At 65.4% G+C, this 57226-nt stretch carries 53 protein-coding genes (2 of these 53 only partly in view); 35 read left to right on the top strand and 18 right to left on the bottom strand.

Annotated features, from left to right (window positions below; genetic code table 11):
* Together L8F96_RS00855 and L8F96_RS00850 are read left to right on the top strand one after the other, a co-directional pair.
* Positions 1–1377: the 3' portion of a S9 family peptidase gene (locus L8F96_RS00855; RefSeq protein WP_046410237.1), read on the top strand. 852 nt of this gene lie to the left of the window's left edge; 1377 of the gene's 2229 nt are visible here — the last part of the coding sequence; the start codon falls outside the window, past its left edge; the stop codon is at positions 1375–1377.
* 67 nt (positions 1378–1444) lie between these two features.
* On the top strand, positions 1445–2473 hold the full coding sequence (locus tag L8F96_RS00850) for an aspartate-semialdehyde dehydrogenase (protein ID WP_334654583.1): 1029 nt from the start codon (positions 1445–1447) through the stop codon (positions 2471–2473).
* Positions 2474–2563: 90 nt separating this feature from the next.
* Here the strand turns inward: L8F96_RS00850 and L8F96_RS00845 are convergent, their stop codons facing one another.
* Genes L8F96_RS00845 through L8F96_RS00835 form a run of 3 tightly spaced genes read right to left on the bottom strand, consistent with a single transcriptional unit; the run spans position 2564 to position 7164 of the window.
* Complete coding sequence (locus L8F96_RS00845; RefSeq protein WP_334654582.1) at positions 2564–4351, bottom strand: AMP-dependent synthetase/ligase; 1788 nt, start codon at positions 4349–4351, stop codon at positions 2564–2566.
* Between the two features lie 39 nt (positions 4352–4390).
* On the bottom strand, positions 4391–6115 hold the full coding sequence (locus L8F96_RS00840) for a gamma-glutamyltransferase family protein (protein ID WP_417158919.1): 1725 nt from the start codon (positions 6113–6115) through the stop codon (positions 4391–4393).
* Between the two features lie 32 nt (positions 6116–6147).
* Positions 6148–7164 (bottom strand): quinone-dependent dihydroorotate dehydrogenase, encoded by a 1017-nt coding sequence (locus tag L8F96_RS00835; protein WP_417158918.1) that lies wholly within the window; start codon positions 7162–7164, stop codon positions 6148–6150.
* A 155-nt stretch (positions 7165–7319) separates the two neighbouring features.
* Here L8F96_RS00835 and L8F96_RS00830 point away from each other — a divergent pair, with 155 nt between their 5' ends.
* The 13 genes from L8F96_RS00830 to L8F96_RS00770 all read left to right on the top strand — a co-directional run bounded on the left by L8F96_RS00830 (position 7320) and on the right by L8F96_RS00770 (position 24020).
* On the top strand, positions 7320–7781 hold the full coding sequence (locus tag L8F96_RS00830; RefSeq protein WP_136451677.1) for an SUF system Fe-S cluster assembly regulator: 462 nt from the start codon (positions 7320–7322) through the stop codon (positions 7779–7781).
* 1 nt (position 7782) lies between these two features.
* The gene (gene sufB / locus L8F96_RS00825) at positions 7783–9246 is read left to right on the top strand and encodes a Fe-S cluster assembly protein SufB (protein ID WP_046410245.1); all 1464 of its coding nucleotides are present in this window, start codon (positions 7783–7785) and stop codon (positions 9244–9246) included.
* Positions 9247–9310: 64 nt separating this feature from the next.
* Positions 9311–10054, top strand: coding sequence for a Fe-S cluster assembly ATPase SufC (gene sufC / locus L8F96_RS00820; protein ID WP_334654580.1), 744 nt, complete (start codon positions 9311–9313; stop codon positions 10052–10054).
* The gene (locus tag L8F96_RS00815) at positions 10051–11130 is read left to right on the top strand and encodes a SufD family Fe-S cluster assembly protein (protein WP_334654578.1); all 1080 of its coding nucleotides are present in this window, start codon (positions 10051–10053) and stop codon (positions 11128–11130) included. Before sufC ends, L8F96_RS00815 begins: the two co-directional genes overlap by 4 nt.
* On the top strand, positions 11127–12350 hold the full coding sequence (locus L8F96_RS00810; protein ID WP_334654576.1) for a cysteine desulfurase: 1224 nt from the start codon (positions 11127–11129) through the stop codon (positions 12348–12350). The genes L8F96_RS00815 and L8F96_RS00810 overlap by 4 nt, the downstream gene beginning before the upstream one ends.
* A complete protein-coding gene (locus L8F96_RS00805) occupies positions 12347–12817 on the top strand; it encodes an SUF system Fe-S cluster assembly protein (RefSeq protein ID WP_125944517.1) in 471 nt (156 codons plus the stop codon). Before L8F96_RS00810 ends, L8F96_RS00805 begins: the two co-directional genes overlap by 4 nt.
* Positions 12817–13170, top strand: a complete 354-nt coding sequence (locus L8F96_RS00800) for a HesB/IscA family protein (RefSeq protein ID WP_046410255.1) — start codon at positions 12817–12819, stop codon at positions 13168–13170. The genes L8F96_RS00805 and L8F96_RS00800 overlap by 1 nt, the downstream gene beginning before the upstream one ends.
* 67 nt (positions 13171–13237) lie before the next feature.
* On the top strand, positions 13238–15667 hold the full coding sequence (locus L8F96_RS00795) for a glycogen/starch/alpha-glucan phosphorylase (RefSeq protein WP_334654573.1): 2430 nt from the start codon (positions 13238–13240) through the stop codon (positions 15665–15667).
* On the top strand, positions 15664–17817 hold the full coding sequence (gene glgB / locus L8F96_RS00790; RefSeq protein WP_334654572.1) for a 1,4-alpha-glucan branching protein GlgB: 2154 nt from the start codon (positions 15664–15666) through the stop codon (positions 17815–17817). Before L8F96_RS00795 ends, glgB begins: the two co-directional genes overlap by 4 nt.
* Before the next feature lie 145 nt (positions 17818–17962).
* Entirely contained in the window at positions 17963–19219 is a 1257-nt protein-coding gene (gene glgC / locus L8F96_RS00785) for a glucose-1-phosphate adenylyltransferase (protein ID WP_082103072.1), read from the top strand.
* A gap of 10 nt (positions 19220–19229) precedes the next feature.
* On the top strand, positions 19230–20663 hold the full coding sequence (gene glgA / locus L8F96_RS00780; protein ID WP_334654570.1) for a glycogen synthase GlgA: 1434 nt from the start codon (positions 19230–19232) through the stop codon (positions 20661–20663).
* The gene (locus tag L8F96_RS00775; RefSeq protein WP_046410264.1) at positions 20660–22279 is read left to right on the top strand and encodes an alpha-D-glucose phosphate-specific phosphoglucomutase; all 1620 of its coding nucleotides are present in this window, start codon (positions 20660–20662) and stop codon (positions 22277–22279) included. Before glgA ends, L8F96_RS00775 begins: the two co-directional genes overlap by 4 nt.
* Positions 22280–22304: 25 nt before the next feature.
* On the top strand, positions 22305–24020 hold the full coding sequence (locus L8F96_RS00770; protein ID WP_334654568.1) for a glycogen debranching protein: 1716 nt from the start codon (positions 22305–22307) through the stop codon (positions 24018–24020).
* Positions 24021–24036: 16 nt separating this feature from the next.
* Here L8F96_RS00770 and L8F96_RS00765 read toward each other — a convergent pair whose 3' ends face one another.
* The 4 genes from L8F96_RS00765 to L8F96_RS00750 form a co-directional block, all read right to left on the bottom strand.
* Entirely contained in the window at positions 24037–25161 is a 1125-nt protein-coding gene (locus L8F96_RS00765; protein ID WP_334654566.1) for a zinc-binding dehydrogenase, read from the bottom strand.
* Positions 25162–25306: 145 nt separating this feature from the next.
* Positions 25307–27127: a flavin-containing monooxygenase gene (locus L8F96_RS00760; protein WP_334654564.1), complete on the bottom strand. Its 1821-nt coding sequence runs from the start codon at positions 27125–27127 to the stop codon at positions 25307–25309.
* A 97-nt stretch (positions 27128–27224) separates the two neighbouring features.
* Complete coding sequence (locus L8F96_RS00755; RefSeq protein WP_334654562.1) at positions 27225–28019, bottom strand: polyphosphate kinase 2 family protein; 795 nt, start codon at positions 28017–28019, stop codon at positions 27225–27227.
* Positions 27985–29169 carry an acetyl-CoA C-acyltransferase gene (locus tag L8F96_RS00750; protein WP_334654560.1) on the bottom strand — a complete coding sequence of 395 codons (1185 nt, stop codon included), beginning with the start codon at positions 29167–29169 and terminating at the stop codon, positions 27985–27987. The genes L8F96_RS00755 and L8F96_RS00750 overlap by 35 nt, the downstream gene beginning before the upstream one ends.
* Positions 29170–29260: 91 nt before the next feature.
* On the opposite strand from L8F96_RS00750, the gene L8F96_RS00745 reads away from it, so the two are divergent.
* Genes L8F96_RS00745 through L8F96_RS00730 form a run of 4 tightly spaced genes read left to right on the top strand, consistent with a single transcriptional unit; the run spans position 29261 to position 32131 of the window.
* Positions 29261–29512: a hypothetical protein gene (locus L8F96_RS00745; protein WP_245995386.1), complete on the top strand. Its 252-nt coding sequence runs from the start codon at positions 29261–29263 to the stop codon at positions 29510–29512.
* On the top strand, positions 29505–30254 hold the full coding sequence (locus tag L8F96_RS00740; RefSeq protein ID WP_334654557.1) for a prepilin peptidase: 750 nt from the start codon (positions 29505–29507) through the stop codon (positions 30252–30254). Before L8F96_RS00745 ends, L8F96_RS00740 begins: the two co-directional genes overlap by 8 nt.
* On the top strand, positions 30251–30688 hold the full coding sequence (locus tag L8F96_RS00735; protein WP_334654556.1) for a hypothetical protein: 438 nt from the start codon (positions 30251–30253) through the stop codon (positions 30686–30688). The genes L8F96_RS00740 and L8F96_RS00735 overlap by 4 nt, the downstream gene beginning before the upstream one ends.
* Positions 30689–30721: 33 nt before the next feature.
* The gene (locus L8F96_RS00730) at positions 30722–32131 is read left to right on the top strand and encodes a coniferyl aldehyde dehydrogenase (RefSeq protein ID WP_334654555.1); all 1410 of its coding nucleotides are present in this window, start codon (positions 30722–30724) and stop codon (positions 32129–32131) included.
* A 48-nt stretch (positions 32132–32179) separates the two neighbouring features.
* On the opposite strand, the gene L8F96_RS00725 is transcribed toward L8F96_RS00730, so the two are convergent.
* On the bottom strand, positions 32180–32338 hold the full coding sequence (locus tag L8F96_RS00725; RefSeq protein ID WP_082103074.1) for a DUF465 domain-containing protein: 159 nt from the start codon (positions 32336–32338) through the stop codon (positions 32180–32182).
* Between the two features lie 187 nt (positions 32339–32525).
* On the opposite strand from L8F96_RS00725, the gene L8F96_RS00720 reads away from it, so the two are divergent.
* Positions 32526–32726 carry a YdcH family protein gene (locus tag L8F96_RS00720; RefSeq protein ID WP_046410281.1) on the top strand — a complete coding sequence of 67 codons (201 nt, stop codon included), beginning with the start codon at positions 32526–32528 and terminating at the stop codon, positions 32724–32726.
* A 34-nt stretch (positions 32727–32760) separates the two neighbouring features.
* Positions 32761–33270, top strand: coding sequence for a DUF1465 family protein (locus L8F96_RS00715; protein ID WP_417158917.1), 510 nt, complete (start codon positions 32761–32763; stop codon positions 33268–33270).
* A 46-nt stretch (positions 33271–33316) separates the two neighbouring features.
* Here the strand turns inward: L8F96_RS00715 and L8F96_RS00710 are convergent, their stop codons facing one another.
* Together L8F96_RS00710 and purF are read right to left on the bottom strand one after the other, a co-directional pair.
* Positions 33317–34027: an SDR family NAD(P)-dependent oxidoreductase gene (locus L8F96_RS00710; protein ID WP_125944530.1), complete on the bottom strand. Its 711-nt coding sequence runs from the start codon at positions 34025–34027 to the stop codon at positions 33317–33319.
* A 97-nt stretch (positions 34028–34124) separates the two neighbouring features.
* Complete coding sequence (purF, locus tag L8F96_RS00705; RefSeq protein ID WP_046410285.1) at positions 34125–35582, bottom strand: amidophosphoribosyltransferase; 1458 nt, start codon at positions 35580–35582, stop codon at positions 34125–34127.
* Here purF and L8F96_RS18655 point away from each other — a divergent pair.
* From L8F96_RS18655 to L8F96_RS00680, 5 genes are all read left to right on the top strand, one after another.
* Positions 35475–35954, top strand: coding sequence for a Rho termination factor N-terminal domain-containing protein (locus tag L8F96_RS18655; protein WP_465250261.1), 480 nt, complete (start codon positions 35475–35477; stop codon positions 35952–35954). The genes purF and L8F96_RS18655 overlap by 108 nt on opposite strands.
* A gap of 64 nt (positions 35955–36018) precedes the next feature.
* Entirely contained in the window at positions 36019–36381 is a 363-nt protein-coding gene (gene hisI / locus L8F96_RS00695) for a phosphoribosyl-AMP cyclohydrolase (RefSeq protein ID WP_334654548.1), read from the top strand.
* Positions 36378–36878 carry a hypothetical protein gene (locus tag L8F96_RS00690; RefSeq protein ID WP_052742577.1) on the top strand — a complete coding sequence of 167 codons (501 nt, stop codon included), beginning with the start codon at positions 36378–36380 and terminating at the stop codon, positions 36876–36878. The genes hisI and L8F96_RS00690 overlap by 4 nt, the downstream gene beginning before the upstream one ends.
* A gap of 31 nt (positions 36879–36909) precedes the next feature.
* Positions 36910–37326: a MerR family transcriptional regulator gene (locus L8F96_RS00685; RefSeq protein ID WP_046410291.1), complete on the top strand. Its 417-nt coding sequence runs from the start codon at positions 36910–36912 to the stop codon at positions 37324–37326.
* A 5-nt stretch (positions 37327–37331) separates the two neighbouring features.
* Positions 37332–39128: an acyl-CoA dehydrogenase C-terminal domain-containing protein gene (locus L8F96_RS00680; protein ID WP_046410292.1), complete on the top strand. Its 1797-nt coding sequence runs from the start codon at positions 37332–37334 to the stop codon at positions 39126–39128.
* A gap of 43 nt (positions 39129–39171) precedes the next feature.
* Here the strand turns inward: L8F96_RS00680 and L8F96_RS00675 are convergent, their stop codons facing one another.
* From L8F96_RS00675 to L8F96_RS00665, 3 genes are all read right to left on the bottom strand, one after another.
* Complete coding sequence (locus tag L8F96_RS00675) at positions 39172–40422, bottom strand: cell wall hydrolase (protein WP_334654544.1); 1251 nt, start codon at positions 40420–40422, stop codon at positions 39172–39174.
* 102 nt (positions 40423–40524) lie between these two features.
* Positions 40525–41445 carry a cysteine synthase A gene (gene cysK, locus L8F96_RS00670; protein ID WP_046410294.1) on the bottom strand — a complete coding sequence of 307 codons (921 nt, stop codon included), beginning with the start codon at positions 41443–41445 and terminating at the stop codon, positions 40525–40527.
* Positions 41442–42734, bottom strand: a complete 1293-nt coding sequence (locus L8F96_RS00665; protein WP_334654542.1) for an MFS transporter — start codon at positions 42732–42734, stop codon at positions 41442–41444. The genes cysK and L8F96_RS00665 overlap by 4 nt, the downstream gene beginning before the upstream one ends.
* Before the next feature lie 125 nt (positions 42735–42859).
* Between L8F96_RS00665 and pdhA the strand changes: the two genes are divergently transcribed.
* Together pdhA and L8F96_RS00655 are read left to right on the top strand one after the other, a co-directional pair.
* Entirely contained in the window at positions 42860–43903 is a 1044-nt protein-coding gene (pdhA, locus tag L8F96_RS00660) for a pyruvate dehydrogenase (acetyl-transferring) E1 component subunit alpha (protein ID WP_046410299.1), read from the top strand.
* Between the two features lies 1 nt (position 43904).
* Entirely contained in the window at positions 43905–45344 is a 1440-nt protein-coding gene (locus L8F96_RS00655; protein WP_046410300.1) for a pyruvate dehydrogenase complex E1 component subunit beta, read from the top strand.
* 40 nt (positions 45345–45384) lie between these two features.
* On the opposite strand, the gene L8F96_RS00650 is transcribed toward L8F96_RS00655, so the two are convergent.
* Genes L8F96_RS00650 through L8F96_RS00640 form a run of 3 tightly spaced genes read right to left on the bottom strand, consistent with a single transcriptional unit; the run spans position 45385 to position 48508 of the window.
* Positions 45385–45990 (bottom strand): TadE/TadG family type IV pilus assembly protein, encoded by a 606-nt coding sequence (locus tag L8F96_RS00650; RefSeq protein WP_334654540.1) that lies wholly within the window; start codon positions 45988–45990, stop codon positions 45385–45387.
* 41 nt (positions 45991–46031) lie between these two features.
* Positions 46032–46613: a TadE/TadG family type IV pilus assembly protein gene (locus L8F96_RS00645; protein WP_046410303.1), complete on the bottom strand. Its 582-nt coding sequence runs from the start codon at positions 46611–46613 to the stop codon at positions 46032–46034.
* A complete protein-coding gene (locus L8F96_RS00640) occupies positions 46610–48508 on the bottom strand; it encodes a TadE/TadG family type IV pilus assembly protein (RefSeq protein WP_046410305.1) in 1899 nt (632 codons plus the stop codon). The genes L8F96_RS00645 and L8F96_RS00640 overlap by 4 nt, the downstream gene beginning before the upstream one ends.
* Positions 48509–48586: 78 nt before the next feature.
* Here L8F96_RS00640 and L8F96_RS00635 point away from each other — a divergent pair, with 78 nt between their 5' ends.
* Positions 48587–49249, top strand: coding sequence for a hypothetical protein (locus L8F96_RS00635; RefSeq protein ID WP_334654537.1), 663 nt, complete (start codon positions 48587–48589; stop codon positions 49247–49249).
* 91 nt (positions 49250–49340) lie between these two features.
* Positions 49341–49781, top strand: coding sequence for an EF-hand domain-containing protein (locus tag L8F96_RS00630; RefSeq protein WP_334654536.1), 441 nt, complete (start codon positions 49341–49343; stop codon positions 49779–49781).
* Here L8F96_RS00630 and trmFO read toward each other — a convergent pair.
* Both trmFO and L8F96_RS00620 read right to left on the bottom strand, forming a co-directional pair.
* Complete coding sequence (gene trmFO, locus L8F96_RS00625; protein WP_046410310.1) at positions 49778–51088, bottom strand: methylenetetrahydrofolate--tRNA-(uracil(54)-C(5))-methyltransferase (FADH(2)-oxidizing) TrmFO; 1311 nt, start codon at positions 51086–51088, stop codon at positions 49778–49780. The genes L8F96_RS00630 and trmFO overlap by 4 nt on opposite strands.
* A gap of 56 nt (positions 51089–51144) precedes the next feature.
* Positions 51145–52389, bottom strand: coding sequence for a TetR/AcrR family transcriptional regulator (locus tag L8F96_RS00620; RefSeq protein ID WP_334654535.1), 1245 nt, complete (start codon positions 52387–52389; stop codon positions 51145–51147).
* 153 nt (positions 52390–52542) lie between these two features.
* Here L8F96_RS00620 and L8F96_RS00615 point away from each other — a divergent pair, with 153 nt between their 5' ends.
* The 5 genes from L8F96_RS00615 to L8F96_RS00595 all read left to right on the top strand — a co-directional run.
* Positions 52543–53859 carry an acyl-CoA dehydrogenase family protein gene (locus L8F96_RS00615; RefSeq protein ID WP_294441799.1) on the top strand — a complete coding sequence of 439 codons (1317 nt, stop codon included), beginning with the start codon at positions 52543–52545 and terminating at the stop codon, positions 53857–53859.
* 103 nt (positions 53860–53962) lie between these two features.
* Complete coding sequence (locus L8F96_RS00610) at positions 53963–55051, top strand: Zn-dependent alcohol dehydrogenase (protein WP_125944539.1); 1089 nt, start codon at positions 53963–53965, stop codon at positions 55049–55051.
* The gene (locus L8F96_RS00605) at positions 55048–56118 is read left to right on the top strand and encodes a phosphotransferase family protein (RefSeq protein ID WP_334654532.1); all 1071 of its coding nucleotides are present in this window, start codon (positions 55048–55050) and stop codon (positions 56116–56118) included. Before L8F96_RS00610 ends, L8F96_RS00605 begins: the two co-directional genes overlap by 4 nt.
* Before the next feature lie 30 nt (positions 56119–56148).
* Positions 56149–56913, top strand: a complete 765-nt coding sequence (locus L8F96_RS00600) for an SDR family NAD(P)-dependent oxidoreductase (RefSeq protein ID WP_125944541.1) — start codon at positions 56149–56151, stop codon at positions 56911–56913.
* A 44-nt stretch (positions 56914–56957) separates the two neighbouring features.
* A protein-coding gene (locus L8F96_RS00595) for an SDR family NAD(P)-dependent oxidoreductase (RefSeq protein WP_334654529.1) crosses the window boundary here: on the top strand, positions 56958–57226 show its beginning. 526 nt of this gene lie beyond the right edge of the window; only the first 269 of its 795 coding nucleotides appear in the window; the start codon lies at positions 56958–56960; its stop codon lies beyond the right edge, outside the window.

Raw genomic sequence — 57226 nt, 5'->3', positions numbered from 1 at the left:
CGCGACATCTACCTGGCGCGGGTCGACTGGACGCCGGACGGGTCGGCGCTGCTGGTCCAGCGCCAGTCGCGTGACCAAAGGACGCTGGACATGCTGGTGGTCGATCCCGCGACCGGCCAGTCGCGCTTGATGTTCACCGAGCGGTCGGGCGAGAAGAGCTGGGTCAATCTGTCCGATGCCTACCGCCCGCTGAAGGACGGCAGCCTCATCTGGCGCTCGGAACGGGACGGCTTCGGCCATCTGTACCGCTGGAAGGATGGCAAGTGGACTCAGCTGACCTCCGGCGACTGGGTGGTCGATGCGCTGGTGGCTGTGGACGAGGCATCCGGTCGCCTTGTGTTCACCGGCAATCGCGACGGCGTGCTGGAACGGCATTTGTATTCGGTGAACATGACTGCGCCGGGTGCGATCATCCGGCTGACCGAGCCGGGCTGGACCCTGAGCGGCGCCACGGCCGACAGCACCGGCACGCGCTTCATCATCAGCCGCTCCAATCCCACGCAGCCGCGCCAGACGTATCTGGCGGACGCAAACGGCAAGCGGATCGCCTGGATCAACGAGAATGCGGTGACGGGGGACCATCCCTATGCGCCGTATCTGCCGCTGCATCGTCCGACGCAGTTCGGCAAGATCAAGGCCGATGACGGCACGACGCTGCACTGGCAGATGATCACCCCGGCGCTGCAAAAGGGGAAGCGCTATCCGGTCTTCTTCATGCATTACGGCGGACCGGGCAGCCAGGATGTCTCACGCGACTGGCCGGGCAATATGCCGCTGCGCCAGTTCCTGGTGCAGCAGGGCTGGATCGTGTTCCAGATCGACAATCGCGGCTCCGACAACCGCGGCAAGAAGTTCGAGGATGCGATCTGGCACGCTATGGGCAGCGTGGAGGTGGACGATCAGCTCGCCGGCGCGGCCTATCTGAAGACGCTTCCGTTTGTCGATCCGGCGAAGATCGCCATCTATGGTTGGTCCTATGGCGGCTATCTGACGCTGAAGATGATGGAGCAGCACCCTGGCGTGTTCGCGGCGGGCATCTCCGGTGCGCCGGTCACCGATTGGGCGTTATATGACACGCATTATACCGAGCGCTATATGGGTGATCCGACGCGCGATGCGGCGGCCTATACCGCGGCTAGCGCCTTGCCTGACGCGACGCGGATCAGCGATCCGTTGCTGCTGATGCACGGCATGGCGGATGACAATGTCTTCCTCGACAACGCCACGGCGTTTGCGGCGAAGATGCAGGCGGCGAACCGCCCGTTCGAGATGATGCTGTATCCTGGCAAGGCGCATGGCGCGGCGCGGGAGATCCATCCCTGGACGACGATGCTCGACTTCCTCGATCGCCACGTGAAGAAAAGTGGCGTGAAGTAAAGCTTCGTTGGCACAATGTGTCGCGCGGGCGTAAGGCGCCCGCCGACGTGAATGAAGGACGGTTGTAATGGGTTACCGGGTGGTTGTTGCTGGGGCGACTGGCAATGTGGGACGAGAGATGGTCAACATCCTCGCCGACCGCGAGTTTCCGGCGGATGAGGTGGCGCTGCTGGCGTCATCGCGCTCCGTCGGCGAGCAGATCGAATTTGGCGACACCGGCAAGATGCTCAAGGTGCAGAATATCGAGCATTTTGATCCCACCGGCTGGGACATGGCGCTGTTCGCGATCGGCAGCGAGGCGACCAAGGTCTATGCCCCCACGTTCGCTGCGGCGGGCTGCACGGTGATCGACAATTCGTCGCTGTACCGGATGGATCCGGACGTGCCGCTGATCGTGCCGGAGGTGAACCCCGAGGCAATCGACGGCTATCGCGCGAAGAACATCATCGCCAACCCGAATTGCTCGACCGCGCAGATGGTCGTCGCGCTGAAGCCGCTGCACGATGCCGCGACGATCAAGCGCGTGGTGGTCGCGACCTACCAGTCGGTGTCGGGTGCGGGCAAGCAGGGCATGGACGAACTGTTCGAGCAGAGCCGCAACATCTTCGTCGGGGACCAGGCGGAGCCCAAGAAGTTTACCAAGCAGATCGCCTTCAACGTCATTCCGCACATCGACAGCTTCCTCGAGGATGGCTCCACCAAGGAAGAGTGGAAGATGGTGGTCGAGACCAAGAAGATCATGGATCCGAAGATCAAGGTGACCGCCACCTGTGTGCGCGTGCCGGTGTTCGTCGGCCATTCGGAAGCGATCAACATCGAGTTCGAGAAGGAGCTGTCGGCCGAGGACGCGCAGCGCATCCTGCGCGAGGCGCCGGGCGTCATGCTCGTCGACAAGCGTGAGGACGGTGGATACGTCACCCCGATCGAATGCGTGGGTGAATATGCCACCTATATCAGTCGCGTGCGCGACGATTCCACGGTGGAAAATGGCCTGGCGCTGTGGTGTGTCAGCGACAACCTGCGCAAGGGCGCGGCGCTGAACGCGGTGCAGATCGCCGAGCTGCTCGGCCGGCGGCATCTGAAGAAGGCTGCCTGATCCGGTTGGTTGCCCCGCTCGACGGGGCGGGGCGACCAATCAGCGGCCCTGCTGCTCTGGCAGCCGGACAGCGGAGCGGCTCTTGCTTGATCAGCCCTTGTATAGGGCGTCCAGCCGCTCGCCATAGACCTGTCGCAGGATGTGGCGGCGGATCTTCAGGCTGGGCGTCAGCTGTTCGTTCTCGATGCTGAACGGCTCATCCGCGATGATGAAGCGTCGCACGCGTTCGATGACCGAGAGCTCCTTGTTGGTCCGCTCCACCGCTGCGCCGACGAGCGCGCGGAAGTCCGGATCCTTGGAGAGCGAGGGCAGGTTGCAACGCGTGTTGGTCGTCGCGCAGAATTCCTGCATCCATTCCGGATCGGGCACGATCACCGCCACCATGTGCGGCTTGCGATCGCCCGCGATCATCGCCTGCATGATCTCCGGCTGAAGGGTCAGCATCCCTTCGACCTTCTGCGGGGCGATATTGTCGCCCTTGTCGTTGATGATCAGGTCCTTCTTGCGGTCCGTGATCTTGATGCGCCCCGCTTCGTCGATGACGCCGATGTCGCCGGTGTGCAGCCAGCCGTCCCGGAGCACCCGCTCGGTCTCAGTCGGGTTGCGCCAATAGCCGTGCATCACCAGTTCGCCGCGGACCAGGATCTCGCCGTCCTCGGCGATGCGCACTTCGGTATGGGGTAGGGGTGGGCCGACACTGTCGACCGTGACGCCGACCTTGGGCCTGTTGCAGGAGACGACCGGGCCGGCCTCCGTCTGGCCATAGCCTTGCAGGAAGGTGACGCCGAGCGACTGGAAGAAGATGCCGACCTCCGGCGTCAGGGGCGCGCCGCCCGAGACCATCGCCTTCATACGGCCGCCGAACTTGGCCGCAATGCGCGGCTTGAAGATGCGATCGACGATCAGCGCGGTCGGGCGATCGCGCAGCCGCAGGGTGCCCGCGGCGCGCCGCGCGCCGACCTCCAACGCAGCGTTCAGCAACCGCTGCGACATGCCGCCCTGCTTTTCGATGGCGCGGGTGATCCGGGCGCGCAGCACCTCGAACAATCGTGGCACGACGAACATGATCGTCGGGCTCACCTCCTCCATGTTGGCGGCAAGCTTCTCCAGGCTTTCGGCGTAATAGATCTGGCCGCCCATCGCGATCGGCAGCATCTGCCCGCCGGTATGCTCATAGGCGTGGCTGAGCGGCAGGAACGACAGGAACACCTCGTCGCCCCAGCCGAGATCCTCCGAGATGACATCAGCGCAACCGGCGATGTTGTGCAGGATCGCGCCGTGATGCTGCATCACGCCGCGCGGGGCGCCGCCGGTGCCCGAGGTGTAGATGATGCAGGCGGTGTCGGCGCGGGTGAAGTTCGCCTGCGCTGCGACGATGTCGGGATCGGCGCGATGCTCCTCGATCAGGTCGGCCCAGTGGCAACTGCGGACGCCCAGCGGGCGCGGCCGCAGGTGGTCCAGCGCGATGACGGTTTCGACATGGGTGGTGCGCAGCACCGCCTTTAACAGGGTGTCTGCGAGCTTCTGGTTCGACACGATCACGGCGCGTGCGCCGGAATTCTCGATCACATGGGCATGATCGCGTTCGGTGTTGGTGGTGTAGGTGGGGACGGTGATGCAGCCGGCGGCCATGATGCCGAGATCGCTAATGCACCATTCCGGCCGGTTCTCACTGACCAGCATCACGCGCTCACCCGGTTTCAAGCCGAGCGACTTGAGTGCGGTCGCGAGGCTGGCGACCTGTTCGGCGGCCTGCCTCCACGAGATCGCCTGCCAGCTGCCGCTGTGCTTTGCCCAGAGAAAGGGGGCGTCGCCTAGCTCGGCAGCGCGCGTGAAGAACATCGTGACGAGATTGGGGAAATGCTCAAGCTGGCGCATTGGGATCCTCTTCCTCGCCGTTCCTTACGCCCCCGCTAGCTATTCGCTAAGCGCATTGCCAACCCCGCGCGGATCCGCCGCGCCGACCCAGCCGGACGGCGTCCTTTCCGCGGCATTGGCTTTCAGGCCCAGGCGGGCGACCGACACCTTGTGGCCCTTAGCCTCCAGCGCCGGCTTCATCGGCGCGAGAATGGTGCCCTGTTCGAGCACGATGCCGTCGTTGTTGAAGAAAACGAGGCCCAGACCCAGCGCATCGCGCGCCGGGAGTTTCCAATCGAAATGCGCGATGATCGCCTTGGCGACCTGCATGATGATCGTCTTGCCGCCGGCGGCGCCGACGGTGAACACGGGCGCGCCGCTCTGGTCATAGACGATCGTCGGCGACATGGACGACAGCGGCCGCTTGCCGGGTTCCACGCGGTTGGCGACGGGTGCGCCGTCCTTTTCGGGAGCGAGACTGAAGTCGGTAAGCTCGTTGTTCAGAACGAAGCCGTTCGCCATCAGCTGACTGCCAAAAGGCATTTCGATCGTCGAGGTCATCGTCGCGACATCGCCCTCGCCGTCGACGGCGATGAAATGGGTCGTGCCATGTTCGTTGGGCTGGCTGCCCGGGGTGCGCGGCTGGGCACCCGGCGGCGTGCCCGGCTCGTAGCGGCCGAGCGCGCGCGCCGGCGAGATCAACCCGGAACGCTGTGCGATATAGCCTTTGTCGATCAGGCCAGCGACCGGCACGTCGACGAAGTCGGCGTCGCCGAGGTATTTCTCACGATCGGCATAGGCGAGCTGCATCGCCTCAGCGATCAGGTGCCAGGATTCGGGCGAATCCTTGCCCAGCTTCGCCAGATCGAAGCGTTCCAGCATGCCCAGGATCTGAAGGACCGTGGTGGCGCCCGACGAGGGGGGGGCCATGCCGCACACCTTGTAGCTGCGATAGGTGCCGCAGACTGGGGCGCGTTCCTTCGCCTCGTAGGCGGTAAGATCGGCCGCGGTCATGTCGCCCGGCGCGACCTTCGAGGTGGTCACCGCGGTCAGCAGCGCCTTGGCATTCTCGCCAGTGTAGAAGGCGTCGGGGCCTTCCGCCGCGATTTTTCGCAGCAGCTTGGCGAGCGTCGGATTCTTGATCGTCTCGCCCTCCGCTAGCGGCTTGCCGTTGAGCGAATACATGGCGGCGATCTGCGGGAAGCGGCCGGTTGAATCAGCGACGCCGGTGGAGGTGCCACCCTCCGGCCCGGCAACAGCGGTGCTGCCACCACTCCACATCGGCGTGAGATTGGTGCTGGCGGCAGCCATCGGGCGGGTCACGGTATAGCCGTTCTCGGCGAGCCGGATCGCGGGTGCAAACAGCGCCTTCCACGGCAGCTTGCCCCATTTCTTGCTGGCGAGCGCCGCCAGGCGAATGTTGCCGGGCACGCCCACGGACTTACCGCCCGGGAATGCCTGAACGAATGGGATCGGCTTGCCGTCGGGGCCGAGGAACCGATCGGGCGTGGCCGCCATCGGCGCCTTTTCGCGCCCGTCGATCGTCTCCAGCTGTCCTTTGGCCGATTGGTGCAGCAGGAAGCCACCGCCGCCGATACCGCTCGACTGCGGCTCAACCACGGTCAGCGCGAGCATCATGGCGAGGGCAGCGTCAGAGGCCGAGCCACCGGCCCGCAGGATCTCCCTTCCGGCTTCGGTCGCACGGGGATCGGCGGAGGTCACCATTCCCTGAGCGAGCGCGGGAACGGGAGCGATCAGCGCAGCAAGCGCCAGCATTTTCTTCATGGCGCGCGACCCTATCGGCGGCGGCGGCGGCGTCAACCGGCGCCGACAGCCTCGGTTATCGAGCCATAGCCATCGCGCCCGAGCAGCGCGGCGAGGTCTTTGAGGATCCGCACCGGCAGGCCGGGACCGGCATAGACCATCGCGCTGTAGAGCTGCACGAGGCTCGCGCCGGCGCGAATACGGGCATAGGCCTCGGCCCCGCTGCCGATGCCGCCGACGGCGATGAGCGGGATGGCGCCGCCCGTGGCGGTGCGGAACTCGGCGAGCTTCTGACGCGCGAGCGCAGCCAGTGGGGCACCCGAGAGGCCGCCCGCTTGCCCGGCGTTCGGCGAGGCCAGCGCGGGGCGCGAGATGGTGGTGTTGCCGATGATGAGCGCATCGAGCCGGTGGTCGATGACCGCGGCGGCAATGTCGTCGATTGCAGGATGGTCGAGATCAGGCGCGACCTTGAGGAAGAGGGGGAGAGTGCCGGCGGCGGCGCGGGTCGCGGCGAGGAGGTCGCGCAGCGCGCTGCCATGCTGGAGATCGCGCAGCCCGGGGGTGTTGGGCGAACTGACGTTGATCGTGACATAATCGGCAACGCGCGCCGCGGCCGAGACGCCGGCCACATAATCGGCGACGCGATCCGCAGCGTCCTTGTTGGCGCCGACATTGAGGCCGAGCACGCCAGCACGCTGCGCCGGCAAGCGCTTCAGCGCGGCATCGAGCCCGCCGTTGTTGAAACCCATTCGGTTGATCACGGCCTCATCCTCCACCAGGCGGAAGAGGCGGGGCTTTGGGTTGCCGGGCTGGGGCAGAGGGGTGAGCGTGCCGACCTCGACCGCGCCGAAGCCGAGCGCGTGGAGCCCCGTCACCGCCTCGCCATCCTTGTCCACGCCGGCCGCGAGGCCGAGCGGGTTGGCGAAATCCAGCCCCGCCACGCGGGTCGCCAGCCTGTTATCGGATACGGATCGGCCGCCGGGCGCGCCCAGCCGGCCCCACAGCGCGAGAGACCGTATGGTCAGGCGATGGGCGCGTTCGGCGTCGAGGGCGAACAGGGCGGGGCGCATCGGAAAGCTCATGGCCGGGCGGTGCCCCCGAACCACCCGCGAGATCAAGGGCGTGAATGCTCTTCGCGGGTGCAAAATCGTTGGTTGATTTCCGCGTCACGGAAGCCCATCTGGCAATCAGAACGATTTAGTCCGATTTGAGAACCGCTCGCAATATGCGCCTGTCCAGCCTTGCCGATTATGCCGTCGTCATGATGACGGCCGCGGCACGCCATTGCGGCGGGCTGGCGCGCGTCAACGCCACGAGTCTTGCGCAGGAGACCGGCGTGCCGCTCCCCACGGCGCAGAAGCTGGTCAGCCGGCTCTCCTCTGCTGGACTGATTGAAAGCACGCGCGGCACCGGCGGGGGCTTCCGCCTGTCGCGCCCGCCATCGGCGATCACGCTTGCCGATGTCATCGAGGCGGTGGAGGGGCCGATCGCGCTCACCACCTGCGTCGACACTGGGCAGCATGATTGCGCGCTGGACGGCAGCTGCCGCGTGAAGCCGCACTGGGCGGTCGTGAACAATGCGGTGCGCGGCGCGCTTGCCGGCATCACGCTGACGCAACTCGCCGCCACCACGCCGCTCGTCCCCAGCGAGGGACGCGCCATGACCGATATGAAAGTGGACGCCTGACATGGCCACCAAGAACGCCGAGGCGCTCGCCGCGGTATCCAAGAAGTACGAATGGGGCTTCGCCACCGAGGTGGAGCAGGACTTCGCGCCCAAGGGGCTGAACGAAGACACCGTTCGCTACATTTCCGCGAAGAAGGGCGAGCCCGAATGGATGCTCGACTGGCGGCTGAAGGCGTTCCGCAAGTGGCTGACGATGGAATCGCCGGACTGGGCGAAGCTCAACATTCCGCCGATCGATTATCAGGACGCTTATTATTACGCGGAGCCGAAACAGAAGAAGACGATCGCGTCTTTGGATGAGCTCGATCCGGAAATCCGCCGTACCTATGAGAAGCTGGGCATCCCGATCGCCGAGCAGGAAGTGCTCGCCGGGGTCGAGGGCGCGCGCAAGGTCGCCGTGGATGCCGTGTTCGACAGCGTCTCGGTCGCCACCACGTTCCGCGAGGAGCTGAAGGCTGCCGGCGTCATCTTCCTGTCGATTTCGGAGGCGATCCGGGAATATCCCGATCTGGTGAAGAAGTGGCTCGGCAAGGTCGTGCCGCAGCACGACAATTATTTCGCCACGCTCAACAGCGCGGTCTTCTCGGACGGGACGTTCGTCTACATCCCGGAGGGCGTGCGCTGCCCGATGGAGCTCAGCACCTATTTCCGCATCAATGCGGAGAATACTGGCCAGTTCGAGCGCACGCTGATCGTCGCCGACAAGGGCGCCTACGTGTCGTACCTCGAGGGCTGCACTGCCCCGATGCGCGACGAGAACCAGTTGCACGCCGCGGTGGTGGAACTGGTCGCGCTCGACGATGCCGAGATCAAATATTCGACGGTACAGAACTGGTATCCGGGCGACGAGAACGGCGTCGGCGGCATCTACAATTTTGTCACCAAGCGCGCGCTCTGCCAGGGCAAGAACAGCAAGGTATCGTGGACGCAGGTCGAGACCGGCTCTTCGGTGACATGGAAATACCCGTCTTGCGTGCTGCTGGGCGATGGCAGCGTGGGCGAGTTCTATTCCGTCGCGGTGACCAACAATCGCCAGCAGGCGGATACCGGCACCAAGATGATCCACCTAGGCAAGAACACCCGCTCGACCATCGTGTCGAAGGGCATCAGCGCCGGGCGGTCGGACAACACCTATCGCGGGCTGGTGCGGGTCGCGCCGACGGCAGAGGGCGTGCGCAACTTCACGCAGTGTGACAGCCTGCTTCTGGGCGACCAGTGCGGGGCACATACGATCCCGTATATCGAGGTTCGCAACCCGAGCGCGCAGATCGAGCATGAGGCAACCACCTCTAAGATCAGCGAAGACCAGATGTTCTATGCGATGTCGCGCGGCCTCGACAGCGAGGCGGCCGTGGCGCTGATCGTCAACGGCTTCGCCCGCGAGGTGCTGCAGCAGTTGCCGATGGAGTTTGCGGTGGAAGCGCAAAAACTGCTCGGGATCAGCCTAGAAGGCTCCGTCGGATGACCAACTGTTCCGTCACTTACCTTTTCGGGTCGGCCGCTCCGACCGCCTCCATTTCGGAATGACCATGCTTAGAATCGAAAACCTCCACGCCGAGATCGACGGCAAGCTGATCCTCAAGGGCCTCAGCCTCTTCGTGAACGCGGGTGAAATTCACGCAATCATGGGGCCGAACGGCGCCGGCAAGTCGACGCTCGGCTATGTGCTCGGCGGGCGTCCCGGCTATGAAGTGACCGAAGGCACCGTCACCTTTGATGGCGTCGACCTGCTTGAGCTGGAGCCGCATGAGCGCGCCGCGGCGGGGCTGTTCCTCGGCTTCCAATATCCGGTCGAAATCCCGGGCGTGTCGAACGTCCAGTTCCTGCGCGAGAGCCTGAACGCGCAGCGCGCCGTCCGTGGTGAGAAGCCGCTGTCGGGCGGCGAGTTCCTGAAGCTGGCGCGGGCGCAGGCCGATGCGCTCGGCCTCGACCAGGAGATGCTGAAGCGCCCGGTCAACGTCGGCTTCTCGGGCGGCGAGAAGAAGCGCAACGAGATGGTGCAGATGGGCATCATCGATCCCAAGTTCGCGATCCTCGACGAGACCGACAGCGGCCTCGACATCGACGCGCTGCGCATCGTGGGCGACGGCATCAACCGCATCATGCGCAAGCCCGAAAAAGCCGTGCTGCTCATCACCCACTATCAGCGCCTGCTGGATTACGTGAAGCCGGACTTCGTCCATGTCCTCGCCGATGGCCGCATCACCCGCTCGGGCGGCGCGGAGCTTGCGCACCAGCTCGAGCGTGAGGGCTATGCGGAGGTCGCGGCGTGAGTGACGCCGTGCTTGATCTGCCCTCGGCGCGAGAGGAGGCCTGGCGCTGGGCCGATCTCGGCGGGCTGGCGGCGGCAGCGGCGATGGCGCCGATCGCGGCGCCCGCGGCCGACTTCCTCGACCTTCCCGGCGCGAAGCTGCTGTTCGTCGACGGTGTGCTCGATGAGGGGCGCAGCGACCTTCATCACGTGACGATCGGCGCGCTTGGTGCGGACGATCACCCGCTCGGCCGCCGCGCTGGCGGCACCGGTTGGTCGCTCCACCTTGATGCGCAGGCGGCTGCCGATCCGGTGCAGATCGTTCATGTCGCCACCGGGCGGCAGAACCATGTGCCGGCGGAGATCATCCTTGCCGACGATGCCGCGGCCGAGGTGGTGGAGACGTTCGTCGGTGCCGGCTGGCAGAACCGCTTTACCCGCACGCGGCTGGGCAAGGGTGCGCGGCTGATGCGCTCGGTGCGGTTGCTCCAGCCCGCCGGGTTTGTGTCGCTGCGCGAGGCGGCGGAGGTTGGTGAGGCGGCGAGCCTCGTCACCGTGTTTCTCGGCGCTGGCGGGCAGGGCAGCCGGATCGACGCGCAGCTGACCATGGCGGGCGACGGCGCCTTCGCCGAATATGGCGGCGCGCTGCTGACGTCTGCTGACCAGAAGCAGGAATGTGCCGTGCGTGTGAACCATGCGCACCCGAACGGCTCCTCGCGCCAGGTGTGGCGCGCCGTGGCGGCGGATCGCTCGCAGGTCAGCCTGGCGGCGGCGGTCGAAGTGGCGCGTCATGCGCAGAAGACCGACGGCGAGCAGAGCCTGCGCGGCCTGCTGCTCGATCGTACCGCAACGGTAAACCTGAAGCCCGAGCTGGAGATCTTTGCCGACGATGTGAAGTGCGCGCATGGTGCCACGGTGGGCGAACTCGATGCGCGCGCGCTGTTCTACATGCAGAGCCGCGGCATTCCGCGGGCGCGTGCGGAGGCGATCCTGACGCGGGCGTTCGTGGCCGATGCGCTGGAGCGGATCGGCGACGAGACGGTGCGCGCGGCGTTCGAGGCGGATGCCGATGCGTGGCTCGAGGCGGCGCTTCAGTGACCCGGGCGGACACCATCCTCGACGCTGCCCGTCCGCTCGACGTGCTGGCCGACTTTCCGGCGGTCCCCGCGGGCTGGGCGTATCTCGATACGGCCGCGACGGCGCAGAAGCCGCGGCCGGTGATTGATGCGATCACGCGCGGCTATGACACGACCTATGCGACGGTTCACCGCGGCGTGTACCAGCGGTCGGCGGACATGACGCTGGCCTATGAGGCGGCGCGGCGGCGCGTGGCGGCCTTCATCGGCGGCGCGGAAGAGGAAGTGGTGTTCGTTCGCGGCGCGACGGAGGCGATCAACCTCGTCGCGCAATGCTGGGCCGGGACACAGTTGAAGGCGGGCGATCGCATCCTGCTGTCGGCGCTGGAGCATCATTCCAACATCGTGCCGTGGCAGATGGTGGCCGAGCGGGTCGGTGCGGCGATCGACGTCGTGCCGCTGACCGCGGACCATCGCATCGACCTCGACGCGATGGCGGCGATGCTGACGCCGGCGCACAAGCTGGTCGCGCTGGGCCATGTGTCGAACGTGCTGGGATCGGTGCTCGACGCCAAGCGTGCGGCGGCGCTGGCGCATGGTGTGGGCGCGAAGATCCTGATCGACGGGTGCCAGGCGGTGCCGCGGCTGCCGGTCGACGTCGTTGAGCTCGATTGCGACTTCTACGTCTTCTCCGCGCACAAGCTGTACGGGCCGACCGGGCTTGGCGTGTTGTGGGGCCGGGCGGAACTGCTCGACGCGATGCCGCCTTATCAGGGGGGCGGGTCGATGATCGACCGCGTGACCTTCGCGAAGACGACCTATGCCCCGCCGCCGACGCGGTTCGAGGCCGGGACGCCGCATATCGTGGGTGTGCTGGGGCTTCATGCCGCGATCGACTATGTCGAGGGCATCGGGCTTGACCGCATCCATGCGCATGAGACCGCTTTGGTGCGCCAGACGCGCGAGGCGCTGTCGGCGATCAATTCGGTGCGGCTGTTCGGGCCGGAGGATAGCGCCGGGATCGTCTCCTTCGCGATCGAGGGGGTGCATCCGCATGACATCGGCACCATCTTGGACGAGGCGAAGGTCGCGATCCGCGCCGGCCATCATTGTGCGCAGCCGCTGATGGAGACGCTGGGCGTCGAGGCGACCGCCCGGGCGAGCTTCGGTGTCTATAACGGCCCGGCCGACGTCGAGGCGCTGGCCAGGGGCATAGAAAGAGTAACGAGGATTTTCGGATGAGCGAGCCGATCCGGATCGAGGAAGTGGAAGCCGAGACGAAGCCGCCCCGCGCGCGCGTCGAGGATGCGGTGGAAACGCCGGTGGAGACGGGTGGTCGCCAGCGCGACTATCTCGACGGGTTCCTTGCGCAAAAGCCGCAGGGTGACGCGGGACATGAACCGGGCGGCGCATTGTATGAGGCGATCATCGATGCGCTGAAGGAAATCTACGATCCCGAGATCCCGGTGAACATCTATGAGCTGGGCCTCATCTACAATGTCGAGGTGACCGATGGCGGGCATGCCGTGGTCACCATGACGCTGACGACGCCGCATTGCCCGGTCGCCGAATCGATGCCGGCCGAGGTGGAGCTGCGCGTCGGATCGGTGCCGGGCGTGTCGATCGTCGACGTGAACCTCGTCTGGGATCCGCCGTGGGACCCGGCCAAGATGTCCGACGAGGCGCGGCTCGAACTGGGGATGTTGTGATGGCGACTGCTGTTCGTGAGCGCCCCGCGGCGTTGATCCTGACCGACACGGCAAAGGCGCGGGTCGCATCGCTGATGGCCAAGGCGCCGGAGGGAGCGATCGGCGTGAAGCTGTCGACGCCGCGGCGCGGCTGTTCGGGCCTGGCCTATTCGGTTGATTATGTGACCGAAGCCAAGCCGTTCGACGAGAAGATCGAGACGCCCGGCGGCACGCTGTATGTCGATGGCGGATCGATCCTGTACCTCATCGGGTCGACGATGGACTGGGTCGAGGACGATTTCACCGCGGGCTTCGTGTTCAACAACCCCAATGCGAAGGGCGCCTGCGGGTGCGGCGAGAGCTTCACCGTCTGATGTGAGACAAGCTGCACTGCAGCATGGCGCGTGACTCTACGCGCGCCGGCGCTAAGCTTCGTGGTTGATGACCGACGCCGCAGCTTCGCCCGCCGTTGACCGTTCGCCGCTGGCGAACCGGATCGTCGACACGCTGATCCATCGCATCGGCAAGGATGAGCGCGCCGCGCGCAAGCACGACTGGCTGGACGCCACCATCCTGACGCTGCGCGACGAGATCATCGACAAATGGATGGAATCGACCCGCGCGGCGCACGCGAGCGGCGCCAAGCGGGTCCATTACCTTAGCCTTGAGTTCCTGATCGGGCGGCTGCTGCGCGACGCGCTGTCCAACCTTGGCCGCAATGCCGAGGTGAAGGCGGCGCTGGCGTCGCTGGGCGTCGACCTGGCCGAGATCGAGGAGATCGAGCCGGACGCTGCGCTGGGGAACGGCGGGCTGGGACGGCTGGCGGCGTGCTTCATGGAGAGCATGGCGACGCTGGAGCTGTCCGCTTATGGCTATGGCATCCGATATGTGAACGGCATGTTCCGCCAGCGCATCGACGATGGCTGGCAGGTCGAGCTTCCCGAAACCTGGCTGACCCATGGCAATCCCTGGGAGTTCGAGCGGCGCGAGAGCGCCTATTTCATCGGCTTCGGCGGCGAGGTAACCAGCAATGCCGCCGGGCGTGTCGACTGGAACCCGGCGGAAGCGGTGGAGGCGGTCGCCTTCGATACGCCGGTGGTCGGCTGGCGCGGCAAGAGGGTGAACACGCTGCGGCTGTGGAGCGCGCGCGCCTTCGATCCCATCCGGCTGGACGCGTTCAACGCCGGCGATCATGCCGGGGCGCTTGCCGGGCAGGTGCGGGCAGAGGCGCTGGTGCGGGTCCTCTACCCGTCGGACGCCAGTGCCGCCGGCCAGGAATTGCGGCTGCGGCAGGAGTATTTCTTCTCCTCCGCCTCGATCCAGGACGTCGTCCGCCGGCACATGCAATCTTTCGGGGACATTCGCCTGCTGCCGGAGAAGGCGGCGATCCAGCTCAACGACACGCACCCGGCGATCTCGGTCGCCGAACTGATGCGCTTGTTGCTCGACCATCACGAACTCGATTTTGACGAGGCGTGGGATATCGCCCGGCGGACGTTCGGCTACACCAACCACACCCTGCTGCCCGAGGCGCTGGAAAGCTGGCCCCTGCCGCTGTTCGAGCGGCTGCTGCCGCGGCACATGCAGATCGTCTATGCGATCAATGCGCAGGTGCTGCGCGAGGCGGCGCGAAGCGGGGCGGCTGACGGCGGGGCGATCGCCGCGATCAGCCTTATCGACGAGAATGGCGAGCGGCGCATCCGGATGGCCAACCTCGCCTTTGTCGGCAGCCACAGCGTCAATGGCGTCGCCGCGCTGCACACCGTGCTGATGAAGCAGACCGTGTTCGCCGACCTGCACCGCCTGTACCCGGACCGGATCAACAACAAGACCAACGGCATCACGCCGCGCCGCTGGCTGATGGAGTGCAACCCGCGCCTGACGTCCCTGATCCGCGATGCGATCGGACCGGCGTTCTGCGACGATGCCGAGCAACTCAAGTTATTAGAATCTTTTGCGAACGACGCCTCGTTTCGGGAGCGTTTTGGTGAAGTGAAGCGTTCCAACAAGGTGGATCTGTCGAATTATCTCAGGGAAGATCAGGGGCTGCGGGTTGACCCCGATGCGCTGTTCGACGTCCAGGTCAAACGGATCCACGAATATAAGCGGCAGTTGCTGAACATCATCGAGACGGTGGCGCTGTACGACCAGATCCGCAGCCATCCGGAGCGCGACTGGGTGCCGCGGGTGAAGTTGTTCGGCGGCAAGGCGGCGTCGAGCTATCACAACGCCAAGCTGATCATCAAACTGGCCAATGACGTCGCCAAGCGGATCAACAGCGATCCCGCCGTGGGCGGGTTGCTGAAGGTCGGCTTCATCCCCAATTACAATGTCAGCCTGGCGGAGCGGATCATTCCCGCCGCCGACCTGTCCGAACAGATCTCCACCGCCGGGATGGAAGCGTCGGGGACGGGGAACATGAAATTCGCGCTCAACGGCGCGATCACGATCGGCACGCTGGACGGCGCCAATATCGAGATCAAGGACCGGGTGGGCGACGACAATATCGTCATCTTCGGCCTGACGGCCGACGAGGTCGCCGAAACGCGACGCGCGGGCTATTCACCGCGGTCTATCATCGAGAACAGCCGGGAGCTGTCGCAGGCGATCAACGCGATCGCCTCCGGCGTGTTCTCGCCCGACGATCCTGGCCGATACCGCGACCTGATGAGCGGCCTCTACGACCATGACTGGTTCATGGTGACGGCCGATTTCGATGCCTATGCGGCGGCGCAGCGCGCGGTGGATGCCCGCTGGATCGACCGCGGCGGATGGCAGGCGTCGGCGATCCGCAACGTGGCGAATGTCGGCTGGTTTTCGTCCGATCGGACGATCGGCGAATATGCGCGCGACATCTGGAACGTGATGTGAAGCCGCCGCCCAGCGCGATCGCCGCCTTGCTCGCTGGGCGCCACGATGACCCTTTCTCGCTGCTGGGCGTCTATGCCGGCCCGACCGGGACGTTTGCCCGCGCGCTGATCCCAGGGGCCGAGCGGGTCGAGGCGCAGACGCTGTCGGGGACGGCGCTCGGCGCGCTGGTTCGTGTCGATGAGCGCGGGCTGTTCGAGGGCGTGATCGCCGGCGAGCCGCAGCCACTGCGCTATCATGCGCAGGGCGGGGGCGCCGAATGGTGGGTGACCGACCCTTATACCTTTGGCCCCGTGCTGGGTCCCGTCGACGATTTGCTGATCGCGCAGGGGACGCATTTCCGCCTGCACGACAAGATGGGCGCGCATCTGATTGAGCATGAAGGTGCATCGGGCGTGCATTTCGCCGTCTGGGCGCCCAATGCGCAGCGTGTCTCCGTGGTCGGCGACTTCAACGACTGGGACGGCAAGCGCCATGTCATGCGGCGGCGCGCGGACGTCGGCGTGTGGGAGATCTTCATCCCCGACATTGCCGAGGGGCGGCATTACAAGTTCGAGATCGTCGGCCCGGATGGGCAGTTGCAGCCGCTGAAGGCAGACCCCTACGCCTTTCGCACCGAATTGCGCCCCGGTACCGCATCGATCACCGCGGCCCCGCTGGCCCATGAATGGGGCGACGCGGACCATGTCGCGCATTGGGCGCGCGTCGATCCGCGCCGTGTGCCGATCAGCATCTACGAGGTGCATGCCGGGTCGTGGGACCGGGACGAGAATGGCTGGTTCCTGACCTGGGACGCGCTGGCCGACCGGCTGATCCCCTATGTCGTCGACATGGGGTTCACCCACATCGAGTTCATGCCGATTTCCGAACATCCTTATGATCCGTCATGGGGATATCAGACGACGGGCCTGTATGCGCCGTCGGCGCGGTTCGGGGATGTCGAGGGGTTTGCCCGGTTCGTCGATGGCGCCCATCGCGCGGGGCTGGGCGTGCTGCTGGACTGGGTGCCGGCGCATTTTCCGATGGACGCATTCGGCCTGATCCATTTCGACGGGACCGCGCTGTACGAGCATGAGGATCCGCGTCTGGGGTTCCATCCCGACTGGAACACGGCGATCTACAATTTCGGCCGGCGCGAGGTGTCGGCCTTCCTCGTCAACAATGCGCTGTTCTGGGCCGAGCGGTTTCACGTCGACGGGCTGCGCGTCGATGCCGTCGCGTCCATGCTGTACCGCGATTACAGCCGGCAGCCGGGCGAGTGGATCCCCAATGCCGAAGGGGGCCGGGAGAATTGGGAAGCGGCGTCGTTCCTCCAGTCGATGAACCGCGCGGTCTATGGCGCGCATCCGGGCATCTTCACGGTGGCGGAGGAATCGACCGCCTGGCCGGGCGTGACTCACCCCGCGCATGACGGGGGGTTGGGGTTCGGCTTCAAGTGGAACATGGGCTTCATGCACGACACGCTGAAGTACATGGCGCGCGAGCCGATCCACCGGCAGCACCATCATCACGATATCACCTTCGGCCTGGTTTACGCGTTCAGCGAGAATTACGTCCTGGCGCTCAGCCACGACGAGGTGGTGCACGGCAAGGGTTCGCTGCTGGCGAAGATGAGCGGCGACGACTGGCAGCAGTTCGCCAACCTGCGCGCCATGTATGCGCTGATGTGGGGATATCCCGGCAAGAAGCTGCTGTTCATGGGGCAGGAGTTCGCCCAGCGGCGCGAGTGGAGCGAGGCGCGGGCGCTGGACTGGGACCTGCTGCATTCGACCGCGCACGAGGGTGTGCGCAAGCTGATCCGCGACCTGAACCGGGTCTATCGCGAGAAGCCCGCACTTCATGCGCGGGACTGCGAGCCGGAAGGGTTCGAGTGGCTGGTCGGCGACGACGCGGCCAATTCGGTGTTCGTCTGGCTGCGCAAGGCACCGGGCGCGGCGCCAATTGCGGTGATCTGCAACATGACGCCGGTCGCGCGTGCGCCCTATCGTATCCCACTGCCGCATGACGGCCGCTGGCGCGAGATCCTGAATTCCGATTCCAGTTTCTACTGGGGATCGGGCCTCGGCAACATGGGCGGAGTAGAGGTGCGCGACGGCGCGGCAATGGTCACGCTGCCGCCGCTGGCGACGATCATGCTCGAGTTTGAAGGATAGCGTTTTGCTCTCGGGTGGAGGCAGTGCGGGGGCGTCTTTCCCCGGCCTTCGAGAGACCAGGGGAGGGCCTGTTCCCCTGGCATCATGACTGAGGGAGACAGGCCCTCCCGAAACGTACCCCGCCGCGTGGGGCAAGGAAGGCACGATGGACCACAGAAGAGGACAGCCGCTGGCCCGAGACGCGATGGCCTATGTGCTTGCCGGGGGGCGCGGCAGCCGCCTGCACGAAATGACCGATACGCGGGCCAAGCCGGCGGTCTATTTCGGGGGCAAGAGCCGGATCATCGATTTCGCGCTGTCGAACGCGATCAATTCGGGCATTCGGCGGATCGGCGTCGCGACCCAGTACAAGGCGCATTCGCTGATCCGTCACCTGCAGCGGGGCTGGAACTTCCTGCGGCCCGAGCGCAACGAGAGCTTCGACATCCTGCCCGCCTCGCAACGCATCAGCGAGTTCCAATGGTATGAAGGCACGGCCGATGCCGTGTTCCAGAACATCGACATCATCGAGAGCTACGATCCCGAATATATGGTGATCCTGGCGGGTGATCACATCTACAAGATGGATTACGAGCTGATGCTGCAGCAGCATTGCGATTCAGGCGCGGACGTCACGGTCGCCTGTCTCGAAGTGCCGCGGATGGAGGCGGTCGGCTTTGGCGTGATGCATGTCGACGAGAGCGGCCGGATCCTCGACTTCATTGAGAAGCCCGCCGATCCGCCGGCGATGCCGGGCAAGCCGGACGTCGCGCTGGCGTCGATGGGCATTTATGTCTTTCGGACCGCGCTGCTGATCGACCAGCTACGCCGGGATGCCGCGACGCCGGATTCGAAGCGCGATTTCGGGCGCGACATCGTCCCCTGGCTGGTCAAGAACGGCAAGGCGGTGGCGCATCAGTTCACCGATTCCTGCGTCCGGTCATCCAACGAGGCATCGGCCTATTGGCGCGATGTGGGGACGGTGGACGCGTACTGGGAAGCGAACATCGACCTTACCGATGTGGTGCCCGCGCTCGACCTTTATGACCGGACCTGGCCGATTTCGACCTATTCGGAACTGACGCCGCCGGCCAAGTTCGTGCATGACGTCGATGGCCGGCGCGGTTCGGCGGTCGCGAGCCTCGTGTCGGGAGATTGCATCGTTTCGGGTTCCTCGATCTACCGATCGCTGCTGTCGACGGGGACGCGGACGCACAGTTTCGCGATGCTCGATGAGGCGGTGGTGCTGCCGTTCGTGAAGATCGGCCGGGGCGCGCGGCTGCGCAAGGTGGTGATCGATCGCGGCGTCGAGATCCCCGACGGACTGGTCGTCGGCGATGATCCGGTGCTGGACGCCAAGCGGTTTCGCCGCACCGACAATGGCGTCTGCCTGATCACGAAGCCGATGATTGACCGACTGTGAGCGACGCTGCGTGAAAATATTGTCGGTTGCTTCGGAGGCGTATCCGCTGGTCAAGACCGGGGGGCTCGCCGACGTCGTCGGCGCGCTGCCGGCGGCGCTGAGCGAACATGGCGTGCAGGTTACCACGTTGCTGCCGGGCTATCCCGCCGTGATGAAGGCGGCGGGGGGAAGAGCGGTGCACCGCTGGCGCGACCTGATGGGCGGAGGCGAGGCGCGGTTGCTGCGCGGGGAGATTGCGGGCCATCCCCTGCTGGTCCTGGAGGCGCCCGGCCTGTTTGCGCGGAAGGGCGGGCTGTATGCCGCTGCCGCTGGCGGGGACTGGCCGGACAATTGGCAGCGCTTTGCCGCGTTCGGGCAGGCGGCGGCGCAGGTCGCCACCGGCGGGGTTCGGGGGCTGCGCTTCGATCTGCTGCATGCGCATGACTGGCAGGGCGGGATGGCCCCAGTGTATCTGCGATATGCCCAGGCGGCGGTGAAATCGGTGCTGACCGTCCACAACATCGCGTTTCAGGGGCAGTTCGGGGCGGAGGTGTTCCCGCGCCTGGGGCTGCCGCCCGAGGCGTGGTCGATCGACGGGGTCGAATATTATGGCGGGGTCGGCTTCCTGAAGGGCGGACTGGCGGCGGCGACGGCGATCACGACCGTCAGCCCGACTTATGCCCGCGAGATCCTGCGGCCCGAATTCGGCATGGGGCTGGAGGGGCTGATCGCCGGCCGGTCCGCCGAGCTGACCGGGATCGTCAACGGTATCGATCCCGCGGTGTGGAACCCGCGCAGCGATGCGGCGCTGTGCGCGCGTTACGACGAGGCTGATCTCGCGCGGCGCGTGCAGAACAAGCGGGCGATCGAGCAGCAGTTCGGGCTGGACGAGGCGGAGGGGCCGCTGTTCACAGTCGTGACCCGGCTGACGTGGCAGAAGGGCATGGACGTGCTGGCCGGTGCGCTCGACTCGCTGGTCGATATGGGCGGGCGGCTGGCCTTGCTTGGGTCGGGGGACGAGGGGCTGGAGCAGGCGTTCCTTCGCGCCGCGGCACGCCACCCGGGGCGGATCGGCGTGCGGATTGGCTATGACGAAGCTCTGTCGCACCTGCTGCAGGGCGGCGCCGACGCGATCATCATCCCGTCGCGCTTCGAGCCTTGCGGGCTGACGCAATTATATGGCCTCGCCTATGGCTGCGTTCCGATCGTGGCGCGGGTCGGCGGGCTGGCCGATACGGTGATCGATGCCAATCCGGCCGCGCTCGGCGCCGGGGTGGCGACCGGCATACAGTTCGACGACGTCACGCATGAAGGGCTGACCTACGCCTTGCGCAAGGCGGTCAGCCTCTACGGCCAGCCGGCGCGGTGGCGGCGGATGCAGCAGCGCGGCATGGCCGCCGATTTTTCGTGGAAGACCAGCGGCGCGGCCTATGCGGCGCTTTACCGGAGCCTAGTGAGCGCATGATCGAGACGGTTTCCACCACCCCTTATGGCGACCAGAAGCCCGGCACATCCGGACTGCGCAAGAAGGTGAAGGTATTCCAGCAGCCGCATTATGCCGAGAATTTCATCCAGTCGGTGTTCGAGGTGGTCGAGGGGCGCGAGGGCGCGACGCTGATCATCGGGGGCGACGGCCGTTACCTGAACCGCGAGGTGATCGACAAGGCGATCCGCATGGCGGCGGCGAACGGTTTTGGCCGCGTCATCGTGGGGCGGGGCGGTATCCTGTCGACGCCGGCCGCGTCTCACCTGATCCGCAGCCGTGAGGCGATCGGAGGGCTGATCCTGTCGGCGAGCCACAATCCGGGCGGGCCGAACGAGGATTTCGGGATCAAGTACAATGTCGCCAATGGCGGTCCTGCGCCCGAGAAGGTGACCGACGCGATCCTGGAACGCACCCGGGCGATCGACAGCTACCGCATTGCCGACGCGGAGGCGGTCGACATCGACGCGATCGGAGAGACCGAGATTGCCGGCATGACGGTCGAGGTGGTCGATCCCGTCGCGGCTTATGCCGACCTGATGCAGTCATTGTTCGATTTCACCGCAATCCGCGGTGCTGGCCTGACCATGGCCTTCGACGCAATGAGCGCGGTGACTGGGCCTTATGCGACCGAGATCCTGGAGCGCCGACTGGGGTTCGAACAGGGCACCGTGCGCAACGGCACGCCGCTCGAGGATTTCGGCGGCCATCATCCAGACCCCAATCTGGTCCATGCGCGCACATTATATGATCTGATGATGAGTGCAGATGCGCCCGATTTCGGCGCCGCTTCCGATGGTGATGGTGATCGCAATCTCATCATTGGCCGCGACATCTTCATCACGCCGTCGGACAGCCTCGCCATGCTGGCGGCCAATGCGCACCTTGCCCCGGCCTATGCGGAGGGGCTGAGGGGGATCGCGCGATCCATGCCGACCAGTGCGGCCGCCGATCGCGTTGCCGCCGCGCTGAACATCCCGCTCTTTGAAACCCCAACGGGGTGGAAGTTCTTCGGCAACCTGCTGGATGCCGGCATGGTGACGATCTGCGGTGAGGAAAGCGCCGGCACCGGGTCCGATCACGTGCGCGAGAAGGATGGGCTGTGGGCGGTTTTGCTGTGGCTGAATATCCTGGCGGCCACCGGCAAGTCGGTGAAGCAGATCGCCGAGGAGCATTGGGCGCGGTTCGGCCGGACTTATTACGCGCGGCATGATTATGAAGGCGTCGACAGCGCGGCAGCCGAGGCACTGGTGGACGGACTGCGTGCCCGCCTCTCGGACCTGCCGGGGCAGGAGATCGCCGGCCTGCGGATCGAAGCGGCGGACGAGTTCGCCTATGAGGACCCGACCGATGGATCGATCAGCCGCCAGCAGGGGCTGCGCGTCCTGTTCGAGGGCGGCAGCCGCGTTGTCTTCCGCCTGTCGGGGACCGGAACCAGCGGCGCCACGCTCCGCGTGTATCTGGAACGCTATGAGCCGGTCGGCGGGCGGCTGGATCAGGATACCGGCGAGATGCTGGCCGATATCGCGCGTGCGGCGGATGAGATTGCCGGCATTACCCGGCACACCGGCCGCGCGCGGCCCGATGTGATTACCTGACCCGGCGGCGCGGGTGAGCCAAGCCATGCCGGAGAAGACGCCGCACTGTTTCCGCGTGCGATCGCCGGCCGCCGGGGCCGTGTGGCTGTGCCTGTTCGACGCGGCGGGTGCGGAAACCCGCTACCCGATGGAGCGGGACGGGGAGACATGGGTGCTCGACCTGCCCGTGCCGGTTGGCACCCGCTACGGCTATCGTGCCGACGGGGCGCCGCCGTTCGATGCGGCCAAGCTGCTGGTCGACCCGCGCGCGACCGAGCTTGACCGACCGTTCGTCCATGATCCCCGGCTTGGCGAGCGGGGCGTCGATACGGCGGCGCTCGTGCCCAAGGCGATCGTCGCGGCGGTGCTGCCGCCGCTGGCGCCCGCGCCGCCGGTCTTCCGTCCCGGGCAGCTGATCTACGAGATCAACGTCCGCGCCTTCACCATGCGTCATCCGGACGTGCCGGCGGGGCAGCGCGGCACGGTGGGGGCGCTGACGCATCCGGCGGTGCTGGCGCATCTGCGCAAGCTGCGCGTCGGGGCAGTCGAGCTGATGCCGATCGTCGCGTGGATTGACGAACGGCATCTGCCGCCGCTCGCGCTGAGCAACGCCTGGGGGTATAATCCGGTCGTGCCGATGGCGCTTGACCCGCGGCTATGCCCCGGCGGGATGGCGGAGCTGCGCCGCACGGTCGCGGTTCTGCGCGCCAATGGGATCGGGACGATCCTGGACCTCGTGTTCAATCACACCGGGGAAAGCGACGTTGAGGGGGCGACCCTGTCGCTGCGCGGGCTGGACGATCGTTGTTACGCGCGTGCGCCCGATGGCACGCTGATCAACGATGCCGGTACCGGCAACACGCTCGATTTTGGGTACCCGCCGGTGCGCGACCTGACGCTTGACACGCTGCGCCATTTCGTGGCCGGCGCCGGGGTCGACGGATTTCGCTTCGACCTGGCGCCCGTGATGGCTAGGTCGCCGGGGTTTGACCCCCACGCGCCGATCTTTGCCGCGATCGCCGACGATCCGCTGCTGGCCGATCGTATCATGATCGCCGAGCCCTGGGATGTCGGGCCTGGCGGATACCAGCTGGGCCAGTTTCCCGAGCGGTGGCTGGAGTGGAACGACCGCTTTCGCGACGATGCGCGGCGGTTCTGGCGCGGTGATGGTGGTGCCGGCGCGCTCGCCACGCGGCTTGCCGGATCAACCGATATCTTTGGCCACCATGCCACGCGCAGCATCAATTTTGTCGCCGCGCATGACGGCTTCACGCTGCGAGACGCCGTGAGTTTCATCGAACGGCGCAACGACGCCAATGGCGAGGATAATCAGGACGGTCACCGCGACGAGGTGAGCTGGGATGCGGGAAGCGACGAGGCCCGGCGGCGGGATGCGAAGGCGCTGCTCGCCACGCTGTTTGCCGCGCGCGGGACGATCATGCTGACCGCGGGCGACGAATTCGGGCGGACGCAGGGCGGTAACAACAACGCCTATGCGCAGGATAATCACATCGTCTGGCTCGACTGGTCGGCGCGAGACGGCGAGCTGGAGGACTATGTCGCGCAGCTATCCGAATGGCGTGCCGAGCACCCCGAACTGGCCGATCCCGCAATCCGGCATGACCTGCACTGGCAGCGACTGGATGGCGGGGCGATGGCGCCGGCGGACTGGGACGATGCGGCAGGGTTCGTGATGACGCTGCCGGAAGGGGCGGGCATCCGGATCGACCGTGATGCCCGCGCCGTTCATTACACCGGCTGAGCGCCGGCGGGCCTGATCAGGCCTGCGGCGTGACGAGATACTTCTCGCCCGTCGCGCGCTTGCCGTAGGCAGCGATGTTCGCCGGGTCGAGCACACCGGCAAGCGGGATACGCTGCGTATATTTGCTGGCGAAGGTGGTCTTCAGCTCGCGTGAGACGCGTTCGCGAAGTGCCTTTGCCTCGGTCGCGCCCACATCCTCGAGGAAATAGGTCAGCAACCAGCCGCCCATGCGCCAGCGCATGCCGAAGCCGCGGTTGAACTCGGTCGGCGCCGACGACAGGCCGCCATAGAGGTACACCTGCTTCATCTGGCGCGAGCCATAAGGGCCGTCGGCGCGCTGGGTACGGAGCGCAGCCTGTTCCATCGCGGCGAGGATCTGGCCAGCGAGTTTTCCGCCGCCAACGGCGTCAAACGCGAGGAACGCGTTGGTCGCGGCGATGGCGTCGATCAGCCTGGGCATGAAATCGTCGGCGGTCATGTCGACGACATGCTCCGCGCCGAGATCGCGCAGCAGCTTGGCCTGCGTCTCGCTGCGCACGATGTTGACCAGCGGAACGCCATCCGCCTTGCACAATTTGACCAGCATCTGACCTAGGTTCGACGCGGCGGCGGTGTGGACGAGGCCCTGATAGCCTTCGCGCTTCATCGTGCCGACCATGCCGAGCGCGGTGAGCGGGTTGACGTAGGAGGAGGCGGCCTCCTCGGCGGTGGTCCCTTCCGGCACGGTCATGCAGTCGGCAGCGCGCACCTTGCGGTACTCGGCATAGAAGCCGCCGCCGGCGAGCGCGACGGTCTTGCCGATCAATGCCTGCGCGTCGGCCGAGCTGCCGGCCGCGACAACGACGCCGGCGCCCTCGTTACCGACGGGCAGGTCAATGCCCTTGCGGGCCGACAACGCACGCTGCACCGGCGGGGAGAGCGAGGCGACCGCGGCGTCGCCATCGCGGCTGAACGCATCACCCTCGGTCAGGGCGAGCAACACGCCGAGATCGGACGGGTTGATCGGAGATGCTTCGACGCGGATGACCACTTCATCGTCACCAGGCGTCGGCATCGGGACGCTTTGCAGCGACAGGCGAACCTGGCCCTCGGGCGTGACGGTCGAAACCAGCCGGCGATACGTGTCAGGCAGATCAGTCATCCAACTTCCTCTCGTTTGCCGAACAGCTGTGCGCAACTAAGCTGTGCGTGTCGAGGGTTGTCGGGAAAAGGAAGGGCTGGCCGGGGAGAGCGCGGCCGCGCTCCCCGGCTAGTTGTTAGGTAGTGCCGCGCGGCTGGGTTGCCCGTCAGGCCAGCGTCAGGCCCTTCATGCTGCCCTCGTCCCGCCACGCCTTGATCGTGTTGAAGAAGGCGACCGGCCCCTTGCCATAGCTGGAGAAGCTGGCGGCCTTGGGGCTGAGCTGACCCTCGCCGTTGTAATAGCCTGGCGTGCATTCCTCGAGGAACTTGCGCCGGTCGAGCACGGAGGCGAGGATTTCATTGGTCCACGCCGCCTCTGCCTCCGCGTTTGCCTCGACCCGCGACTTCTGTGCGCGCATCGCCTCGCCGATGATGTGCGCTGCGTGGCCCGCCTGTTCCAGTAGCGCGTGCGGGTAATTGGCGGTGAAGCCCGACTGGATCACCGAGAAGATGAACATGTTGGGGAAGCCGTTGACGGTCATGCCGTGAAGCGTGCGGCCGCCGTCGGCCCATTTCTGTTCGAGCGACTGCCCGCCGGTGCCGTGCACGTCATAGCCGGCGCGTCGCGCATAGCTGGTGCCGACTTCAAAGCCGGTGCCGAAGATCAGGCAGTCGAGCTTGTATTCGGTGCCGGCGACGACGACGCCGTTCTTCGTAATCCGCTCCACCCCCTTGCCCTGGGTGTCAATCAACGAGACGTTGGGCCGGTTGAAGGTCGCCAGATAATCGTCGTGGAAGCAGGGGCGCTTGCAGAACTGATTGTACCAGGGCTTCAGCGCCTCGGCCGTCGCCTCGTCCTGAACGACCTCGTCCACGCGCGCGCGGATGGATTCCATCTTCTGGAAATCGGCAAGCTGCACCAGCTCATCCGGGTTTTGCGCGCCCGACCTGGCCGCCTTCATCCGCGCGATGACGCCTAGATTGCGGATGATGTCGGTCCAGCCGTCGTTGACCAGATCCTCCTCCGCCCAGCCGCCCGAGACGAGCGTGTTGAAATTCTCCATGCGCTGCTGGTGCCAGCCGGGCGTCAGTGACTGCGCCCATTGTGGGTCGGTCGGCCGGTCGCCGCGGACGTCGATCGAGGAGGGCGTGCGCTGGAACACGAACAATTGCTTGGCGGTCGCGCCGAGATGCGGGACGCATTGCACCGCGGTGGCGCCAGTGCCGATGATCCCGACGACCTTGTCGCCCAGCTTGTCGAGCCCGCCATTCTGGTCGCCGCCGGTATAATCATAATCCCAACGGCTGGTGTGGAAGGTGTGACCCTCAAATTCCTCGATGCCCGGGATTCCCGGCAGCTTGGGGCGGTGCAGCGGGCCGTTCGCCATGATGACGAAGCGGGCGCGGATCGCGTCGCCACGATTGGTGGAAATGATCCAACGGCGGGTTTCCTCATTCCAGCTGAGGTCGGTTACCTCGGTCTGGAACAGGACGTCGCGATACAGGTCGAACCGCTCGGCGATGCGACGCGAATACGCGCGGATTTCCGGTCCCTGGCTGTATTTGCGCTCAGGGATGAAGCCGGTTTCCTCGAGCAGCGGAAGGTAGACGTAGCTTTCGATGTCGCAGGCCGCGCCGGGGTAGCGGTTCCAGTACCAGGTGCCGCCGAACTCACCGCCCTTTTCGATGATGCGCACATCCTCGATCCCCGCGTCGCGCAGCTTCGCGCCGGCCAGCAGGCCACCGAAGCCGCCGCCGATCACGACCACGTCCTTCTCGTCGGCAAGCGCCGGGCGCGCGATTGGCTGATCGATATAGGGATCCTCGAGGTAGCGGGCGAAGGCGCCGGTCATCTCGACATATTGTTCGTTCGCGTCGTCGCGCAGGCGCTTGTCGCGCTCGGCCAGATATTTCGCCCTCAGCGCCGCCGGATCGAAATCAAACCCGGCATCGGGCGCGGCGTGGATCGCCTGCGACTCGAGTGTCATCTGCCTCTCCTCGTCCCATTTTCTTGGAACGCATTATGACTTAATGCGAGGCAGAGGTGTAGAGTGCAAGCAAACTAAAGTTGCGACTGTGAGCCGATCAGCGTTCGAGCCGCCCGTCGCCGATCGCGCTGGCTTCAAACGGGAAGAGCGTGTCGGGATCGGGCTTGTTCACATCCTTGGTGATCGAGGGCGGCGCCAGTTCGTGCAGCAGATGCTGGATGATCGCGCGGCGGGCGGGCTTCTTGTGATCGGCGCGCACGCACACCCAGGGGGCGAGCGGGGTGCTGGTACGCGTCAGCATCGTATCGCGGGCGGTGGTGTAGCCGTCCCATTCCTTGACCGCGATTTTGTCGAGATCGGAGATCTTGAGCGCCTTCAGCGGATCGCTGCGGCGTGAATTCAGGCGCTTGGCCTGCTCATCACGCGAGATGTCGAGCCAGAGCTTCACCATCCGGATGCCCGACCCGATCAGCATGGCCTCAAAGGCGGGGACATCCTCCAAGAAGCGCGCCTGCTCCTCCGGCGTGGAGAAATGGTTGACCACCTCGACGCCTGCGCGATTGTACCAGCTGCGATTGAAGATCACGAGCTCGCCGGCGGCGGGCAGATGTTCGACATAGCGCTGGAAATACCATTGCGAGCGTTCCTGCACCGTCGGCTTTGGCAAGGCGACGACGCGGGTGTGGCGCACCGCCAGATGGCGGGTGATCCGGCGGATCGCCCCATCCTTTCCGGCGGTGTCGCGCCCCTCCAGGATGACGAGCGCGCGCTCGCCGGATTGTGCCGTCCATTGCTGGTAGCGGACCAGCGCCACCTGGAGGTCGTGATCCTCCTGATCGTGGTCCGCTCCCATCGCCTCAGACCAGCTCGACGGCGAGGGCGGTGGCTTCACCGCCGCCGATGCACAGGCTGGCCACGCCGCGCTTCTTGCCCTGGTTCTTCAGCGCCGCGACCAAGGTGGTGATGATCCGCGCGCCGGACGCGCCGATCGGGTGGCCGAGCGCCGTGGCGCCGCCGTTCACGTTGATCTTGTCATGCGGGATGCCGAGGTCCTTCATCGCGAACATCGCGACGCAGGCGAAAGCCTCGTTGATTTCGAACAGATCGACCTCATCGATCGTCCAGCCAGCCTTCTTCAGCAGCTTCTCGATGGCGCCCACGGGAGCGGTGGTGAAGGCTGCAGGCTCTTGCGCGTGGGCGGCATGGGCGACGATGCGCGCGATCGGCGTCTGGCCATTGGCCTTGGCGACGCTTTCGCGAGTGAGGACCAGAGCGGCGGCGCCATCGGAGATCGAGGAGCTGGTAGCTGCCGTGATCGTCCCATCCTTGGCAAACGCGGGGCGCAGCGTCGGGATCTTGTCGGGCATGCCGCGGCCGGGCTGCTCGTCGGTGTCCACCACGACGTCGCCCTTGCGGGTAGAGACCGTCACCGGCACGATTTCGTCAGCAAACGCCCCCGACTGGATGGCGGCCTGTGCGCGGCGCAGCGATTCGATCGAATAATCGTCCTGTGCCTGACGGGTGAGCTGATATTCGTTGGCGGTATCCTGCGCAAAGGTGCCCATCGCGCGGCCGGCCTCATAGGCGTCCTCCAGACCATCCAGGAACATATGGTCGTAGGCCGTGTCGTGACCGATCCGGGAGCCCGAGCGGTGCTTCTGAAGGATGTAGGGGGCGTTGGTCATGCTCTCCATGCCGCCGGCGACGATCACGTACGCCGATCCGGCTGCGATCGCCTCCGCGCCCATGATCACCGTCTGCATGCCCGAACCGCACACCTTGTTGACGGTGGTCGCCTGCACCGATTTGGGCAGGCCCGCCTTGATCGCCGCCTGACGCGCCGGTGCCTGACCGAGACCGGCCGGGAGGACGCAGCCCATGTAGATGCGGTCCACCGCCGCGCCATCGACACCGGCACGTTCCACCGCCGCCTTCACGGCCGTCGCGCCCAGATCGGTGGCGGAGACGTCGGCCAATGCCCCCTGCATGCCGCCCATCGGCGTGCGGGCGTAGGAGAGGATGACGACGGGATCGGTGGTCATGGAAATGAAGCTCCGGGACAAAATCGTATTGGGTTCGATCTAGTGTCAGTTGCAGGCGAATACAAAGGGCAAGCCAGCGCGTTGGGCGGCGATGGAGAGCTGGATCGACGTATTGAAATGGGCCGCCGCAATCAGCGGAATGATTGCCGCCTTCATGGTTTCGCTGGATCTGGGGCGCCGCGTGACGGGCTGGGGCTTTGTCCTGTTCGTCGGATCGTCGGTCTGCTGGGTCACTGGCGCGCTGCTGACCGAGGATTGGGCGCTGGGAACGCAGAACATCGTGCTGTTCGGCATCAATCTGTTCGGGGTCTATCGATATCTGATACGCAAGAAGGGTGTCTGATCTTCTCTGGCCGGTAGCGCTCGCCACGCTTGGCGCGATCCTCGGTAGCTTTCTGGCGACCGTCGCCCTGCGCTGGCCGGCGGGGCAATCCGCCTTGTCCGGGCGATCGATGTGCGATGGCTGCGGCCAGCCGCTCTCCGCCGTGGATCTGGTGCCGCTCCTCAGCTTCGTCGGCTTGCGGGGGCGGGCGCGTTGCTGTGGCGCGACGATCCCGGCGCTGCATTGGCAGGTGGAGGCGGGATGTGCCGTGGCAGGCTTCCTCGCCGGACTGGTCGCAAGCGGTGCGCCGGCGCTGCTGATCGCGGGGTTCGGGTGGCTGCTGGTGCTCGTCGTCGCGCTGGATGCGACCGAATTCTGGATTCCCGATCCGCTGCCGATGGTCATCGCCGCTTTGGGGCTGATCGCGTCGTTTTTCCTGCCGCCGCCCCTGGTGGCGCGGATCATCGGCGGGGTCGCCGGCTTTACGTCGCTGTGGCTGATCGGATTCCTGTATCATCGGGTTCGCGGGGTGGAGGGGCTGGGCGGCGCTGACCCCAAATTGTTCGGTGCCATCGGGCTGTGGCTCGGCTGGCGGATGCTTCCGCCCGTGCTGCTGCTCGCCGCACTGATCGGGCTTGGAATTGTCGCCTGGCGGATGACCACCGGGCGGGCGGTGGGGCGCGACGACGCGCTGCCGTTCGGCGCGTATCTTGCGCTCGCGGCTTACCCGGCGCTGTTGCTCATGGTACACCTCGGGCCATGATCGCGTTGCTTCTTGCCCTCGCCGCGGCCGATCCGCCCAGGACGCCGGTGCCGATCGCCGGGCTGCCGCTGGCGGCGCTGCCGCCCCAGTCGCTGCCGACGCAGGGGTGTGCTGCCTATCTCTTCGCGGCCGGGCAGGGCCGTGCGTTGGTCGGCATGGCCAGTGCGGCGCCTGGCACCTTGCGGCTGGCGCTGGACGGCCGCGTTGCCGATTATGCGCGGCAGAACCAGACCGGGAGCGCCGGCTTCGGTTTTGCGACGACGACGACGTATCAGAGCGCGGACGTGACCGCGACGCTCGACCTTGCCGTGCAGACACGCCGCGACCTGTCACAAGGAGCAGTGGTGGACAGCGGTACCTTGCGTATCGACCGGACCGGTCACGATACCGTGATCCTGCCGGTGGCGGGCCTGATAGGATGCGCGGCCACCTGACCGACGAAGACAAAAGAAACGGGGAGAGGATAGATGAAGGACATACTCAGCGCCCAACGCGACAGCTTCATGGCCGCGCTGCCGGAGCCGATCTCCGTCCGGAAGGACCGGTTGAAGCGCGCCGCGGCGATGATCCGCGACCATGCGGACCGCTTCTGCGACGCGCTGAGCGAGGATTTCGGCCACCGCAGCCGCGAACAATCGATGATCACCGACATTGGCGGGTCGATCAGCCCTATCCATCACGCGCTGAAGAACCTCGAGAAATGGGCGCGACCCGAGAAGCGGCCGGTCCAGTTCCCGCTCGGCCTGCTGGGGGCCAAGGCCTGGGTGGAATATCAGCCCAAGGGCGTGGTCGGCGTGATCGCGCCGTGGAATTTCCCGGTGAACCTGGTGATGTCGCCGTTGGCCGGCGTGTTCGCCGCGGGCAATCGCGCGATGGTCAAGACGAGCGAATATACGCCCGTCACCGCTGCCCTGTTCGAGGAGATCGTCGGCCGGTATTTCGACCCGACCGAACTGGCCTTCGTCTCCGGCGGGCCGGACGTGGGCCAGGCCTTTGCCGAGCTTCCGTTCGATCACCTGATCTTCACCGGCGCGACGGGCATCGGGCGGCACATCCTGCACGCGGCCGCGGACAATCTGACGCCGGTGACGCTGGAGCTTGGCGGCAAGTCCCCGGTGATCGTCGGCAAGGGCGCCGATCTGAAGCAGCTCAGCGAGCGTGTCGCCGTGGGCAAGATGCTGAACGCCGGCCAGATCTGCCTCGCGCCGGATTATCTGCTGGTGCCGTCGGCGCAGGAAAGCGCGGTGGTCGACGGGATCCGCACCGCGGCCAGCGCCATGTACCCGACGCTCCTGTCCAATCCGGATTACACCAGCGTCGTGAACGATCGCCATTACGAGCGGCTCAACCAGTGGGTCGAGGATGCACGGGCGAAGGGCGCGACGGTCGACGTGGTGAATCCCGCGGGCGAGGATTTCGGCAGCACCAACAGCCGCAAGATGCCGCTCCATATCGTGCGCGACGTGACCGACGACATGACGTTGATGCAGGAGGAGATCTTCGGCCCGATCCTGCCCGTGCGCCGCTATGATGGGATTGACGCGGCGATCGGCGAGGTGAACCGGCGCGACCGGCCGCTCGGCCTCTATTATTTCGGCAAGGACGAGGCGGAGCGTCGCCGCGTGCTGGATCGCACCATCTCCGGCGGGGTGACGATCGACGACGTAATCTTTCACGTGTCGATGGAGGACCTGCCGTTCGGCGGAGTCGGCCCGTCAGGGATGGGCTCGTATCACGGCCTGGATGGGTTCCGCACCTTCAGCCATGCGAAGGCGGTGTATCAGCAGTCCAAGCTGGATGTGGCGAAGATTGCCGGTCTGAAGCCGCCTTATGGTGATGCCACGCGCAAGGCGGTGGCGCGGCAGATGGGCGGGTGAGGGCGCGGCGTGCGGGGCCATCCCCGCGCGCCACACCATGGATTTGCGTCAATGCGCCTGCACGATTTCCTCCTTCAGGCGCAGCTTCTTTTTCTTCAAATCCGCGATGAGCATTGCATCGGGCATGGGCCGATGGGTTTCTTCACTGATGCGCTGATCCAGCGTGGCATGCTTGGCCTCAAGAGCCGAACGATGCGCGGTCTGCATACAGGAATCTCCTTGCTTTAGTTGCGGGGGCAGAAAGTAAAACACGCGAACGGGCGATTGTCTCATCGGAAATTGCCCGATCTGCGGTCGATCGAACCCCCTGTGCGATGTCACGCTTTTGCAACGAGTTTTCCCACCAACCCCCGCACGGGCTCTGCTACAGCGGCATCGCCGGAGGGAGGGCGACGTGACGGATGATGGCCAGCTGATTGCGCGACTCGGCGCGCTGCGCACCGAACATCGCGATCTGGACGCGGCGATTGGCGCGCTGGGCAGGGACGGCGCGGCCGACCAGTTGCAGCTTGCGCGGTTGAAGAAGCGGAAGCTGCGACTGCGCGACGAGATCGCGTTGATCGAGGACCAGCTGATCCCGGACATCATCGCCTGAGTGTCGCAATGGGACGCTGGTCGCAGCGCCGCGTATGATCACGCTGTCGCGCGGTTCCCGTCTCCGATGTAACGTTTCCGCCATGCACGCAGCCCACCATGATTCCGCGGTTTACCGACGCCTGATCGACGCCTTGTATGTAGAAGCCATGGTGCTGGCCGACGATGCACGCAGCTATTTCGATGATGGCGGGCGCGGCGATCGAGAGGCGCTGGACCCGATCACGCGCGTGACCTTCAGCTGCGAATCGCTGAAGGTCACGACGCGGCTGATGCATGTCATCGCCTGGCTGTTGACGCAGCGTGCGGTGCTATCGGGCGAGCTGAGCCCCAGCGCGGCGCTCGATCCGGCACGCCGCTTGATCGGACCGGCAGAGGAATCCGCCATGGTGGCTACGTCGCTGCCTGAGAAGGCGCAGCGGTTGGTCGACACCAGCATCGATCTTTATCGACGGGTGGCGCGGCTGGATGCGGCGCAGGGGATGACGGTGCCGGAGGAAAGCCCCGCGCGGCAGATGTTCCAACGGCTGGCGATGGCGTTCTGAGGCGAGGGGATCCGGCCCCGAAGTGCGGGGCCGGAACGGGTCGGGATCAGCCTTCGACGCGTTCCCAGTGGCCGGTCTCAAAGCCATCCACGGCCAATTCGGCGATACGCGCGGCCACCACTTCGGGCGGCTTCACCGATGCGGGATCCTCACCGGGATACGCGCGGGCGCGCATCTTCGTGCGGGTGGCGCCGGGATCGATGATGGCGGTGCGCACGCGGCTGATCTCGGCCAGTTCGTCGCCATAAGCGGCCAACAGTGTCTCGAACGCAGCCTTGGACGCACCATAAGCGCCCCAATAAGCGCGCGGCTTGCGACCCACTGAGGAGGTGATGCCGATCACGCGTGCGCCCGACGAGCGGCGCAGCATCGGATCGAACGCCTGGATCAGTGCGACCTGCGCCGAGACGTTGAGCGTCAGGACGTTGGCGAATTCCTTGGGATCGATCGACGGCACGGCCGCCAGCGTTCCCAGCGTGCCAGCGTTCAGCACCATGATATCGAGCGCCGACCAGCGTTCGCCGATCGCGACCGCCAGCCGCGCAATGGCGTCGTTCGCCGCCAGATCGAGCGGCGCGATCGTTGCCGAGCCGCCAGCGTCGAAGATCTTCTGCTCGACCTCTTCCAGCGCCGGGGCGGACCGTGCGGTCAGGATGACATGCGCGCCCTTTTCGGCAAGCGCGATGGCAGTGGCGGCTCCGATACCCCGGCTGGCGCCGGTGACGAGGGCGAGCTTGTTCTCGAGAGGCTTGGTCACGTTCATCATCCCGGATTAGTCCCGGGATTAGCGCTCCCGCAACTCCATAGGTGCCGTGTTGACGGCAGGTGAAGCCGAAGGTCGGCGGGGTGGCGCCTTACGCCACCCGCTCTTCCAGCATGGCGAACTGATCCACCGCGCCCGTATCGTCGTGATCGGTCAGCGTGGTGGGATAGTCGCCCGTGAAGCACGCGTCGCAATAGCCCGGCCGGAATTGCGCGCGCTCGCTGCGACCGAGTGCCTTGTACAGGCCGTCGATCGACACGAACGCCAGACTGTCGGCGTGGATGAAGTCGGTCATCGCCTTCAGGTCATGCGTCGCTGCGAGCAGCTTGGCGCGCTCAGGCGTGTCGACGCCGTAGAAGCAGCTGTGCTTCGTCGGCGGGCTGGCAATGCGCATGTGCACCTCCGCCGCGCCAGCCTCGCGCATCATCTGCACGATCTTCAGGCTGGTCGTGCCGCGCACGATCGAATCGTCGATCAGCACGACGCGCTTGCCCTGGATCAAGGCGCGGTTGGCATTGTGCTTCAGCTTCACGCCAAGGTGGCGGACCTTGTCACCCGGCTGGATGAAGGTGCGGCCGACATAGTGCGAACGGATGATCCCGAGTTCGAACGGGATGCCGCTTTCCTGCGCATAGCCGATCGCCGCGGGCACGCCCGAATCCGGCACTGGAATCACCAGATCAGCCTCGACCGGTGCTTCGAGCGCGAGCTGTTGGCCGATGCCCTTGCGCACCGAATAGACCGAATGGTCGTCGACGATCGAATCCGGTCGCGAGAAATAGACCCATTCGAAGATGCAGGGGCGCGGCGCGACGGGGCCGAACGGCCGGATGGACCGCATTTCCGAACCCTGTACGATCACCAGCTCGCCCGGCTCCACCGAGCGGACGAATTCGGCGCCGACCACGTCGAGCGCGACGGTTTCGCTGGCGAAGATGATCGAATCGTTGAGCTTGCCCATCACCAGCGGGCGGATGCCCAGCGGATCGCGGCAGGCGATCATGCCCTCCGGCGTCATCACGATCAGGGCGTAGGCACCCTCGACCTGCTTCAGCGCGTCGATGAAGCGATCCATCAGCGTCCGGTAGTTGGACGTCGCGACGAGGTGGATGATCGTTTCGGTATCACTGGTCGACTGGAAGATCGAGCCGCGGCGAATCAGCTCGCGGCGCAGCTTCATCGCGTTGGAGATGTTGCCGTTGTGCGCGACGGCGAAGCCACCGCTCGCCAGCTCGGCGTACAGGGGCTGAACGTTGCGCAGTGCGGTTTCGCCCGTGGTAGAGTAGCGCACGTGGCCGCACGCAACGCTGCCGGGCAGCGAGCCGATCACGGCCTCGCTGTCGAAATTGCCGGCGACGTGACCCATCGCCTTCTTGGTGTGGAAATGCGCGCCATCGAAGGACGTGATGCCGGCGGCCTCCTGTCCACGGTGCTGGAGCGCATGAAGGCCGAGGGCGACAAGCGCCGCGGCGCCATCGGAGCCGGACACTCCAAAGATGCCGCACTCCTCGTGCAGATGGTCGTCGTCGAAAGGATTAGTCGTCAGCATGGCGTGGGGGCTCGCGTCGTGCGCCGCTCATATAGCGAGTGTCTCGGATTTGTCATGGGGGTGGAGCGATCATTGCGTCCGCCGGTTTCTGCCGGTGAGCGGACGCAAGGAGAAATCACCATGGCCAAGAACCACGGATCGCAGATCAAGGACGACAAATTGTACGAGGATCTGCGTCGGCAAGGCGAATCGAAGGAGAAGGCGGCGCGGATCGCCAATGCGCGCGCCAACGGCTCGCTCGATCATCGCAGCGACCGGCTGGAGGATCGTTCCAAGGAGGATTTGTACGCCGAAGCGCAGAAGATCGGGATCGAGGGGCGATCCAAGATGAACAAGAGCGAGCTGGTCAACGCGGTGCGGAACCACAAATAGCCCGGATCGCGGCGAATAAGGGCGGGCTGGAAGAAGGCGGCCGGGCTGCGCTACAGCCGCGGTCATGACTGATCCGCGCGAAAATGGCCTGACGCTTGATCCCCGATATGACGCCGCCGGGCTGGTGACGGCAGTGGTGACTGCCGCGGGCAGGGGAGAGGTGTTGATGGTCGCGCACATGAACGCCGATGCGCTCGCCGCCACGCGCGCGACCGGCAGGGCCACCTTCTGGTCGCGCAGCCGCCAGGCCTTGTGGGTGAAGGGCGAGACGTCGGGGAATTTCCTCAAGGTTCGCGAGATGCGCATCGACTGCGACCAGGATGCGATCTGGATAATCGCCGAGCCGGTTGGCCCGGCGTGCCACACCGGCGCGCGGTCGTGCTTCTATCGCCGGATCGGGCCGGACGGGCTGGAACGGGTCGAGTGATCCGACGCGCGGCGGCGGCACTGGCAGGCGCGGCGCTGGTCGCCGGCTGCGGGCAGCAAGCGGGAACGCGCGAACGGTCTGACGACGCCGGAACCGCGCTGGAGGCGACGGCGATCGCACGCGGGATCGTGTCCGATCCTGCCGCGCTCAACCCCGTCGGGGCATTCGCCTCGGCCACGGATCGCGTCTGCGTCGTGCCCAGGGACGGTGAATATAGCATTGGCGTCAGCGTCGATTATGGCGATCGGCAGCATTGCGTCGCACGCGGCGTGGCCCGCGAGAACGGGGTGCTGCGGGTCGACTTCGGGGGCGGCTGCCGCCTCGATGCGCGGTTCGACGGGGAGCGGATCGTCTTTCCAGCAGAGGCGCCGGCGGCCTGCAATCAATCATGTACCGGGCGGGCGAGCCTGTCAGCGGTCAACACTGCGCGGCTGAGCGTTGCAGAGGCAGAAGCGCGCGCGATGCGTGGCGCGGACGGAAACCCTCTATGCGATTGACGTTCACGTAAGCGGAAGATAGATCGGCGGCATGTCGGTCGCTGGCCTTTTCGGTTCGCTCCCGCCCCGCGGGGATCGGACGCATTTCAGCATCACGGACCTCGCCTCCGAGTTCGGCGTGACGCCGCGTGCGTTGCGCTTCTACGAGGATGAGGGGCTGATCGCGCCCGAACGCCGGGGCACGGCGCGGATCTATTCGCATCGCGACCGGGCGCGGCTCGCCTGGATCCTGCGCGGCAAGCGGGTGGGATTCAGCCTGGCCGAGATCCGCGAGATGATCGACCTTTACGACATCGGCGACGGCCGCAACACGCAGCGCAACGTCACCATCGAGCGTTGTCGTGCCCGGATCGAGGCGCTGACGGCGCAGAAGCGCGACATCGACGATGCCATTGCCGAGCTCGACGAGTTCGTCTCCCTCCTTGAAACACCCGATCAGAAGGACTGATCCTCATGCCGCAATATACTCCGCCGGTGCGCGACACCCGCTTCGTTCTCGAACATGTCGTTGGTCTGTCGCGCCACGCCAATGTGCCGGGCTTTGCCAATGCCACGCCCGACACGGTGGATGCCGTGCTGGAGGAGGGCGGCCGCTTCGTCGCGGAAGTGCTGTTCCCCCTGAACCAGTCGGGCGATCAGGAAGGCTGCACCCGGCATGAGGACGGTTCGGTCACGACGCCGGCTGGCTTCAAGGAAGCGTACAAGCAGTTCGTCGAATCCGGCTGGGGCACGCTGTCCGCGCCAGAGGCGTTCGGCGGACAGGGGATGCCGCACGTCATCTCGACCGCGTTTCAGGAATATATGATCTCCTCCAACATGGCGTTCGCCATGTACCCGGGCCTGGCGCATGGCGCGATTGCGGCGCTGGTGGCAAAGGGCTCGCCCGAGCAGCAGGAGAAGTACCTGCCCAAGATGGTGTCCGGCGAATGGGGAGGCACCATGAACCTGACGGAGCCGCAGTGCGGCACTGATCTCGGCCTCATCCGCACCCGCGCCGAGCCGCAGGCTGACGGTTCGTACAAGATCACCGGCACCAAGATCTTCATCTCGGCCGGCGAGCATGACCTGACCGAGAACATCATCCACCTCGTTCTCGCCAAGACGCCGGGTGCGCCCGACAGCTCGAAGGGCATCAGCCTGTTCGTGGTGCCCAAGGTGCTGGTGAACGACGACGGCTCGCTGGGTGAGCGCAATGCGGTCTCCTGCGGCTCGATCGAGCACAAGATGGGCATCCACGGCAACGCGACCTGCGTGCTGAACTATGACGGTGCGACCGGCTGGCTGGTCGGCGAGGAGATGAAGGGCCTTGCCGCGATGTTCATCATGATGAACGCAGCGCGGCTGGGCGTTGGCCTTCAGGGCCTGGCGGTCGGCGAGACGGCCTACCAGAATGCGGTGCAATATGCCGAGGATCGTCGCCAGGGTCGCGCGCTGACCGGCGCGGCCGAGCCTGATGAGAAGGCGGACACGTTGTTCGTCCACCCGGACGTTCGCCGGATGCTGATGAACGGCAAGGCGTGGCTCGAAGGCCTGCGGGCATTGTGCCTGTGGGGCGCGCTTCAGGTCGATCTGGAGCACAGCGCCGAGGATGAGGCCGCGCGGCAGGAGGCGGCTGACCTCATCGGGCTGCTGACCCCGGTGATCAAGGGCGTCGGCACCGACAAGGGCTATGCCATCGCGACTGACGCGCAGCAAGTCTATGGCGGCCACGGCTACATCCAGGAATGGGGGATGGAGCAGTACGTCCGTGATGCGCGGATCGCGATGATCTACGAAGGCACCAACGGCGTTCAGGCGATGGACCTCGTCGGTCGCAAGCTGGCGATGAACGGTGGCCGTGCGATCCAGTTGTTCTTCAAGATCGTGGCCGAGGAATGTGCCGCGGCGAAGGGTGGGCCGGCGGCCGATTTCGCCACCCGGCTCGAAAAGGCGCTTGGTGAGCTTCAGGCCGCGACCATGTGGTTCATGGGGAACATCTCCAACCCGAACAACATCGGCGCGGGCGCGGTGCCGTACATGCACCTGCTGGGTGTCGTGTCGGTCGGGCTGATGTGGCTGCGCATGGCGGTGGCTGCTGCGGCGCTGAAGGAAGCCGGCCAGGGCGACGCCGCCTTCCTCGACGCGAAGCTGGTGACGGCACGCTTCTTCGCCGAGCGCGTGCTGCCGGAGGCGGGCTCCTACCGTCGCCAGATCGAGGGCGGCGCCGAGGCGCTGATGGCGCTGCCGCCCGAGATGTTCCGCGCGGCGTAAGTGACGATCGGCCCCGTCGCGCAGGTCGCGGCGGGGCCGTTTCTTATTCCACGCCGGCGGCGTTGCCGAGCGTCGGCGCTGCCGGCTCCGCGCTTGATTTCCGGCGGACGCCCTCGAGCGGCTCCGGCCCCTTCGCGGGGACATCGATTTTCGGAACCGGCACGGCGCGGAGCATCATGCGCTTCATGCAGGATCCGCGGTTCCTGAATTCGTCGCAATTCCACAGAAAGCGTTCGAGATTGCTGTCGCGATCGCGGATGTAGCTGAACGACATGGCATGCATCTGATCGTTGGTCAGCGGCAGGCTCGTCGCGGCGGCAGCGGCGGTGGTCCAGCCCATGAAGCGGCACCGCGCGCGCGCGTCGCACGCCGCCATCGCCATCGCGGGATAGCTGGCTGCCTGCGCGGGATTGAGCCGTGTCAGGAACACCTCGTTATCGCTGCCGAGCGGCGCGGGTGTCGTGCCCTTGTAGGGAGCCGCGGCGAGTGCGGCGGCGCTTGCCGGCCCGTCGGCACCGATGCGGTGGATGTCCGATACCGCGGCGAGCTTCGCGATCGGCGCCTCGCCGGGCTGCTGCCCGCGGTTGAAGGCGGGGCCGGTGCCCCACCAGCCCGTCCAGCGGAAGAACAGATGCGTGTGAAGCTCGGCGATCTTGTCCAGGCTGGAGCTCCAATAGGGTACCACCCAGTCGGTATGGTAATGCGTTGCCCAGCCAACCGGCTTGTACACGCTGCCGCGCAGCGCGCGGGTGGCGACGTCGCGCGCGCGCTGCCACGCGGCGGGTGAGGGTGTCCGGCCGAGGGCGCCGTCGCAGGTAAAGGTGAACTGGCAGCCGGTCGCGCGCTCGGCGCCCTGAAAGACGACGCCGCACACCGTCTTGGGGAAAGCCGGGTGGCGCAGCCGGTTGAGCACGACCTGCGCCACCGCCTTCTGCCCGGGCGGGTCATCGCCGGCCTCGTAATAGGCCGCCGCCGCAAGACAGTCGGTCGCGCGGGCGAAATCCTCCGTGCCGCCGACGAAGCGGAACGGGCGGGCGGCCGGGACCGGGCTCGTCACAAAGGGGATGGCGGCATTCACCGCGCGCGCGTCATCGGGATCGATCGAGGCATATTCGACCGGCTCGACCGGCGGTGGCGGCACCTTGGGCGTGGTCACGATCCGTCGCGCCGTCGGCGGAGCCTCGAACGCTCGTTCGGGTATCGGGGGCGCCAGGCGCACGACGATGATCGGCAAAGCGATTGCGGCGATCGCGATGACCGCGAGAATGAGGTGCAGGGGGCGCAATGCTGACACAGGTCGATCGCTAGCCGTCACGACGGATTGGGGCGAGGACAGTCGCGCGATCAGGACGATGGTGGCCGTGCCAAGACGAAACGCCCGGCACGGCCCCCCTCATCAGGCTTCCGGCAGGAAGTCGGGCACGGAGAGATAGCGCTCACCCGTGTCATAGTTGAAGCCCAAGACCCGCGCATTGTCGGGCAGGTCGGGCAGCTTCTGCAGGATCGCGGCCAGCGTCGCGCCGGACGAAATGCCGACCAGCATCCCTTCTTCGCGGGCCGCGCGACGGGCCATGTCCTTGGCGACATTGGCATCCACTTCGATCACGCCGTCGAGCGCCTGGGTATGCAGGTTCGCCGGGATGAAGCCGGCGCCGATACCCTGGATCGGGTGCGGGCCGGGCTGGCCGCCTCCGATGACCGGGGAGGCGGCCGGCTCGACCGCGAACACCTTCAGGTTGGGCCATTCCTTCTTCAGCGTTTCGGCGACGCCGGTGATATGGCCACCGGTGCCGACACCGGTGATGACCGCATCGAGCGGCGTGTCACGGAAATCGTTGATGATCTCCTGCGCCGTGGTGCGAACGTGAATGTCGATATTGGCCGGATTCTCGAACTGCTGCGGCATCCAGGCGCCGGGCGTCGTTTCCACCAGTTCCAGTGCGCGCTCGATGGCGCCCTTCATGCCCTTTTCACGCGGGGTGAGGTCAAAGGTCGCGCCATAGGCCAGCATCAGGCGGCGGCGTTCGAGCGACATGCTCTCCGGCATGACCAGCACCAGCTTGTAGCCCTTCACCGCGGCCACCATTGCAAGGCCAATGCCGGTGTTGCCGCTGGTCGGCTCGATGATCGTGCCGCCGGGCTGCAGATCACCGCTGGCCTCCGCCGCTTCGATCATGGCCAGCGCGATGCGGTCCTTGATCGAGCCGCCCGGGTTTGACCGTTCCGACTTGATCCAGACTTCTGATCCGGGGAACAGGCGCTGCACGCGGATGTGCGGCGTGTTGCCGATCGTCTCGAGGATCGTGTTCGCCTTCATGGCTGAGCTACTCCGTGCTGTGTTTCGGGCGGTATTACCGAAAGTGGTGTCTCGGGCGGATCAAAGGTCTTGGCCTGCTTCAGTTCCGGAAACAATCGCGACCACAGCAGCGTGACGGCCATCGCGCCAACCCCGCCGACGACCACTGCCCCAACGGGGCCGAGCAGCGCCGCCATGAGGCCGCTTTCTGCCTCCCCCAGTTCATTGGAGGCCGAAATGGTCAGCTGGCTGACCGCGCTGACCCGGCCGCGCATCTCGTCAGGCGTGTGCAACTGGATCAGCGATCCGCGCACGTACATCGACACCATGTCCGCGCTGCCGGCGACGATCAGGGCGCTGAGGCTGAGCAGGAAGTTGGTCGAGATGCCGAAGGTGACGATCGCGACACCGAAGATCATAACCGCGATCAGCATCTTGCGTCCGACATCGTTCTTCATCGGTCGGAACGACAGGAAGATGCCGGTCGCCGACGCGCCGATCCCCATGCCAGCCGCGAGCAGCCCAAGGCCGGTCGGCCCGACGTGGAGGATGTCGTGGGCATAGATGGGCAGCAGCGCGGTTGCGCCGGCGAGCAGCACGGCGAACAGATCAAGCGTGATCGCCGCCTGCACCAGCCGGTTGCGCTTCACATAGGCGAAGCCGTCGACCATCCTAGCGAACGGCCGGCGATCCTTCTGCGCCGGCGGCTGCGGCACGGGGCGGATCGTCAGCAGCATGACGAGCGCCAGGAGGAACATCGCCGCCATGCCGGCATAAGCGGTCAACGGCCCGATCGCGAACAGGAAGCCGCCGACGCTGGGCCCGGCGATGAAGCCGACCTGCATCGCGATCGATCCCAGCGCGATCGCGCTCGGCAGGGATTCGCGCGGAACGAGGTTGGGCGCCAGCGCGCCATAGGCGGGGCCGGCAAAGGCACGCGCAACCCCGACCAACACGGCGGCGCCGAAGAGAACGGGGAGGCTGATCCAGCCTTCCCATGTGGCAAAACCAAGAAGCAGAACGTTGCCCGCCAGCAACGTTGTCGTCCCGCGCACGATCCAGCGCCGATCGATGCTGTCCGCGATCAGCCCCACCACAGGGGTCAGCAGGAACAGGGGAACAAACTGCGCTAGGCCGATCATCCCGAGAAGAAATGCGGCCTCCCGGATATCCATCGTTTCGCGGGCAATACTGTATACCTGCCAGCCGAGAACGATCGCGAGCGCCGATTGTGCGATGGTACTGGCCAAACGAGCCAGCCAGTAGCTGCGATAGTTCGGAATGCGGAGCGGGTGAGCGGCAGCTGACATGTGGCGATGGACTTAAGTCGGCCCTCCGATCGGCACAACGGGATTTCACGACGTTGCGCCTGCGCCCCGTTGAGGCTTATAGGCCCCGTTCTCCCTTTCCCCTAGGAACCTCGAGGTCCAGCCCCGTGGCAAAAACAGCCCGCGCGAAGAGCGCCGAACCCCCCGTATCCAACCGCGAGCGTCCCGACGAGCCGCAGCCCTATGAGGCGTCCAAGGACGAGCTGCTGCAATTCTACAAGGACATGCTGCTCATCCGCCGCTTCGAAGAAAAGGCCGGCCAGCTCTATGGCCTGGGCCTGATCGGCGGTTTCTGCCACCTGTACATCGGCCAGGAAGCCGTTGCGGTCGGCCTGCAATCCGCGCTGTCGGAGAAAGACAGCGTCATCACTGGCTACCGCGACCACGGCCACATGCTGCTGTGCGGTATCCCCCCCAAGGACGTGATGGCGGAGCTGACCGGGCGTCATGCCGGCATCTCCAAGGGGAAGGGCGGGTCGATGCACATGTTCAGCGTCGACCATAAGTTCTACGGCGGGCACGGCATCGTGGGCGCGCAGGTGTCGCTGGGCACCGGCCTCGGCTTTGCGCACAAGTACAACAATGACGGGGGCGTGTGCCTCGCCTATTTCGGCGACGGCGCGGCGAACCAGGGGCAGGTGTACGAAAGCTTCAACATGGCGGAGCTGTGGAAGCTGCCCGTCATCTTCGTCATCGAGAACAATCAATACGCCATGGGCACGAGCGTCAACCGCGCGTCGGCCGAGGACCAGCTGTATCGCCGCGGCGAGAGCTTCCGCATCCCGGGCATCCAGGTCGACGGCATGGACGTGCTGGCGGCGCGCGGCGCAGCCGAGGAGGCGCTGGCCTGGGTGCGCGCCGGCAAGGGGCCGATCATCCTCGAGATGAAGACCTATCGCTATCGCGGCCACTCGATGTCGGACCCGGCCAAGTATCGCAGCCGCGAGGAAGTGCAGGCGGTGCGCGACAAGTCCGATCCGATCGAGCATGTGAAGAAGCTGCTCGAGGCGCAGGGCGTCAAGGAAGACGAGCTGAAGGCGATCGAGAGCGAGATCCGCAAGACGGTGAACGAATCCGCCGATTTTGCCGAGAGCACCCCCGAACCCGATCCCAAGGAATTGTATACCGACGTGCTGGTGGAGAAGTATTGAGATGGCGATCGACATCAAGATGCCGGCACTCTCCCCCACCATGGAGGAGGGCACGCTCGCCAGGTGGCTCGTCAAGGAAGGCGACACGGTGAAATCCGGCGACATCATGGCCGAGATCGAGACCGACAAGGCGACGATGGAGTTCGAGGCGGTCGATGAAGGCGTCGTGGCCAAGATCCTGGTCGCCGAGGGCACCGACAATGTGAAGGTCGGCACGGTGATCATGCAGCTGGAAGGCGAGGGCGCCGAGGCAGCCCCCGCGGGCACCAGCGACCCCGCTGCGACCAAGGAAGACACGGCCGCGCCCGAAGCGAAGGCGGACGAGACGAAGGCCGACAAGGTCGAGGATTCGGCGCATCCGGCACAGGAGAAGGTCGACACCGGCACGCGCCAGATGTTCGAGGCGGCGAAGCACAAGGCCGACGTTATCGATCCGGCGATCCCCGAAGGCACCGAAATGGTGAAGGTGACCGTTCGCGAGGCGCTGCGCGATGCGATGGCCGAGGAAATGCGCGCCGACGAGCGCGTGTTCGTGATGGGCGAGGAAGTCGCGCAATATCAGGGCGCCTACAAGGTGACGCAGGGGCTGCTCGACGAGTTCGGCGACCGCCGGGTGATTGACACGCCGATCACCGAATATGGCTTTGCCGGCGTCGGCACGGGCGCGGCGATGGGCGGCCTGCGCCCGATCGTCGAGTTTATGACGTTCAACTTCGCGATGCAGGCAATCGACCATATTGTGAACTCTGCCGCGAAGACGAACTACATGTCCGGCGGCCAGATGCGCTGCCCGATCGTGTTCCGCGGGCCAAACGGCGCGGCGAGCCGTGTGGGCGCCCAGCACTCGCAGAACTATGGGCCATGGTATGCCAGCGTACCGGGCCTGATCGTGATTGCACCATATGATGCGGCGGATGCGAAGGGCCTGCTGAAGGCGGCGATCCGTAGCCAGGATCCGGTCGTGTTCCTCGAGAACGAGCTGCTTTATGGCCGTACGTTCGAGGTGCCGAAGCTCGACGATTGGGTGCTGCCGATCGGCAAGGCCCGCGTGATGCGCGAGGGCAAGGACGTGACGATCGTCAGCTATTCGATCGGCGTCGGCCTCGCGCTCGAAGCGGCGGAGAAGCTGGCCGGTGAGGGGATCGATGCGGAAGTGATCGATCTTCGTACGCTGCGCCCGCTCGACAAGGAAACGGTGCTCAAGAGCCTCGCCAAGACCAACCGCATGGTCGTGGCCGAGGAGGGCTGGCCGACGTGCTCGATCGCCAGCGAGATCATCGCGATCTGCATGGAGGAAGGCTTCGACGACCTCGACGCCCCCATCGTCCGCGTCTGCGACGAGGACGTGCCGCTGCCTTATGCGGCGAACCTCGAGAAGCTGGCGCTGATCTCGTCCGACAAGATCGTCGAGGGCGTGAAGAAGGTCACGTACCGCAAGTAACGGCTAAGCTCCCGTCTCGCGTTGATCGAGACGGGAGCTGCTACAACCCTGTGGGGGTGTTGCAGTTTTTCTTTGCGGGAAAGCGCTGATCAGGGGTCGGCGTCTGGAAGTCCTTGTTTCGGGCGCGGAACATGGCCATGCGCGTGAAGCTTGGTTCGAGCTTCATGAAGTTCATCGGGTAAATGCTGAAAATCGGCTGATACTCGTACGTAACTTGAACATGGAACAGGATCTCGTCGAGCGGAAGCATGCGGCTGTTTGGCAAGGTTGCGAGGCTGCTGACCAAGTTGCAGCCGAGAACCGGTGACGCGCTGGTGAAATCTCCATCAAATCGTTGCCACAGGATCCGATTTTCGATGATGCCATTGTTGTCGTAGTCTGTGCCTTTTACGGCGGTGATGACGACTCGGCCGTGGCGACGAAGGTTGAATGGCTGCGCGGTCAGATCAATCGCGCTGAAGAGGTCGTAGATCTGCGCTTCGGTCGCGCCAACCACGCCCGTTCCGCTCTGGGCCACCAGGTCCGCCGTCATCGATGCGAGACGTTGCACACGATTATTGGCGAGGGCGTAATTGCCAAGCTCGAAGCCGCTGAGGATCATGGCAAGGAGCAATGGGGCGAAAAGCGCAAACTCGAGCAGCGCCACACCGCGAACATCCTGGGGCAGCGATGCACGGGATCGGCGTTTCACAGCGTTTTCCTTACAACAGCCTCGTTGCGCACAATCGTGGTGGCGACGAGCGTGGCTTCGGGTGAGACGCCGAACCATGAGGTCATCGTTCCGAACAGTCGCAACTTCGGAAATGCGGCCGTATAGGAAACAACGTCGCCGGGACCGCCGAGCTTACCCGGGATCGGGATTGCCGGGTCCCATTTACCGTTACCGTTCCGGTCGATGAAGTCTTCGCCCTTGTCGTAGACCCCGTTTCCATTTTGATCGGTGAAGTTTTCTGGCGTAGATGTTGAGAAGTCCTTGTACACCGTCGTCACGATGGTGATGTTCTTGCCAGGAGCGGTCGGGAAGTCGCTCATTGCGTTAGAGATGCTTGCCCGAATGGCGGCTTCTCTCAGGTCCTGGCTACTTTCCATCGACGCGGTCGCCGCTCGCGCTGCTTCGACGACTGCTCCTTCAAGGGCCGCGCGAGCGAACATCGTATGGCCGATTTCAATCGTTCCGCAGATCATCGCCAGCATCACCGGCGATATCAGGGCGAACTCAACCACGGTGACGCCGGTGACGTCTCTGATCAGGTGAGAAAAGGACTTCATTTCGTGAGATGCAAGTCAACGAGTTCGGTGGCGACGTCGTCAAACGCCGATTTCAGCGATGCGGTGTCAGACGTCCGATAGACCCGGCCCGGCGCGCAGCGCTCGAACATTGCCAAGGTATTGGTGTCCGTGGTCGTCAGTGCGATGATATATACTTTTGGCGGGTTTTTCTCAGCCTGTAGCGAGGCGCACGTCTTTGAGAAGCGCCGCTCGGACTGGGTTCTGAAAGCGCCACCATTCTGGGTGGTCGTCAGCGGATTGTCGGCGTAATTCCCGTAAAATGTGAATGTGCGATCAGTGTAGCCATTTTGGCTCTCCCCGAGCGCAGTTTCGCCGTCGGTCATGAATACTAGGGCGCGCTTCGCTTCTTCCGACGTCGGGTTGCTACGTGGAAACACGTCATCTCTGACAAGCAGGCGATAGCCCCAGAGAAGTCCGGCATGGTGCAGCGTCCCGTTGGCCGGGTAGATCGCGCCATTCTTCCGCTCAATGACGTTGTCGATCCAATATGACTTTGGCTTGCCGTAGGCGATCGGCTCAGCTTCCTCCGGGCATTGCCAGTTGGGACTGGGCGGGTCCGTCATGTTCTGCGAGCCGCTGCTCGTACTGCCACCCTTCGGGTTTACCGAATATGTGGTCGCAGCCTTCCATGCCGCAAAGTTGGGAATGCGATCATAATTGATCCTGAACGGCGTTCCGCGCGACGTCGCAAAGTTCCAGCTGTCGGTTTGAGGGTTGTAGAAACCTCCATCGACCCGAGTGATGACATCGTTGGAGACGCTCGATGCGCTGTCGTTCAGCCCGATATAGTAGCGATAAAAAGCTTCGCGGTACGGCGAGCTCGCCATGCTTGCCTGGTTCAGGCCGCCGTTCGCCAAGGTTTGATCCAGCTGGTACAAATTGTAGCCTGGCTCGACGTTCGAGATTTTGTAAAATCCACTATTTGGGTTTGCCATGACAGCGGACGAAGCGGAGTTGCCGGATGTCTGGGGAACCCAGAATGGCGGAATGAAATAGGGCGTGATTGGTGGGTGCCCCCCTTCACCGGGCAATGACCGCACGACATCCCAAGCGCCGGGCTCGGGCTGTGAATAGGTTGCATTCATGTTGCGCACGGTGTCGTCGGCCAGGACGCAGCCCTTCCATGCAAGCCGATTGCCTGGCCAAGAACCGCCCGCCTGCGTGGCGGAGTCGTTGAACCCAGCCAGCTGTCTGACAGACGAGGACCGCCACTTCGTGAGCAAATGCCCGACGTTCACGGTGATGTCGTACATGACGAAACCGAGTGCCAGTTCCTGACGGGTGCCAGCGCCCTGGTAGAGAATGTCGACAAAGCTTTTGGCCGCATCCTTTGTTGCTGTCATGCGGGTCTTGACGACGCCATTGGCGTCGCGGGGCAGGTTCGCCTTCATTGAGCCGGTGTTGTCGAGGACAACCATGACCTCCAACGGACGAGGCTGCAGCTCGGCGCGCGCGACCGTTCGTATCCGTTGCTTGTCGAATCCAAGCACCCGCATGAACGTCATTGGCAAGTCGGCTTCGGCCTCTACCGTCGTGACGTGGATGTTGTTCTTCGTCGAGAACGTCGGTGTGAGAACCAGGCTCTGCGAGTGCATATATCCCTGTGGGAAGTTCCCGTAGAAATATGCCTCGACCTGCTTCGTCCGATCCTTTGCGGATTTATCGGTCACCGCAAAGGCGCGCGCACCGGCCAGCGCGGCAGCGTCGACCCCGGCCTGCATTTGGCTGCGCACCATGTATATACGGGCCGTATCGATGCCCGTGCCGATGGCGCCGATTGCCGGGATCGTGAATGCGGCGAGGATCGGAAGGGCCGCCCCATGCCTGTCGTCGGCCAGTCGTCGCAGGAACGTTCTGAGACCCTTGCTTCTCACTCGATTCTCTTCCCATCAGAGAGTAGTGTCGCGGAAAATCGCCTTGCCCGAGAACCCGCTAAGCCCGGCTCAAACGATATGGTTAACGCCGCAGAATACCTCGGGATTGATCCCACCGGCGGACATCCCGAGCGCGCGCTCGCACTTGGCTACGCGCCGGCGGTCACTGCGCCTGGAGTGGCGGCCGTTTTCGCGCTGGATCAGACGCTTGCACGCCTGACGCTTGGCACGCGGGACCCGATGGTTGCGCAACTGCGGCTGACGTGGTGGCGCGAGGCGCTGTGTGCGTTGGAGAACCCGCCAGTGCCGTCGCAACCGATCCTGCAGACGCTGGCGGCGGCGAGGGCGGACGGCGAGCGCCTGGCCGTCGTGGAAGATGGATGGGAGCGGTTGCTGGGCCCGCTCGACCAGGACGAGCTTATGGCGTTCGCGGCGGAGCGGAGCGTTATCTTCGCCGAGGCGGCGCGGCTGGCCGGTGCGGCCGATGACGTTGAAGCCGCCGGCTCCGGCTGGTCGCTTGCTGACCTGGCGCAGACCACCGCCGACCGCGACCTCGCCGATCGTGCCGCGCTGTTGGCGATGCCGTTGCTGAGGCAGGCTGCGACACAAAGATGGAGCCCGGCGGGCCGCTTCCTGGGCGCGCTGGTGCATGTCGCGGCGGCCGACCTCAATCGGCGACGGGAGCCAGGATCGCCATCGCGCGTGGTACGCCTTGCCTGGCATCGCCTGACCGGACGATAGGCTTGCAGGCGTCGCTTCTTCCGCTAGCATCATGGTTAACGGGGGGCGGAAAATGTGGCGATATCTTGCAGGGGGCGTCGCGGCGCTGCTGATGGTGGCGGCAGGCTGGATGCTGTTTTCGAGCCGCGCGGGGACCGAGCCGGTCCTGCCGGCGATGCCGCAAAATGCGCCAGCGCCCCCACCTGCCGTTGAAGCCGGCGGGGAAGCCGGCGGGGCCGATGTCCCGGAAGCCACTCCCCGAACGCGGGAGGAGAAGCGCTTCGGCCGCTATGACAAGGATCGTGACGGCGGCATCACCAACGCCGAATATCTGGCGTTACGTCGCAAGGCTTTCGCGAAACTCGATACGAACGGTGACGGGCGCCTGTCGTTCGAGGAATGGAGCACCAGGACTGCGGCAAAATTCACCGCGGCCGACAAGGATCGATCAGGCGTGCTCGACCCAGCCGAATTTGCCACGACGGCGGTGAAGCGGAAGGGCAAGCCGCGGTGTTCCTGCCCTCCCGCCCGAAATGTTGATGAGGACGATTAAGCCGCGAGCCAGGTCGAAAGAGCCGCGCGCGCGCGGTCGGTGTACATGCGCTTGCGATCGGCCTTCTTGGTCCGCCCTTCGATTGGTGGAAAGAGGCCGAAGTTGACGTTCATGGGCTGATACGTCTCTGCCACCGCGGCGCCGGTGATGTGGCCGAGAAGCGCGCCAAGCGCGGTTTCAGGCGGGGGTTGCAGCATCTTCTTGCCGGCAAGCTCGGCCGCAGCAAAGCGGCCGGCGAGCAGCCCGATCGCCGCGCTTTCGACATATCCTTCGCAGCCGGTGATCTGACCGGCGAAGCGGATGTTGGGACGCGATTTCAGGCGCAGTTCCGAATCGAGGAGTTCGGGCGAGCGCAGGAAGGTGTTGCGGTGAAGCCCGCCGAGCCGGGCGAACTCCGCATTTTCGAGGCCGGGAATGGTGCGAAACAGACGCACCTGTTCGGCGTGCTTCAGCTTCGTCTGGAAGCCGACGATGTTCCACAGCGTGCCCGCAGCGTTGTCCTGCCGGAGCTGGACGCAGGCATAGGGCCAGCGGCCCGTGCGCGGATCGTCGAGACCGACGCCCTTCATCGGGCCGAAGCGCAGCGTCTGGGGGCCGCGCTCCGCCATGACCTCGATCGGCATGCAGCCTTCGAAATAGGGGACGTTCTCCCACTCGCGATATTCGGTCTTCTCGCCGGCGATCAGGGCGGCGACGAAGGCGTCATATTGCTCGCGGTCGAGCGGGCAGTTGATGTAGTCGGTGCCATCGCCCTTGTTCCAGCGCGACTGGAACCAGGCAACATCCATGTTGATGCTGTCGCGGTGCACGATCGGGGCGATCGCATCGAAGAAGGCGAGGGCGTCCTTGCCTGTCTCGCTCGCGATCGACTCCGAAAGGCTTGCTGCCGTGAGCGGGCCGGTGGCGATGATTGCCGGGCCGTCGGGCAAGGTGTCGACGCGTGCGCGCACGATCTCGATCCGTGGATGTGACGCCAGCCGTTCGGTGACGCCCGCCGAGAATCCGTCACGATCAACCGCCAGTGCGGATCCGGCTGGCACGCGATGCCGATCGCCCTCAGCCAGGATCACCGAGCCGAGCGTGCGCATCTCCTCATGGATCAGCCCCACGGCGTTGCTGGTCGCATCGTCCGACCGGAAGCTGTTCGAGCACACCAGTTCGGCGAGGTGATCGGTATGATGGGCGGGCGTGTTGTCGCCGCTGCCGCGCATTTCGGACAGCCGAACGGAAAAACCCGCCTCTGCGAGCTGCCAGGCAGCCTCGGATCCGGCGAGGCCGCCGCCGATGACGTGAATATCGTATGTCATGCGGCGCCGATTAGGCGCTCGGGCGCCCAAATGGAATGCGGCGCGGTGCCTGTGTCTTAACTCTCCACCGCGCGGTCGTCGAACATGCCGAAGGCGAGCGTTGATGCGTAGAGGGCGATCGCGCGCTCACTGGGCATCGACCAGGCCCATTTGCGCATGTCGAAGGCGGCGTTGAGGAAGGCCATGACGAGCTGGCTGGCGACAAGCGGATCCACCGCGCGGATCGTCCCTTCGGCGATACCGTCCGAGATCGTGCCGGCGAAGCGCCGCGCGATGCGGTTCGATCGTTCGACCATCGCCTGCCGCACACTGCCGGGCAGACCGCTGAGCGCGGTGGTGCGAAGCAGCGGGCCGAGCTCCGAGAATTGCACGCCCAGCAGGGTCGCGAACATCGCCGACAGCCGGTCCCAGTGGGTGCCGCCCTGTTCGTCGGCCAGACGTTGGGTCGCGGAGATCGTATCGAAGCTGCGCTTGTAGCAGGCGATCACCAGATCGTCCTTCGCGTCGAGGTGGTGGTAGAAGCTGCCCTTCGTGACGTTGAGCTCGCCGGCGATCCGCTGGACCGAGGCGCCGCGATAGCCCAGTTCGTTGATCAGCCGCGTGGCGGCGAGGAGAAAGGCCTCGCGTCCCTCTGCCGGGTCGTGCGGCAAGGTGACCGGGCGGGGCGCCCAGCGCGCGCCGGCGCCCGCGAGGCCGTGACGGAACACGTCCATCACCCGTGCCTCGACCCGATCGAGCTGATCCATATCATAGCGCGGCAGCCAGACCGGCAACCAGAAGGTGTTCTCCATCAGAACGTGCGCGCGCGCACCGTTCAGGTCGGTCTGCGCGCGGGTTTCCGCCGGTCCCCACAGGTTGCGTGCGCGGCGAAACACCTCGCGCCATCCGCTGAGTAACCGGCTGCGCACGGGATCTTCCATGGCGCGAAGGTCGGATAGGCCGGCGATCTGGCGTTCCTCGCCGCGCTGCACCCGCGACAGGCGTGCCATGTTCAGCGCAAGATAGCGTTCGACCCGCGCCTCCGGCGTCGGGGCCTCCATCGCGGCGTCCAGCATCACCAGCAGGTAATCGAGCGTGTGCTCGAACGCCGCGGCCGCCAGGTCTTCTTTGCGTTTGAAATAGTAGGTGACGCTGGTGGTGTTGAGGCCGACACGCCGGGCCACGTCCGCAAAGGTCATGCCCTTTGCGCTTTGTTCATTGATTGCGTCGGCTGCGGCGGCAAGGATGGCTTCGCGCTTCGCCCGAAAGCGCCGCGTGCCGATCTCCTCCCCGTCGCCGCTCGGTTCCACCTGAGCTTGCATCGGTTGATCGTAGCAGCGATTTTTCGAAGAAATAGTCCCTTTTATCACCTTCGTGTTTCCACAGACCGCATGGCGGCGCGGACTAAATCAGGCGCTTTACCGAAGATGCGGTACGCTCTACAGCCGCATCAAACAGCGAAGCGGAGGGATGCGATGGACTTCACCTTGACCGAGCGCGAGACCTATTTCCGGGACCGCGTGAAGGCCTTCATCGACGCCGAGATCGCGCCGCGGCAGGCCGAATACCACGAGCAGGCGCACACTGGCGATCGCTGGAAGGTGATCCCGGTCATCGAAGAGGTGAAAGCGAAGGCCAAGGCGGCCGGGCTGTGGAACTTCTTCATGCCGCCGCACTCGGGCCAGACGCATGTCGACGAGACGTTCGAGTTCGAAGGGACGCAGCTCACCAACCTCGAGTATGCGCTGTGCGCCGAGGAAATGGGCAAGATCGGCTGGGCCAGCGAGTGCTTCAACTGCTCCGCGCCGGACACGGGCAACATGGAAGTGCTGCATCGCTATGGCACGCTGGAACAGAAGGAGAAGTGGCTTCGCCCGCTGATGAACGGCGAGATCCGCTCCGTCTTCCTGATGACCGAGCCGGCGGTCGCCTCGTCCGACGCCACCAACATCGAGACTCGGATCGAGCGTGACGGCGATCATTATGTGATCAACGGCGTGAAATGGTGGTCGTCAGGCGTGGGCGATCCGCGCTGCAAGATCGGCATCCTGATGGGCAAGACGAGCTTCGAGGGCTCGCGCCACCAGCAGCAGAGCCAGATCCTGGTGCCGATGGATACGCCGGGCATCAAGATCGAGCGCATGCTGTCGGTCTATGGCTATGATCATGCGCCGCACGGCCATGGCGAAGTGAGCTTCACCAACGTGCGCGTGCCGGTCGAGAACGTCATCCTCGGCGAGGGCCGCGGGTTCGAGATTGCGCAGGGCCGGCTCGGGCCGGGCCGCATCCATCACTGCATGCGCACGATCGGCGTCGCGGAGGTGGCGCTGGAGAAGATGGCGAAGCGCCTCCTCAGCCGCGTCGCCTTCGGCAAGCGGATTTCCGATCACTCGGTATGGGAGCAGCGCGTGGCGCAGGCCCGGATCGAGATCGAGATGACCCGTCTGCTGTGCCTCAAGGCAGCGCAGACGATGGACGCGGCGGGCAACAAGGCGGCCAGCCAGGAAATCGCGATGATCAAGGTGTTCGCGCCGAACATGGCGCTGCGCATCCTCGACGATGCGGTGCAGGCGCATGGCGGCGGCGGTGTGGCGGAGGATTATGGTCTCGCGCATGCGTGGGCTTCGCAGCGCACGCTTCGCCTCGCCGACGGCCCGGACGAGGTTCACGCCCGCGCCATCGCCCGCAACGAATTCGGCAAGTACGGCGACTGGAAGGCGGAGATCGCGAATGATCGCGGCGCGCCGCGCGGTGCCGAGATTTCGAGTGGTGATATCGGCGTATCGCGCTGAGCCTTTTCGTCACAGGACCGGACCCGGAGCCCGCTGCCAGCCATCGCGGTTGCGGGCTTGGCGGCCGGGTGACGATCATTCGTGAGAATAATGGAGAGAGACCGTGAAAGCCGCCGTCATCTTTGAAACCAAGGCGCCGCTCCAGATCGAGGACGTCGTCGTATCCAAGCCCGGCCCGCACGAGGTGCTGATCCGCACCGTCGCGTGCGGCGTCTGCCGTTCCGATCTTCATTTCGTCGACGGTGCCTATCCGCATCCGCTGCCGGCGATCCCGGGGCACGAGGCCGCCGGCATCGTCGAGGCGGTGGGTGATGAAGTGCGCACGGTGAAGGTTGGCGATGCGGTCGTCACCTGCCTCAGCGCCTTCTGCGGCCATTGCGAGTTCTGCATCACGGGCCGCATGTTCCTGTGCGTCAGCGCCGAGACGCGCCGTGGGCCAACGGCGGAGCCGCGGCTTCGCCTGGCGAACGGCGGCAACGTCAACCAGATGCTGAACCTGTCGGCCTATGCCGAACAGATGCTGGTGCACGAGCATGCCTGCGTCGCGATCGACCCGGAAATGCCGCTCGACCGTGCCGCGCTGATCGGCTGCGCCGTGACGACGGGCGCCGGCGCCGTGTTCAACACCACGGACGTGACGCCGGGCGAGACGGTCTGCGTCGTCGGCTGCGGCGGCATTGGCCTTGCCGCGGTGAATGCCGCGAAGATCGCCGGCGCGGGCAAGATCATCGCGCTCGATCCGGTGCCGGAGAAGCGCGCTGTCGCCGAGAAGCTGGGCGCGACCCACACGTTCGACCCGTTGGCCGACGGCGTCGTCGGCGAAGTGGTGGAACTGACCAAAGGCGGCGTTCACCACGCGATCGAGGCGGTCGGCCGGCGAGAATCAGCGCAGACGACCGTAGACGTCCTTCGCCGCGGCGGCACCGCGACGATCCTAGGCATGATGCCGCTCGACTCGAAGGTCGGCCTTTCCGCGATGGAACTGCTGTCGGGCAAGAAGCTGCAGGGCGGCATCATGGGATCGAACCGCTTCCCGGTGGACATCCCGCGCCTCGTCGATTTCTACATGCGCGGCATGCTCGACCTCGACACGATCATCGCAGAGCGCCTGCCGCTCAACCGGATCAACGACGCGTTTGATGAGCTTCGCAAGGGCGATGCGACGCGCAGCGTGATCGTGTTCGATCAATGAGCACGGCGGTGGCGGAAGATACCGGCCTTCAGGCGGAGATCAGCGAGCGCGATCGGTTGGACACCGATCGCCTCACCACCTGGATGGAAGCACATGTTCCGGACTTCGCGGGTCCGCTGACCTATGCGAAGTTCGCCGGCGGGCAATCGAACCCGACGTACAAGCTGATGACGCCGGGGCGCAATTACGTGCTTCGCCGCAAGCCAATGGGCGAGCTGTTGCCGTCTGCGCACCAGGTGGATCGCGAATATCGCGTAATGGCCGCGCTCCACCCGACCGGCTTCCCAGTGCCGCGGCAGTACGGCCTGTGCGAGGACGACAACGTCATCGGTTCCGCCTTCTACGTCATGGAGATGGTGGACGGCCGAACGATCTGGGACGGCTCCTTCCCGGGCATGGATGCCGATACGCGGCGTGCGCATTACAACGCGATGATCGATACCCTGGCGGCGCTCCACAACGTCGACCTGAAGGCGACGGGGCTCGAGGATTTCGGGCGGCCGGGCAATTACTTTGAGCGGCAGGTGAGCCGCTGGACCAAGCAATATCGCGGCGCCGAGACCGAGCATATGCCGGCGATGGAGCGGCTGATCGAGTGGCTGCCACGTACTATCCCGGAGCAGACGCGCACCACGATCGTCCATGGGGATTACCGCTGTGACAATATGAAGTTCGCGCCGGGCCTCGAACCGCGCGTCGCGGCGGTGCTCGACTGGGAGCTCTGCACGACGGGCGATCCGCTTGCTGACCTCAGCTATTTCCTGATCAGCTGGGTGACGGAGCCGGAGGGCCGTTCGGGCGTGATGGGGCTGACCGGGCCGGAGACCGGGATTCCGACCGTCGAGGAAGTCGTCGCGCGCTATTGCGAAAAGACCGGGCGCGATGGCATTCCCGATCTCAACTGGCTGCTGGCGTTCAACCTGTTCCGCCTCGCCTCGATCGTCCAGGGCATCCGCAAGCGCTTCCTGATCGGCACGGCGTCCAGCGCCAATGCCGAGGCGACCAGCGCGCGTGTGCCGATGCTGGCCGATGCGGCCTGGTCCTTCGCCGTCAAGGCAGGCGCGTAACCCGCGCCTTCTACAAGAAGAGAAGTAGCTATGAGTTTGTTCGATCTGACCGGCAAGGTCGTCGTGATTACCGGGTCGTCGCGCGGCATCGGCAAGGCCAGCGCGATCGCCTGCGCTGAGCAGGGCGCGAAGGTCGTGATCTCCAGCCGCAAGCAGGATGCGTCGCAAGCCGTCGCGGACGAGATCAACGCCCGCTTCGGTGAAGGCACAGCGATCGCAGTGGCCGCCAACATCTCGGACAAGGCGGCGCTGCAGACCCTCGTCGATGAGAGTCGCCGCGCATTTGGCCGCATCGATTGCCTGGTCTGCAACGCAGCCTCCAACCCATATTACGGGCCGCAGGAAGGGATTGCGGACGAGCAGTTCCGCAAGATCCTCGACAACAACATCCTCTCCAACCACTGGCTGATCACGATGGTGGCGCCTGAGATGAAGGAGCGGGGAGAAGGTTCGATCGTGATCGTTTCGTCGATCGGGGGCCTGCGCGGGTCGACCGTCATTGGCGCATACTGCATCTCCAAGGCAGCGGACATGCAGCTCGCCCGCAACCTTGCCCATGAATATGGCAAGCACGGTATCCGGGTGAATTGCATCGCGCCGGGATTGATCAAGACCGACTTCGCCAAGGCGCTGTGGGAAGACGAAGCCGCCGTCGCCGAACGGAACCGGACCACGCCGCTGCGCCGCATCGGGGAGCCCGAGGAGATTGCTGGTGCGGTTGTGTACCTCGCGTCCAAGGCGAGCGGCTTCATGACCGGGCAGACGATGGTCATCGACGGCGGCGTGACGATCTGAGGATCACGCGAGCAGCGTAGCGCAGGGTTTGAGCGGAGGTTGAAGTGAGGTTCACGGGCAAGTCGATCATTGTCACGGGCGCAGGTTCCGGCATCGGCCGCGCGGCGGCGACGCTGTTTGCGGCAGAGGGCGGCCGGGTCGTCGTTGCGGACAAGGTGGGGGCTGAGGCGACGGCTGCCGCAATCCGGGAAGCCGGTGGTACGGCCCAGGCGATCGAGATGGATGCCGGTAACGAAGAGGATGTGCTGCGCACCATCGCACTCGCCTGCGACAGCTTCGGCGGGCTCGATATCATGTTCGCCAATGCCGGCAT

This window comes from Sphingomonas panaciterrae, from assembly GCF_036890205.1.
Lineage (GTDB): Bacteria > Pseudomonadota > Alphaproteobacteria > Sphingomonadales > Sphingomonadaceae > Sphingomonas > Sphingomonas panaciterrae.
This window is presented reverse-complemented; position numbering and strand designations above follow the sequence as displayed.

Coding starts and splice junctions, on each gene's coding strand:
- L8F96_RS00850 (WP_334654583.1), top strand. CDS start 1,445: ATGGGTTACCGGGTGGTTGTTGCTGGGGCGACTGGCAATGTGGGACGA.
- L8F96_RS00845 (WP_334654582.1), bottom strand. CDS start 4,351: ATGCGCCAGCTTGAGCATTTCCCCAATCTCGTCACGATGTTCTTCACG.
- L8F96_RS00840 (WP_417158919.1), bottom strand. CDS start 6,115: ATGAAGAAAATGCTGGCGCTTGCTGCGCTGATCGCTCCCGTTCCCGCG.
- L8F96_RS00835 (WP_417158918.1), bottom strand. CDS start 7,164: ATGCGCCCCGCCCTGTTCGCCCTCGACGCCGAACGCGCCCATCGCCTG.
- L8F96_RS00830 (WP_136451677.1), top strand. CDS start 7,320: ATGCGCCTGTCCAGCCTTGCCGATTATGCCGTCGTCATGATGACGGCC.
- sufB (WP_046410245.1), top strand. CDS start 7,783: ATGGCCACCAAGAACGCCGAGGCGCTCGCCGCGGTATCCAAGAAGTAC.
- sufC (WP_334654580.1), top strand. CDS start 9,311: ATGCTTAGAATCGAAAACCTCCACGCCGAGATCGACGGCAAGCTGATC.
- L8F96_RS00805 (WP_125944517.1), top strand. CDS start 12,347: ATGAGCGAGCCGATCCGGATCGAGGAAGTGGAAGCCGAGACGAAGCCG.
- L8F96_RS00800 (WP_046410255.1), top strand. CDS start 12,817: ATGGCGACTGCTGTTCGTGAGCGCCCCGCGGCGTTGATCCTGACCGAC.
- L8F96_RS00795 (WP_334654573.1), top strand. CDS start 13,238: ATGACCGACGCCGCAGCTTCGCCCGCCGTTGACCGTTCGCCGCTGGCG.
- glgC (WP_082103072.1), top strand. CDS start 17,963: ATGGACCACAGAAGAGGACAGCCGCTGGCCCGAGACGCGATGGCCTAT.
- L8F96_RS00775 (WP_046410264.1), top strand. CDS start 20,660: ATGATCGAGACGGTTTCCACCACCCCTTATGGCGACCAGAAGCCCGGC.
- L8F96_RS00770 (WP_334654568.1), top strand. CDS start 22,305: ATGCCGGAGAAGACGCCGCACTGTTTCCGCGTGCGATCGCCGGCCGCC.
- L8F96_RS00765 (WP_334654566.1), bottom strand. CDS start 25,161: ATGACTGATCTGCCTGACACGTATCGCCGGCTGGTTTCGACCGTCACG.
- L8F96_RS00760 (WP_334654564.1), bottom strand. CDS start 27,127: ATGACACTCGAGTCGCAGGCGATCCACGCCGCGCCCGATGCCGGGTTT.
- L8F96_RS00750 (WP_334654560.1), bottom strand. CDS start 29,169: ATGACCACCGATCCCGTCGTCATCCTCTCCTACGCCCGCACGCCGATG.
- L8F96_RS00745 (WP_245995386.1), top strand. CDS start 29,261: ATGGAGAGCTGGATCGACGTATTGAAATGGGCCGCCGCAATCAGCGGA.
- L8F96_RS00735 (WP_334654556.1), top strand. CDS start 30,251: ATGATCGCGTTGCTTCTTGCCCTCGCCGCGGCCGATCCGCCCAGGACG.
- L8F96_RS00730 (WP_334654555.1), top strand. CDS start 30,722: ATGAAGGACATACTCAGCGCCCAACGCGACAGCTTCATGGCCGCGCTG.
- L8F96_RS00725 (WP_082103074.1), bottom strand. CDS start 32,338: ATGCAGACCGCGCATCGTTCGGCTCTTGAGGCCAAGCATGCCACGCTG.
- L8F96_RS00715 (WP_417158917.1), top strand. CDS start 32,761: ATGATCACGCTGTCGCGCGGTTCCCGTCTCCGATGTAACGTTTCCGCC.
- L8F96_RS18655 (WP_465250261.1), top strand. CDS start 35,475: ATGAAGGCCGAGGGCGACAAGCGCCGCGGCGCCATCGGAGCCGGACAC.
- purF (WP_046410285.1), bottom strand. CDS start 35,582: ATGCTGACGACTAATCCTTTCGACGACGACCATCTGCACGAGGAGTGC.
- hisI (WP_334654548.1), top strand. CDS start 36,019: ATGACTGATCCGCGCGAAAATGGCCTGACGCTTGATCCCCGATATGAC.
- L8F96_RS00685 (WP_046410291.1), top strand. CDS start 36,910: ATGTCGGTCGCTGGCCTTTTCGGTTCGCTCCCGCCCCGCGGGGATCGG.
- L8F96_RS00680 (WP_046410292.1), top strand. CDS start 37,332: ATGCCGCAATATACTCCGCCGGTGCGCGACACCCGCTTCGTTCTCGAA.
- cysK (WP_046410294.1), bottom strand. CDS start 41,445: ATGAAGGCGAACACGATCCTCGAGACGATCGGCAACACGCCGCACATC.
- L8F96_RS00665 (WP_334654542.1), bottom strand. CDS start 42,734: ATGTCAGCTGCCGCTCACCCGCTCCGCATTCCGAACTATCGCAGCTAC.
- L8F96_RS00655 (WP_046410300.1), top strand. CDS start 43,905: ATGGCGATCGACATCAAGATGCCGGCACTCTCCCCCACCATGGAGGAG.
- L8F96_RS00645 (WP_046410303.1), bottom strand. CDS start 46,613: ATGAAGTCCTTTTCTCACCTGATCAGAGACGTCACCGGCGTCACCGTG.
- L8F96_RS00635 (WP_334654537.1), top strand. CDS start 48,587: ATGGTTAACGCCGCAGAATACCTCGGGATTGATCCCACCGGCGGACAT.
- L8F96_RS00630 (WP_334654536.1), top strand. CDS start 49,341: ATGGTGGCGGCAGGCTGGATGCTGTTTTCGAGCCGCGCGGGGACCGAG.
- trmFO (WP_046410310.1), bottom strand. CDS start 51,088: ATGACATACGATATTCACGTCATCGGCGGCGGCCTCGCCGGATCCGAG.
- L8F96_RS00620 (WP_334654535.1), bottom strand. CDS start 52,389: ATGCAAGCTCAGGTGGAACCGAGCGGCGACGGGGAGGAGATCGGCACG.
- L8F96_RS00615 (WP_294441799.1), top strand. CDS start 52,543: ATGGACTTCACCTTGACCGAGCGCGAGACCTATTTCCGGGACCGCGTG.
- L8F96_RS00605 (WP_334654532.1), top strand. CDS start 55,048: ATGAGCACGGCGGTGGCGGAAGATACCGGCCTTCAGGCGGAGATCAGC.
- L8F96_RS00600 (WP_125944541.1), top strand. CDS start 56,149: ATGAGTTTGTTCGATCTGACCGGCAAGGTCGTCGTGATTACCGGGTCG.